The sequence below is a fragment of the Albidovulum denitrificans genome (assembly GCF_002973535.1).
Taxonomy (GTDB): Bacteria; Pseudomonadota; Alphaproteobacteria; order Rhodobacterales; family Rhodobacteraceae; genus Albidovulum; species Albidovulum denitrificans.
In genome coordinates, this window is the sequence record NZ_PVEP01000010.1 from 55,936 (window position 1) to 111,390 (window position 55,455).

General features: G+C 67.4%; 53 protein-coding genes (2 of these 53 cut by a window edge). 37 read left to right on the forward strand and 16 right to left on the reverse strand.

The features are described 5' to 3' along the window. Positions 1–554, reverse strand: the 5' portion of a protein-coding gene (locus LX70_RS17410) for an ABC transporter substrate-binding protein (protein WP_105516064.1). The gene continues 469 nt to the left of window position 1, outside the view; 554 of the gene's 1,023 nt are visible here — the first part of the coding sequence; the start codon lies at positions 552–554; the stop codon falls past the left edge of the window. A 155-nt stretch (positions 555–709) separates the two neighbouring features. On the opposite strand from LX70_RS17410, the gene LX70_RS17415 reads away from it, so the two are divergent. The 7 genes from LX70_RS17415 to LX70_RS17445 all read left to right on the forward strand — a co-directional run bounded on the left by LX70_RS17415 (position 710) and on the right by LX70_RS17445 (position 7,051). After that, the gene (locus tag LX70_RS17415; RefSeq protein WP_105516065.1) at positions 710–1,708 is read left to right on the forward strand and encodes a LacI family DNA-binding transcriptional regulator; all 999 of its coding nucleotides are present in this window, start codon (positions 710–712) and stop codon (positions 1,706–1,708) included. A 110-nt stretch (positions 1,709–1,818) separates the two neighbouring features. Next, positions 1,819–2,619, forward strand: coding sequence for a DeoR/GlpR family DNA-binding transcription regulator (locus tag LX70_RS17420; protein ID WP_105516066.1), 801 nt, complete (start codon positions 1,819–1,821; stop codon positions 2,617–2,619). Between the two features lie 55 nt (positions 2,620–2,674). Beyond that, positions 2,675–3,646 (forward strand): phosphate/phosphite/phosphonate ABC transporter substrate-binding protein, encoded by a 972-nt coding sequence (gene phnD, locus LX70_RS17425; RefSeq protein WP_105516067.1) that lies wholly within the window; start codon positions 2,675–2,677, stop codon positions 3,644–3,646. Positions 3,647–3,715: 69 nt separating this feature from the next. After that, positions 3,716–4,507: a phosphonate ABC transporter ATP-binding protein gene (phnC, locus tag LX70_RS17430; protein ID WP_105516145.1), complete on the forward strand. Its 792-nt coding sequence runs from the start codon at positions 3,716–3,718 to the stop codon at positions 4,505–4,507. After that, positions 4,504–5,337 carry a phosphonate ABC transporter, permease protein PhnE gene (gene phnE, locus LX70_RS17435; protein WP_105516068.1) on the forward strand — a complete coding sequence of 278 codons (834 nt, stop codon included), beginning with the start codon at positions 4,504–4,506 and terminating at the stop codon, positions 5,335–5,337. Before phnC ends, phnE (LX70_RS17435) begins: the two co-directional genes overlap by 4 nt. Then, positions 5,337–6,152: a phosphonate ABC transporter, permease protein PhnE gene (gene phnE, locus LX70_RS17440; protein ID WP_105516069.1), complete on the forward strand. Its 816-nt coding sequence runs from the start codon at positions 5,337–5,339 to the stop codon at positions 6,150–6,152. The genes phnE (LX70_RS17435) and phnE (LX70_RS17440) overlap by 1 nt, the downstream gene beginning before the upstream one ends. Then, positions 6,116–7,051: an HAD-IIA family hydrolase gene (locus LX70_RS17445; RefSeq protein ID WP_105516070.1), complete on the forward strand. Its 936-nt coding sequence runs from the start codon at positions 6,116–6,118 to the stop codon at positions 7,049–7,051. The genes phnE (LX70_RS17440) and LX70_RS17445 overlap by 37 nt, the downstream gene beginning before the upstream one ends. On the opposite strand, the gene LX70_RS17450 is transcribed toward LX70_RS17445, so the two are convergent. Continuing rightward, positions 7,032–8,291 (reverse strand): M20 family metallo-hydrolase, encoded by a 1,260-nt coding sequence (locus LX70_RS17450; RefSeq protein WP_105516146.1) that lies wholly within the window; start codon positions 8,289–8,291, stop codon positions 7,032–7,034. The two genes, LX70_RS17445 and LX70_RS17450, sit on opposite strands and share 20 nt — an antisense overlap. 79 nt (positions 8,292–8,370) lie before the next feature. Here LX70_RS17450 and LX70_RS17455 point away from each other — a divergent pair, with 79 nt between their 5' ends. Continuing rightward, positions 8,371–9,138, forward strand: a complete 768-nt coding sequence (locus tag LX70_RS17455; RefSeq protein WP_105516147.1) for a FadR/GntR family transcriptional regulator — start codon at positions 8,371–8,373, stop codon at positions 9,136–9,138. On the opposite strand, the gene LX70_RS17460 is transcribed toward LX70_RS17455, so the two are convergent. Continuing rightward, on the reverse strand, positions 9,125–9,820 hold the full coding sequence (locus tag LX70_RS17460) for a DUF1028 domain-containing protein (RefSeq protein ID WP_105516071.1): 696 nt from the start codon (positions 9,818–9,820) through the stop codon (positions 9,125–9,127). The genes LX70_RS17455 and LX70_RS17460 overlap by 14 nt on opposite strands. Positions 9,821–9,940: 120 nt before the next feature. On the opposite strand from LX70_RS17460, the gene LX70_RS17465 reads away from it, so the two are divergent. The 11 genes from LX70_RS17465 (at position 9,941) to LX70_RS17515 (ending at position 24,780) form a co-directional block, all read left to right on the forward strand. Continuing rightward, a complete protein-coding gene (locus tag LX70_RS17465) occupies positions 9,941–11,518 on the forward strand; it encodes an ABC transporter substrate-binding protein (protein ID WP_105516072.1) in 1,578 nt (525 codons plus the stop codon). A 66-nt stretch (positions 11,519–11,584) separates the two neighbouring features. Next, positions 11,585–12,532, forward strand: a complete 948-nt coding sequence (locus tag LX70_RS17470; RefSeq protein ID WP_105516073.1) for an ABC transporter permease — start codon at positions 11,585–11,587, stop codon at positions 12,530–12,532. After that, positions 12,529–14,412, forward strand: coding sequence for a dipeptide/oligopeptide/nickel ABC transporter permease/ATP-binding protein (locus tag LX70_RS17475; RefSeq protein ID WP_105516074.1), 1,884 nt, complete (start codon positions 12,529–12,531; stop codon positions 14,410–14,412). The genes LX70_RS17470 and LX70_RS17475 overlap by 4 nt, the downstream gene beginning before the upstream one ends. Next, positions 14,409–15,368: an ABC transporter ATP-binding protein gene (locus LX70_RS17480; RefSeq protein WP_105516075.1), complete on the forward strand. Its 960-nt coding sequence runs from the start codon at positions 14,409–14,411 to the stop codon at positions 15,366–15,368. The genes LX70_RS17475 and LX70_RS17480 overlap by 4 nt, the downstream gene beginning before the upstream one ends. 132 nt (positions 15,369–15,500) lie before the next feature. Continuing rightward, complete coding sequence (locus tag LX70_RS17485) at positions 15,501–16,760, forward strand: hydroxymethylglutaryl-CoA reductase (RefSeq protein WP_105516076.1); 1,260 nt, start codon at positions 15,501–15,503, stop codon at positions 16,758–16,760. Continuing rightward, positions 16,757–17,671 (forward strand): UbiA family prenyltransferase, encoded by a 915-nt coding sequence (locus tag LX70_RS17490; protein WP_105516077.1) that lies wholly within the window; start codon positions 16,757–16,759, stop codon positions 17,669–17,671. The genes LX70_RS17485 and LX70_RS17490 overlap by 4 nt, the downstream gene beginning before the upstream one ends. Next, the gene (locus LX70_RS17495; protein WP_105516078.1) at positions 17,668–20,115 is read left to right on the forward strand and encodes a PEP/pyruvate-binding domain-containing protein; all 2,448 of its coding nucleotides are present in this window, start codon (positions 17,668–17,670) and stop codon (positions 20,113–20,115) included. Before LX70_RS17490 ends, LX70_RS17495 begins: the two co-directional genes overlap by 4 nt. Beyond that, a complete protein-coding gene (locus LX70_RS17500; RefSeq protein WP_105516079.1) occupies positions 20,108–21,199 on the forward strand; it encodes a BtaA family protein in 1,092 nt (363 codons plus the stop codon). Before LX70_RS17495 ends, LX70_RS17500 begins: the two co-directional genes overlap by 8 nt. Beyond that, positions 21,196–22,524, forward strand: a complete 1,329-nt coding sequence (locus LX70_RS17505) for a diacylglycerol/polyprenol kinase family protein (protein WP_105516080.1) — start codon at positions 21,196–21,198, stop codon at positions 22,522–22,524. Before LX70_RS17500 ends, LX70_RS17505 begins: the two co-directional genes overlap by 4 nt. Beyond that, on the forward strand, positions 22,521–23,366 hold the full coding sequence (locus tag LX70_RS17510; RefSeq protein WP_105516081.1) for a hypothetical protein: 846 nt from the start codon (positions 22,521–22,523) through the stop codon (positions 23,364–23,366). The genes LX70_RS17505 and LX70_RS17510 overlap by 4 nt, the downstream gene beginning before the upstream one ends. Continuing rightward, a complete protein-coding gene (locus LX70_RS17515) occupies positions 23,359–24,780 on the forward strand; it encodes an AMP-binding protein (RefSeq protein ID WP_105516082.1) in 1,422 nt (473 codons plus the stop codon). The genes LX70_RS17510 and LX70_RS17515 overlap by 8 nt, the downstream gene beginning before the upstream one ends. A 4-nt stretch (positions 24,781–24,784) precedes the next feature. On the opposite strand, the gene LX70_RS17520 is transcribed toward LX70_RS17515, so the two are convergent. The 10 genes from LX70_RS17520 to LX70_RS17565 all read right to left on the reverse strand — a co-directional run bounded on the left by LX70_RS17520 (position 24,785) and on the right by LX70_RS17565 (position 33,754). Next, complete coding sequence (locus LX70_RS17520; protein ID WP_105516083.1) at positions 24,785–25,045, reverse strand: hypothetical protein; 261 nt, start codon at positions 25,043–25,045, stop codon at positions 24,785–24,787. After that, a complete protein-coding gene (locus tag LX70_RS17525; RefSeq protein WP_105516084.1) occupies positions 25,002–26,546 on the reverse strand; it encodes a nitrite reductase in 1,545 nt (514 codons plus the stop codon). Before LX70_RS17525 ends, LX70_RS17520 begins: the two co-directional genes overlap by 44 nt. After that, entirely contained in the window at positions 26,521–27,729 is a 1,209-nt protein-coding gene (gene nirJ / locus LX70_RS17530) for a heme d1 biosynthesis radical SAM protein NirJ (protein WP_105516085.1), read from the reverse strand. Before nirJ ends, LX70_RS17525 begins: the two co-directional genes overlap by 26 nt. Position 27,730: 1 nt before the next feature. Further along, complete coding sequence (gene ahbB, locus LX70_RS17535) at positions 27,731–28,216, reverse strand: siroheme decarboxylase subunit beta (protein ID WP_105516086.1); 486 nt, start codon at positions 28,214–28,216, stop codon at positions 27,731–27,733. Beyond that, positions 28,213–28,686 carry an Lrp/AsnC family transcriptional regulator gene (locus LX70_RS17540; RefSeq protein ID WP_105516087.1) on the reverse strand — a complete coding sequence of 158 codons (474 nt, stop codon included), beginning with the start codon at positions 28,684–28,686 and terminating at the stop codon, positions 28,213–28,215. The genes ahbB (LX70_RS17535) and LX70_RS17540 overlap by 4 nt, the downstream gene beginning before the upstream one ends. Beyond that, entirely contained in the window at positions 28,683–29,648 is a 966-nt protein-coding gene (ahbB, locus tag LX70_RS17545; RefSeq protein WP_105516088.1) for a siroheme decarboxylase subunit beta, read from the reverse strand. Before ahbB (LX70_RS17545) ends, LX70_RS17540 begins: the two co-directional genes overlap by 4 nt. A gap of 2 nt (positions 29,649–29,650) precedes the next feature. Then, the gene (locus LX70_RS17550; RefSeq protein WP_105516089.1) at positions 29,651–30,799 is read right to left on the reverse strand and encodes a cytochrome D1 domain-containing protein; all 1,149 of its coding nucleotides are present in this window, start codon (positions 30,797–30,799) and stop codon (positions 29,651–29,653) included. Between the two features lie 17 nt (positions 30,800–30,816). Beyond that, complete coding sequence (locus LX70_RS17555) at positions 30,817–31,113, reverse strand: c-type cytochrome (protein WP_105516090.1); 297 nt, start codon at positions 31,111–31,113, stop codon at positions 30,817–30,819. Beyond that, on the reverse strand, positions 31,106–31,909 hold the full coding sequence (cobA, locus tag LX70_RS17560; RefSeq protein WP_105516091.1) for a uroporphyrinogen-III C-methyltransferase: 804 nt from the start codon (positions 31,907–31,909) through the stop codon (positions 31,106–31,108). Before cobA ends, LX70_RS17555 begins: the two co-directional genes overlap by 8 nt. Before the next feature lie 81 nt (positions 31,910–31,990). Further along, positions 31,991–33,754, reverse strand: a complete 1,764-nt coding sequence (locus LX70_RS17565) for a nitrite reductase (protein ID WP_105516092.1) — start codon at positions 33,752–33,754, stop codon at positions 31,991–31,993. A gap of 113 nt (positions 33,755–33,867) precedes the next feature. Between LX70_RS17565 and LX70_RS17570 the strand changes: the two genes are divergently transcribed. The 9 genes from LX70_RS17570 to LX70_RS17610 all read left to right on the forward strand — a co-directional run bounded on the left by LX70_RS17570 (position 33,868) and on the right by LX70_RS17610 (position 43,464). Beyond that, positions 33,868–35,889 carry a NosR/NirI family protein gene (locus tag LX70_RS17570; protein ID WP_105516148.1) on the forward strand — a complete coding sequence of 674 codons (2,022 nt, stop codon included), beginning with the start codon at positions 33,868–33,870 and terminating at the stop codon, positions 35,887–35,889. A 2-nt stretch (positions 35,890–35,891) separates the two neighbouring features. Then, positions 35,892–37,091, forward strand: a complete 1,200-nt coding sequence (locus LX70_RS17575; RefSeq protein WP_105516149.1) for an NnrS family protein — start codon at positions 35,892–35,894, stop codon at positions 37,089–37,091. Continuing rightward, positions 37,088–37,957 (forward strand): FAD:protein FMN transferase, encoded by an 870-nt coding sequence (locus LX70_RS17580; protein ID WP_105516093.1) that lies wholly within the window; start codon positions 37,088–37,090, stop codon positions 37,955–37,957. The genes LX70_RS17575 and LX70_RS17580 overlap by 4 nt, the downstream gene beginning before the upstream one ends. A gap of 99 nt (positions 37,958–38,056) precedes the next feature. After that, entirely contained in the window at positions 38,057–38,509 is a 453-nt protein-coding gene (locus LX70_RS17585) for a c-type cytochrome (RefSeq protein WP_105516094.1), read from the forward strand. 12 nt (positions 38,510–38,521) lie between these two features. After that, positions 38,522–39,919, forward strand: coding sequence for a cbb3-type cytochrome c oxidase subunit I (locus LX70_RS17590; protein ID WP_105516095.1), 1,398 nt, complete (start codon positions 38,522–38,524; stop codon positions 39,917–39,919). 5 nt (positions 39,920–39,924) lie between these two features. Then, a complete protein-coding gene (locus LX70_RS17595) occupies positions 39,925–40,731 on the forward strand; it encodes a CbbQ/NirQ/NorQ/GpvN family protein (protein WP_425430600.1) in 807 nt (268 codons plus the stop codon). Between the two features lie 8 nt (positions 40,732–40,739). After that, positions 40,740–42,668, forward strand: coding sequence for a nitric oxide reductase activation protein NorD (locus LX70_RS17600; RefSeq protein ID WP_105516097.1), 1,929 nt, complete (start codon positions 40,740–40,742; stop codon positions 42,666–42,668). Beyond that, positions 42,665–43,225 (forward strand): cytochrome c oxidase subunit 3, encoded by a 561-nt coding sequence (locus LX70_RS17605; protein WP_245885127.1) that lies wholly within the window; start codon positions 42,665–42,667, stop codon positions 43,223–43,225. Before LX70_RS17600 ends, LX70_RS17605 begins: the two co-directional genes overlap by 4 nt. Further along, complete coding sequence (locus LX70_RS17610; protein WP_105516098.1) at positions 43,222–43,464, forward strand: hypothetical protein; 243 nt, start codon at positions 43,222–43,224, stop codon at positions 43,462–43,464. Before LX70_RS17605 ends, LX70_RS17610 begins: the two co-directional genes overlap by 4 nt. 10 nt (positions 43,465–43,474) lie before the next feature. Here LX70_RS17610 and LX70_RS17615 read toward each other — a convergent pair whose 3' ends face one another. After that, the gene (locus LX70_RS17615; protein WP_105516099.1) at positions 43,475–44,176 is read right to left on the reverse strand and encodes a Crp/Fnr family transcriptional regulator; all 702 of its coding nucleotides are present in this window, start codon (positions 44,174–44,176) and stop codon (positions 43,475–43,477) included. Between the two features lie 316 nt (positions 44,177–44,492). Between LX70_RS17615 and LX70_RS20540 the strand changes: the two genes are divergently transcribed. The 7 genes from LX70_RS20540 to LX70_RS17645 all read left to right on the forward strand — a co-directional run bounded on the left by LX70_RS20540 (position 44,493) and on the right by LX70_RS17645 (position 50,385). Further along, positions 44,493–44,672, forward strand: a complete 180-nt coding sequence (locus LX70_RS20540) for a hypothetical protein (protein ID WP_146111648.1) — start codon at positions 44,493–44,495, stop codon at positions 44,670–44,672. Beyond that, on the forward strand, positions 44,669–44,836 hold the full coding sequence (gene hemP, locus LX70_RS17620) for a hemin uptake protein HemP (protein ID WP_105516100.1): 168 nt from the start codon (positions 44,669–44,671) through the stop codon (positions 44,834–44,836). Before LX70_RS20540 ends, hemP begins: the two co-directional genes overlap by 4 nt. A gap of 10 nt (positions 44,837–44,846) precedes the next feature. Next, positions 44,847–45,320, forward strand: a complete 474-nt coding sequence (locus LX70_RS17625) for a hypothetical protein (protein ID WP_105516101.1) — start codon at positions 44,847–44,849, stop codon at positions 45,318–45,320. Between the two features lie 17 nt (positions 45,321–45,337). After that, entirely contained in the window at positions 45,338–46,618 is a 1,281-nt protein-coding gene (locus LX70_RS17630; RefSeq protein WP_105516102.1) for an imelysin family protein, read from the forward strand. Positions 46,619–46,710: 92 nt separating this feature from the next. Continuing rightward, complete coding sequence (locus LX70_RS17635; RefSeq protein ID WP_105516103.1) at positions 46,711–48,327, forward strand: di-heme oxidoreductase family protein; 1,617 nt, start codon at positions 46,711–46,713, stop codon at positions 48,325–48,327. Continuing rightward, the gene (locus LX70_RS17640) at positions 48,324–49,310 is read left to right on the forward strand and encodes an imelysin family protein (protein ID WP_105516104.1); all 987 of its coding nucleotides are present in this window, start codon (positions 48,324–48,326) and stop codon (positions 49,308–49,310) included. The genes LX70_RS17635 and LX70_RS17640 overlap by 4 nt, the downstream gene beginning before the upstream one ends. Before the next feature lie 4 nt (positions 49,311–49,314). Further along, positions 49,315–50,385: a DUF1513 domain-containing protein gene (locus LX70_RS17645; RefSeq protein WP_105516105.1), complete on the forward strand. Its 1,071-nt coding sequence runs from the start codon at positions 49,315–49,317 to the stop codon at positions 50,383–50,385. A 14-nt stretch (positions 50,386–50,399) separates the two neighbouring features. On the opposite strand, the gene LX70_RS17650 is transcribed toward LX70_RS17645, so the two are convergent. Together LX70_RS17650 and LX70_RS17655 are read right to left on the reverse strand one after the other, a co-directional pair. Then, positions 50,400–52,097, reverse strand: a complete 1,698-nt coding sequence (locus LX70_RS17650; protein WP_105516106.1) for a PQQ-dependent sugar dehydrogenase — start codon at positions 52,095–52,097, stop codon at positions 50,400–50,402. A 141-nt stretch (positions 52,098–52,238) separates the two neighbouring features. Continuing rightward, complete coding sequence (locus LX70_RS17655; protein ID WP_105516107.1) at positions 52,239–53,912, reverse strand: acyl-CoA dehydrogenase family protein; 1,674 nt, start codon at positions 53,910–53,912, stop codon at positions 52,239–52,241. Positions 53,913–54,075: 163 nt separating this feature from the next. Between LX70_RS17655 and LX70_RS17660 the strand changes: the two genes are divergently transcribed. Continuing rightward, on the forward strand, positions 54,076–54,840 hold the full coding sequence (locus LX70_RS17660) for a sulfite exporter TauE/SafE family protein (RefSeq protein ID WP_105516151.1): 765 nt from the start codon (positions 54,076–54,078) through the stop codon (positions 54,838–54,840). Positions 54,841–54,914: 74 nt separating this feature from the next. After that, positions 54,915–55,455, forward strand: the 5' portion of a protein-coding gene (locus LX70_RS17665) for a 3-hydroxybutyryl-CoA dehydrogenase (RefSeq protein WP_105516108.1). It continues 335 nt past the right edge of the window; the window shows 541 of its 876 coding nt (coding positions 1–541); it begins with the start codon at positions 54,915–54,917; its stop codon lies beyond the right edge, outside the window.

Genomic DNA, 55,455 nt, shown 5'->3' on the forward strand with positions numbered 1-55,455 from the left:
TCCTCGCCCATCAGTTGCACCAGCGTGGCCAGCGCCGTGTAGGCGGTACCCGAGCTGTTGGGGTCCGCGATCTCGATCTCGCCCTTCAGCGCGGGGTCGAGGAGGTCTTTCCAGCAGGCGGGCGGCGTGATGCCCTTGCTGGCGAAGATGTCCTTGTTATAGCCCCAGCCAAGCGCGCCGGAATAGACGCCGACGGTGCGGTAGCCCGACACCTCGGCCTGCTTGACGGCCCAGGGGTAAAGCTGGTCCAGCATCGGCGATTTGTATTCCTCGGTCAGCCCGTCGGCGGCGGCCTGAAGATGCGGGTCTCCGGTGCCGCCCCACCAGAGGTCGGTCTGCGGATTGCGCCCTTCGGCCCGGATCTTGGCATAGGCCTCGCCCGAGGACAGGCGGACCATGTTCACCGTGGTCCCGTCATGGGCGCCCTGGAAGGCGCCCACGAGCTTCTCGCAGACCACCACATCGGCCGAGCAGATCAGGTTCAGTTCCCCCGCCATCGCGCCAGCCGGTGCAAGTGCGGTTCCGCCCAGAAGGGCGATCGCCAGTTTTTTCATGTCTTCCTCCCGATTGCCTTTTACAGGCGGTGTTCGTTGCACACCTGTGCAGCAGCTTGGAATCCGATCCCTGCTCTTGTCAACAAGCGCGTATGGCGGCAGTTTGGGGGCGGTGCAGCGACAGTGTTGCACGGCTGTTCAAAGGGGAAGGCGGCATGGCCCGTTCGTCGGTCAGTGCGAAGGATGTCGCTGAACTTGCAGGGGTTTCGCGCACTGCGGTGTCGCGCAGCTTCACCCCCGGTGCCCCGGTTTCGGCCGAGACGCGGGCCAAGGTGTTTTCGGCCGCCGAACAGCTTGGCTACCATGTCAATCACCTTGCGCGCGGCCTTCTGCGCGCCGAATCCGGCCTTGTCGCCCTGATCGCGGCAGAGATCGAAACCCCCTATCGCTCGGCCCTGCTGGCGGCGCTGTCGGGGCGGTTGCAGCAAGAGGGGAAGGTGGCGCTTCTCATCAATTCCGACCGTTCGGACGGCAGCGTCGCGCGGGCGCTGCGGCAGGCGATTTCCTATCGCACGGATGCCGCGATCGTGCTGTCGGGGATGCCCGATGTCTCGCTGGCCGAAACCTGCCTGCGCAACGGGATGCGCCTTGTCCTCATCAACCGGGATGAGGAGCGGCCGGGCGCGGTCAGGATCCGGCTGGACGATGAGGCGGCCGGGCGCAGCGCGCTGGTCGCCCTTGTCGCGGCGGGGTGCCGGCGGATCGCGCTTGCGACCTCGCGCGCGGGAACGCCCAGCCTTGTCGGGCGGGAGCGGGGCTTTCTTGCCGCCGCAAAGGCCGAAGGTGTCGCCGTGACGGTCGAGGCGCTGGGGGCGACGTCGTACCAGACCGGGCTTGATCTGGGGACCGCGCTGATGACGCGGCCCGACCGGCCTGATGGGGTTTTCTGTACCACCGATCTTCTGGCCTGCGGGTTGATGGACGCGGCGCGCCACCGTTTCGGCGCCGCGATCCCGCGCGATCTGTGTGTGATCGGCTTCGACGACATCCCCCAGACCGCGTGGGAGGCCTACAACCTTACCACCTTCCGCCAGCCCCTTGATGCGCTGGCCGAGGCAGCGGTGGCGGCGCTGGCGCCCGGCGCGCCAGACCGGACCCACCGGATCGCCCCGCAACTGATCTGGCGTGGCACGGTGCGGCGGGCGGGGGAATGACGGCGCCGCCGCCCGGCGGTGAGCGGTTTGCAACATTTTCCTTGTCATTTTGTGCGGTATCCAACACTTTTTCCGAAACGCCGCTGCAATCGGCAGAGTCGGGAGGGGGAATGCTCGCCTCGGACGCGCAGGAAGACGCCCGGATACGGCTGCGCAAGCAGGACCGGTATGAGCAGATTTTGCTTGAACTGAAGCTGCGCCCGCATCTGCGGATTTCGGAACTGGCCGAACGCTTTGGCGTCTCTACCGAAACCGTGCGGCGGGATTTCGAGGCGCTGGCGGACAAGGGCCTGATCGACCGCGCCCATGGCGGCGCGTCCCGGCCGCAGGGCGGGCAGTACCCGACGCTGGACGAACGCCAGCGCGCGCAATTCCGTGAACGCGAGCGGATCGGGCGGTTCGCCGCCGGGCTGATCCGGCCGGGAGAGACTCTGATGATCGACTCCGGCTCTACCACGCAGCAGATGGCGCGGTTCCTGGCCTTTGCCGGAACGCCCTGCCGGGTCATCACCAATTCGCTGCCCCTCGCGATGACGCTGGGGCAAAGCGAGGCGGCGAAGGTCACCCTTGCGCCGGGGGAGTATCTGCCCAGCGAATCCGCCGTGACGGGGGAAGAGACGCTGGACTTCCTGCACCGCCACCAGGTCGACCGCGCGGTGATCGGGGCGACGGCGCTGTCGGTCGAGGGGGTGTTGGAGACGGTCCCCGGTTTCGCCGCCGTCAAGCGGGCGATGCTGGCGCGGGCGGCGAAGGGGATGCTCCTGATCCACGGCAAGAAATTCGGAGCGCGCGGATTTGCCCGCGCGGCGCGGCTGGACGAACTGGCAAGCGTGGTCGTCGACCGCGCGCCGCCGGCAGAGCTGGGGGAGGCTTTGGCGGCGGAAGGGGTGGAGGTGCAGATCGCCACCTGACGGCAACCTACAGAGCCGGGCGCACCCGGCCGGTCATCTCAACGGGAGGAAAACCATGACCAAGACGACCCTGACGACCTCGGCCGCCTTCGCGGCGCTTCTGGCCTTCGCGGCCCCGGCCTTTGCGCAGGATTGCCCGCATGGCGATCTGGACGCGCGCTATTGCGACACCGACGGCGACCTGATTGCCGACATCCCGACCGATCCGGCGCAGCAGATCGACCCCGACACGCTGATCTTCGCCTATACCCCGGTCGAGGACCCGGCCGTCTACAAGACCGCCTGGGCGGATTTCCTGACCTATCTGGAGGAGAAGACCGGCAAGAAGGTCGTCTTCTTCCCGGTGCAGTCGAACGCCGCGCAGATCGAGGCGATGCGCTCGGGCCGCCTGCATATCTCGGGCTTCAACACCGGGTCGAACCCGCTGGCGGTGAACTGCGCGGGCTTCCGGCCGTTCACCATCATGGCCTCGAACGACGGCCATTTCGGCTATGAGATGGAGATCATCACCTATCCGGGGTCCGGCATCGAGAAGATGGAGGACATCAAGGGACGGGAGCTTGCCTTCTCCTCCCCCACGTCGAACTCGGGCTTCAAGGCGCCCTCGGCGATCCTGAAATCCGACTATGGCATGGAGGCGGAGCGTGACTTTACCCCGGTCTTCTCGGGCAAGCACGACAACACGATCCTTGGTGTCGCCAACAAGGACTATCCCGCGGGCGCCATCGCCAATTCGGTCATGCACCGGATGATCGAACGCGACGTGATCAAGCCCGAACAGGTCGTGTCGATCTACAAGTCGCAGACCTTCCCGACCACCGGGTTCGGCGTGGTCTACAACCTCAAGCCCGAGTTGCAGGACAAGATCAAGGAAGCCTTCTTTACCTTCCCTTGGGAAGGGTCGAGCCTTCAGGAAGAGTTCAAGAAGTCCGGTGAGGAGCAGTTCATCGAGATGAACTACAAGGATTTCTGGGACGTGATCCGCAAGATCGACGCGGCGAACGGTGTCAGCTACGCCTGCGAATAAGGCACCGATGCGATAATGGATGGCGCGCCGGGACGTGCGCCATCCGCAATGACGGGGCAGGGGCAGGCGATGCTGAGACTGAAAAATCTGGTCAAGACCTACAAGACCGGCGACCAGGCGCTGAAGGCGGTGAACCTTGAGGTGCCGGACGGGCAGGTTCTGGCGCTGATCGGGCCGTCCGGGGCGGGCAAATCGACGATGATCCGCTGCATCAACCGGCTGGTGGAACCGACCGGCGGCGAGGTCTGGCTGGATGACCTTGAGGTGTCGAAGCTCGGCGCCGGGGCGCTCAGGCGGGCGCGGCGGCAGATGGGGATGATCTTTCAGGAATACGCGCTGGTCGAACGGTTGAGCGTGATGGAAAACGTGCTGTCCGGGCGGCTGGGCTATGTCGGCTTCTGGCGGTCCCTGACGCGGCGCTATCCGCAGGCGGATGTGGATGAGGCGTTTCGGCTGCTGGACCGCGTCGGCCTGCTTCACATGGCTGACAAGCGCGCGGACGAACTGTCGGGCGGGCAGCGGCAGCGGGTGGGCATCTGCCGGGCGCTGATCCAGAACCCGAAGCTCTTGCTGGTGGATGAGCCGACCGCCTCGCTCGACCCCAAGACCTCACGCCAGATCATGCGGCTGATCTGCGAACTTTGCGCCGAACGCGGGCTGGCCGCGATCATCAACATCCACGACGTCGCGCTGGCGCAGATGTTCGTCAACCGCGTCGTGGGCCTGCGGTTTGGCGAGATCGTCTTTGACGGCCCGCCGGGCGGCCTGACGCCCGACAAGCTGACCGAGATCTACGGCGAGGAGGACTGGGAAGCCACGATCCAGAAGGTCGAGGATGAGGATATGGAGGCCGCGCAATGAGCGGCGCCATCGGAACCGGGTCGGGGGAGCTTGAAGCGCTTCTGGGGCGGCGCTGGCGCAAGCCCGCCTTCATCGCCAACCCGCTCTTGCGCTGGGGGCTGGGGATCGGCTTCGTCGCCTATCTGATCGCCGCCGTGCTGACGATCCCTGTCGACTGGGGCCGGGTCTATGAGGGGCTTGATCGCGGCTGGCAGTTCGTCACCGCCTTCGCCCATCCCGATTTCCTGTCGCGCGGCGGCGACATCTGGGAGGGTCTTCTGGAAAGCATCGTGATGACAGTCGCGGCCTCGGTCGTCGGCATCGCGATTTCCATCCCCATCGGCCTGGGTGCTGCCCGCAACATCGCGCCCCTGCCGGTCTACCTTGTCTGCCGGGCGATCATCGCCATCTCGCGGGCCTTGCAGGAAATCATCGTGGCGATCCTTCTGGTCGCGATCTTCGGCTTTGGCCCGCTGGCGGGCTTCCTGACGCTGTCCTTCGCGACCATCGGTTTCCTGTCGAAGCTTCTGGCGGAGGAGATCGAGGCGATGGACCGGAGCCAAGCGGAGGCCGTCCGCGCGACCGGCGCGAAGTGGATGCAATGGATCAACTACGGCGTGCAACCGCAGGTTATTCCACGGCTTGTCGGCCTGTCGATGTACCGCGTCGATATCAATTTCCGCGAAAGCGCCATTCTTGGCCTCGTCGGCGCCGGGGGCATCGGGGCGACGCTGAACACCGCCTTCGACCGCTATGAATACGACACGGCGGCGGCGATCCTGATCCTCATCATCGCCATCGTCATGGGGCTGGAATACCTCTCCGGCGTGATCCGGGCGAGGGTGCAGTAATGCCGGTCATCGAACAGAACGGCATCACCCTCTGGCGCCGCCGCACCACCGGCGCGGCGCTGGTCCGCTGGTTCGGCTGGCTTCTGGGCGTGGCGGTCTTTGTCTATTGCTGGCAGAAGATTTCCGCCCAGACGACATGGTTCTTCGTGCAGGACGCGCCGCGCATCGCGGGCGACATCTGGGCGCGGGCCACCCCGCCGCGCTGGGAGTATATCACCCAGCTTGGCAAACCGATCTGGGACACGCTGAACATCGCGACGCTTGGCACGCTGATCGCGCTGCTCCTGGCGGTGCCGGTCGCCTTCCTTGCGGCGCGCAACACCACGCCGTCGCGGTTCTTCGTGCGGCCCGTCGCGCTTCTCATCATCGTCTCGACCCGGTCGATCAACTCGCTGATCTGGGCGCTTCTGCTGATCGCGATCATCGGGCCGGGGGTGTTCGCGGGTGTCGTCGCGATCGCCATCCGCTCCATCGGTTTCTGCGCCAAGCTGCTTTATGAGGCGATTGAGGAGATCGACAGGACGCAGGTGGAGGCCATCACCGCCACCGGCGCCTCGCGCTGGCAGGTCATGGCCTATGGGATCGTGCCGCAGATCCTGCCCGCCTTCGCCGGGATCGCGGTGTTCCGTTGGGACATCAACATCCGCGAATCCACCGTTCTGGGCCTGGTCGGCGCGGGCGGGATCGGGTTGCAGCTGTCGGCGTCGCTCAACGTGCTGGCCTGGCCGCAGGTCTCGCTGATCCTGCTGGTGATCCTTGCGGCCGTGGTGATCAGCGAATGGGTCTCGGCCAAGGTGCGGGGGGCGATCATCTGATGGTGATGACGGCGGATGCGGCCCTTGCCGCCTATGAGGCGGCGCGCCACCGTTTGCCTGCTGCAGGCGCCCCCGGCGCCGCCCGGCACGCGCGCGACCTGTCGGAGATTGCCGAAGGGTTCGACGTCTTCCTTCTTGACGCCTTCGGGGTGCTGAATATCGGTGAGGCGCCGATCCCCGGCACCCCCGAACGCATCGCCGACCTGCGCGCGGCGGGCAAGCGGCTGCTGGTCGTGTCGAACGCCGCCGGTGTGCCGCATGACCGGCTGATGGAGAAATACGCCCGCCTTGGCTATGACTTCACGGCGGAAGAGGTCGTGACCTCTCGCGGCGCGCTTCTGGCCGCGCTGGCGGCCCATCCGGCGCGGCGCTGGGGCCTGATGGCCAGCCGCGCGGCGGGGCTGGGGGAGCTTGCGGGCTTTGACGTCACCTGGCTGGGGGAGGACCGGGCCGACTATGACGCGGCCGAGGGGTTCCTGATGATCGGATCGGCGGAGTGGACGGAGGCGCGTCAGGCGCTGCTGGAGGCCTCGCTGCGTGCCGATCCGCGCCCGGTCTGGGTCGGCAATCCCGATATCGTCGCCCCGCGCGAAAGCGGCTTTTCGACGGAGCCCGGACATTTCGCCCACCGCCTTGCCGATGCGACCGGGGTCGAGCCCGCGTTTTTCGGCAAGCCCTTCGCCAATATCTATGACCTTGCCTTTTCCCGCCTTGGCCCCTTCGATCCGGCCCGCGCGCTGATGGTCGGGGACAGCCTGCACACCGACATTCTTGGCGCGCGGGTGGCCGGTATCCGGTCCGCGCTGATCGCGGGTTACGGCTTTTTCGCCGGGGCGGATGTGGACGGGCCGATCCGCCAGACCGGCCTTGCGCCGGACTTCATCCTCGACCGTCCGTAGGGGCGCCCGCCGCGCGGCCCTTGTCCTGCGCCAGCCTCCGTATCGCCCCGGCCAGCACCCTGACCGCGACCTCCATATCCGCGTCAGAAGCGAACTCGTCGGGCCGGTGGCTGATCCCGCCCCGGCAGCGCACGAAAAGCATCGCGATGGGGCAGAGGTCCGCCATGGCCGAGGCGTCATGCGTGGCGCCCGACGGGATCGTCAGGGGCGCATGGCCGCTGTCCCGGATGGCCGTTTCCAGCGCGCCGGTCAGGCCGGGGTCGCAGGCCGCCGCCGGTTGCACATAGGTGCGGGTCGCCGTGAGGCCGCAGCCCGCCGCGCGGCAGATCGTGGCGGCGCGGGCCAGCGCGTCGCCCTCGAACACCTCACGCAGGGCGTCTTCCGGCGCGCGGACCTCAAGCGTGAAACGCACCTCGGACGGGATCGCGTTCACCGCGCCGGGGCGGAGAGAGAGGGTGCCGACCGTGGCGCGCAACTCGCCCTGACCTTCTGCCGCTTCGCTGATCGCCGCGATGACGCGCGCCGCGGCGACCAGCGCGTCACGCCGCCCCGCCATCGGCACGGTTCCGGCATGGCCCGTCTCGCCGCGGATCGTGACCTCATGGCGCGCGATGCCGCAGATCGCGCTGACCGCCGCGACAGGCAGATCGTGCCGTTCCAGCACCGGCCCCTGTTCGATATGCGCCTCAAGATAGCCCGCCACGCTTGCGGGGTCGCGGCCGAGCGCCCCGATCCCCGCCGGCTCGACGCCAAAGGCCGTCATGGCGTCCCGCATCCGCTGGCCGGTCCCGTCGCGCATTTCAAGCGCCACCGGGTCCAGCGTCCCGGCCAGCGCCCTTGGCCCGATCAGCGCGGTGGGAAAGCGCACGCCTTCCTCATCGGCGAAGGCCAGAACCTCGATCGCGAAGGGAAACCCTGCGAGGTCATCGCGCAGCGCTTTCGCCGCAAGGCAGCCAAGCGCCACGCCCATGATCCCGTCGAAGGCGCCGCCCGACGGCACGCTGTCCTGATGCGAGCCGATCATCAGGACGGGCTTGCCGCCGGGGTTCGGGGAGCGGCCGCAAAGCGTACCTGCCGCGTCCAGCGTGACCTGAAGCCCCGCATCCTCCATCCATTCCGTGATCTGGCCAAGGGCGGCGCGATGTTCCCCGGTCCAGGGCAGCCGGGTGACGCCTTCACAGGTCGTCGATGCCGTGGCAATCCGGGCCAGACGGGCGGCGGGTGTGTCCTGGTGGATCATCTGAACCTTGTATTTATCATTATAAATGGGTTCCATGGCACGGCCCGCGTGCCGGGCCAGGAAAAGCGAGACGGACGAGATGGCCGATCCCACAGTCGAAAGACGCGCGCCCCGGCCGCGCCGGTCGCGCCCGGTCCGGGTGGCCGAGGCGATCAAGGACTGGGTGGTGGAGCAGGGGCTTCACCCCGGCGACCGGCTGCCCGGCGAGGCGATGCTGATCGAACGTTTCGGCATGTCCAAAGGCACGATCCGCGAGGCGATGCGGCTTTTGCAGGCGCAAGGCCTGATCGAGACGAAGACCGGCCCCGGCGGGGGAAGCTTTGTCGGTGAGGTTACGCGCGAACGGGCGAACGCGCTGCTGGCCAACTACTTCTATTTTCGCGACGTGACGATCGACGACATCTATCAGGTGAGGATCGCGCTTGAGCCGGAACTGGCCGCCGGGCTGGCGGGGCGGCTGAGCGGGGCGCAACTGGCCGAGCTGGAAGCGATCATGACCGAATACGCCGAACCCGCCGCCAGCGCGGAAGAGGAACGCCGCCAGCATGTCGCCTCGCTTCGCTTTCACGCGCGGCTGTCGGATTTCGGGCAGAACAAGCTTCTGGGTTATTTCATCAGCTTCATGGCGCAGATCCTGACCGACCTGACAGTCTACAAGCGTTTGTACACCGCGCCGAACCATGACCTGTGGCAAAAGGGGCGGCGTCATCAGGCCGACCTGATTGCGGCGCTCAAGCGCGGCGATGCCGGGGCGGCGCGCGATACCATGCGCAGCCACATGCTGATGGCCCGCAAGCTGATGGAGGACCAGGAGGCGGAGGTGATGAAGCGTTTCATCGCCGAATAGGCGCGCTGTCGTCGGCCGCGTAGGGCAGGGCGCGGGTCGGGTCGTCCAGCACCGGCACATGGCGCGCCCAGTCGGCATATTCGCCGGTCGTGGCGCGCCGGTGCAGATCGGCCAGCGCTGCCAGCGGCGCTTCGGAATGATCCACCCGCAGGGTCAGGGGGGGGGAGGCGCGATTGACGACCAAAAGGGCCGCCGACAACAGGCCCCGGCTGTCGCCACCCGCCGAAGAGGCGGCCGAAAGCGCCGCAAGCAGGCGGTTGTCCAATGCCCCTTCCGCCGTCAGAAAGCCGTCGAGGCAGGCGTCAAGAACCGCCTCGGAGGCCAGCAGGTTTCCGGCGACGACGACATGGGTCGCCTGCCGCGCGCCCGCCACGGCGATGCTCTGCGCGCCGGTGAAATGGCCGGTGCCGCCCCGGGGGTCGAGCGCGGAAAGCTGGCGTTCCCCCCGGCCGGGGTCCTGGCCGACGATCTCCGCGACCGCCTCGGCCGCGCCCTGACCCTGTCGCATCAGGGCCAGAACGTCACCGCCCCACATCGTGCTGGGCAGCGACCCTTGCGAGGCGGACAACCCCGATTCGGGGTCCCCGCGCAACACCCAGCCCCCGACGCACAGGCTTCCCGTGGTGGCCGCGCCGCCATAAGTGCCGGTTTTTGCATCGAAAGCGAGGATCGAGATCGTCATCCGGGTCTCCGTTGGTCTGCGGGCTTGAATTTATCATGAAAATTTGGCCTGATGCAATTTATCATGATAAATAGCCGCAGGCGCAAGGGGCGCCTCCGGCACAACAGGAGAGGTAACCCAATGTCGCTTGCCCATGTCACGCGCCGCGGACTGATGACCGCCGGGGCCGCGCTCGCCTTCGCCTTCGGATCGGTCACCGGGGCCTTCGCGCAAACCCCGCCGGGCGTTCTGATCGTCGGCCAGATCGCGGAACCCAAGGCGCTGGACCCGGCGGCGGTGACGGCGGTCAACGATTTCCGCATCCTGATGAACGTCTATGACGGGCTGGTGCGCTACAAGCAGGGCACGCTTGAGGTCGAACCGGCGCTGGCGACCGACTGGACGATCAGCGAGGACGGGACCGAATACACCTTCAAGCTGCGCGAGGGGGTGAAGTTCCACGACGGGACTGATTTCAACGCCGATGCCGTGGTCTTCAACTTTGAGCGGATGCTGAAGGACGATCACCCCTTCCATAACACGGGACCCTTCCCGCTCGCCTTCTTCTTCTCGGCCGTGGACAAGGTCGAGGCGCTGGACCCGATGACGGTGAAATTCACGCTGAACGCGCCCTATGCGCCGTTCCTGTCGAACCTGGCCTATCCCACCGGCCTGATCGTCTCGCCCGCCGCGGTCGAGACATTCGGGACCGATTTCGGGCGCAACCCCTCTGGCACCGGCCCGTTCAAGTTCGCCGAATGGCGGTCGAATGAGGCGGTGGTGGTCGAGGCGAACCCCGATTACTGGGGCGGCGCGCCCGCGCTGAACGCCGTCGTGTTCCGGCCCATCACCGATGCCAACACCCGCACGGCGGAGATGCTTGCAGGCGGCATCGACCTGATGGTCGAGGTGCCGCCGGTCGCGCTGTCGGAATTCCAGGGCGACGCCTACAGGATCTACGAACAGGCGGGGCCGCATCTGTGGTTCCTGATCCTGAACGCCAAGGAAGGCCCCTTTGCCGACAAGCGGGTGCGTCAGGCTGCGAATTACGCGATCAACAAGGAGGCGATCGTCAACGACGTGCTGGAAGGCACCGCCGATGTCGCCGCTGGCCCGACCCCGCCGGCCTTCGCCTGGGCCTATGACGATACACTTTCGCCCTATCCCTACGACCCGGACAAGGCGCGCGCGCTTCTCAAGGAGGCGGGCGCCGAGGGGGCAAAGCTGACCTTCTATGTGACCGAGGGCGGGTCCGGCATGCTTGACCCCATCGCGATGGGGACCGCCATTCAGGCGGACCTTCAGGCCGTGGGCCTTGAGGTGAAGATCGAGACCTATGAGTGGAACACCTTCCTTGGTCAGGTCAATCCGGGGCTTGAGGGCAAGGCCGACATGGCCGAGATGGCGTGGATGACGAACGACCCCGACACGCTGCCCTTCCTTGCGCTGCGCACCGATGCCTGGCCGGACAAGGGCGGGTTCAATTCCGGCTATTACTCGAACCCGAAGGTCGATGAACTGCTGGAAGCCGCGCGTGTCGCCACCGATCAGGCCGAGCGCGCGACGCTTTACAAGCAGATGCAGGAGATCGTTCACGACGATGCGCCCTGGGTCTTTGTCGCGAACTGGAAGCAGAACGCGGTGACCAGCGCGCAGGTGGAGAACTTCCGGCTTGAGCCGTCGTTCTTCCTGCTCCTGAAGGACGTCGCGAAGAACTGATCCATCGGGGGCGCGGCGCCGGGTGGTACGCGCGCGCCCCGTCGATCCACTGGCGGGGGCCATGGCATGACGGGTTACATCCTCAAACGGCTGCTGTCCGCGATCCCGGTCCTGCTCGGGATCACCGTCATCGTCTTTCTCATCATGGCGCTGATCCCCGGCGATCCGGCCACCGCGATCCTCGGCAGCTATGCGACGCCGGAGAATGTCGCCAGACTGAACCGTGACCTTGGCCTCGACAAGCCCCTGGTGTCGCAATATTTCATCTGGCTTTCCAACATGTTGCACGGCGATTTTGGCACCAGCTTCGCGCTGAACCGGCCGGTCATCGACGAAGTGCTGGAACGCTTCAACGCGACCCTTGTCCTGGCTGGCACAGCCTTTGTCCTTTGCGCGATCTTCGGCGTCATGGCGGGGGTGATCTCGGCGGCGAACCAGTATGGATGGGCCGACAAGACGATCACCTTCGCCGTGCTTCTGGGCATTTCGATCCCGTCCTTCTTCCTCGGGATGATGATGATCCTCTTCTTCGCGGTGAACCTGCGATGGTTTCCGGTCTCAGGCATGTGGCCGATCTATGGGGATCGCACGATCTGGGTTCTGCTGCACCACCTTGCCATGCCCGCCATCGCCCTTGCCGTCGTCGCGACCGGCGTCGTGGCGCGGCTGTCGCGCTCAGCGATGCTTGAGGTCTTGCGGCAGGATTTCATCCGCACCGCGCGGGCCAAGGGCGTGGACGAACGCGGCGTGATCTGGCGCCATGCACTGAAGGCCGCCATGGTCTCGATCATCCCGGTCCTCGGCATTCAGGCCGGGTTCGTCCTGTCGGGCGCGGTCTATATCGAGATCGTGTTCCAGTGGCCCGGCGTGGGCCGGATGCTGGTCGATGCGATCCTGAAGCGTGACATCCTGCTGGTGCAGGGCGGGGTGGTCTTTGTCGCCGCCTGCTATGTCATCTTCAACATCGCGGTTGACGTTGCGCAAAGCCTTCTGGACCCGAGGATCAAGACGTGACCGGGTTCTTTCAGCTTCTCGCGCGCAACCGTCTGGCGCTGGCGGGCGGGGTCGTCCTGTCGCTGGTGATCCTGCTGGCGCTGGTCACACCGCTTCTGCCGCTGGCCGATCCCGACGTGACCGACACCGCCAACCGCTTCAAGCTGCCCTTTTCCGAAGGCGCGCTTCTGGGGACGGATCACCTTGGCCGGGACCTCTTGTCGCGGTTGCTTTGGGGGACGCGGCTGTCGCTGGCGGTCGGTTTCGCGGCGGCCATCGTCGCGGCGACCATCGGCTCTGCCATCGGGATCGTCGCGGGCTTTTACGGCGGGCGGACCGACAACCTGATCATGCGCGGCGTCGATATGCTGATGGCCTTTCCCTACATCCTGCTGGCACTCGCGATTGTCGCCGCGCTGGGGCCGGGGCTTTTCAACGCGCTGATCGCGGTGGCGGCCGTCAACGTGCCGTTCTTCGCCCGCAACATCCGGGGCATCACGGTTGGCATCGCGCACAAGGAATTCGTCGATGCCGCGCGGCTGGCGGGGTTGTCGAACACGCGGATCATAGTGTCCGAGGTCCTGCCGAACGTGATCCCGGTCATCGTGATCGCCATGTCCACGACCATCGGCTGGATGATCCTGGAAACGGCGGGGCTGTCCTTCCTTGGCCTTGGCTCGCAGCCGCCGCAGGCGGATCTCGGGTCCATGCTGGGTGAGGCGCGATCGGCCCTTATCACCAACCCGCATACCTCCATCGTGCCGGGGCTGATGATCCTTGTCATCGTGATGTCGATCAACCTGCTTGGCGACGGGGTGCGCGATGCGCTTGACCCGCGGCTGAAGTCCGGCGCCCTGTCCCGCCCGATGGCGGCGACGCGGGTGGATCGCAAAGGGCCGCTGCCTGCGCCGACCGGCGCGGGGCTGCTTGAGGTGCAGGGGCTTCAGACCCAGTTTCACATCAAGGACCGCGTCTATCGTGCGGTCGGCGGCGTGGACCTGCATGTCGCCAAGGGCGAATGCCTTGGCATCATCGGCGAAAGCGGATCGGGCAAGTCGGTGACGGCGCTGTCGGTCATGGGGCTTGTCGCCTCGCCCCCCGGCGTCATCACGGGTGGTGCCGCGCATTATGAGGGAGAGGACCTGATCGGCGCGCCCTATCGCCGCCTGCGCGGGATGCGCGGCCGCAACGTCGCCTATATCTTCCAGGACCCGCTGGCGACGCTGCACCCGCTTTACCGCGTCGGCGACCAGCTGATCGAGGCGATCCGTGCGCACCGCCCCATCGGGCGCGAGGAGGGGCGCAGGAAGGCCGTCGAGCTTCTGACCGCCGTCCGCATTCCGAACCCCGAAAAGCGCATCGCCAACTACCCGCATGAGATGTCGGGCGGGATGCGGCAGCGGGTGGGGATCGCCATGGCGCTGGCGAACGATCCCGACATCATCATCGCGGACGAGCCGACGACGGCGCTCGACGTGACCGTTCAGGCGCAGGTCCTGACCATTCTCGACGATCTCCGCCGCTCGCGCGGGCTGGCGATCATCTTCATCACCCATGACTTCGGCGTGGTGGCGCAGCTTTGCGACAGGGTGGCGGTGATGTATGCGGGCCGGATCGTGGAAGAGGGGCGGACGGCCGACATCCTTGGTGCGCCGCGCCACCCCTATACCGCGCGCCTGATGGCCTGCGTGCCTGAGGTCGGCGGCGGCAAGCGGCGGCTTGAGGCGATCGCGGGCCTGCCGCCGGTGGTCGATCGCCTGCCCGAGGGGTGCGCCTTTGCCGAACGGTGCCTGAAGGCGCAGGAGGCGTGTCGCCGGGACGAAATCCCGCTTGTGCGCGACGGGGCCAGCGCCGTCCGCTGCCTATATCCGAACGATCCGTCACGGGAGGCAGCGGAATGACCGAGGCTTTGAAACTGACCGATCTGGCAAAGTCCTTTCCCGTCGGCCGTGGTTTTCTGGGCGGCGCCAGGGGGGCGGTGAAAGCGGTCCATCCGATCACGCTGAGCGTGCGCAAGGGGGAGACGCTGGGCATCGTCGGCGAATCCGGTTGCGGGAAATCGACGTTGGCACGGATGCTGGTCGGGCTGCTGAAACCGACCTCGGGGACGATCGAGATCGAGGGAGAGGCATTTGCCACCGCCGATCCGGCCGCCTTTGGGCGCCGGATTCAGTATGTATTTCAGGACCCGATCTCCTCCCTCAACCCGCGCAAGACGATCCGGCAGATCATGGAGGCGCCGCTGAAGCGGCTTCACAACATGCCGGCAGAGGCGCGCAAGGAACGGATCGCGGAGATCTTCGACAGCGTCAATCTGCGGGAGGAGTTCCTTGACCGCTACCCGCATGAATTCTCGGGCGGGCAGGCGCAGCGGATCGGCATCGCGCGTGCGCTGGCGGCCAGCGCGCGCATCCTGATCCTGGATGAACCCGTCTCGGCGCTTGACGTGTCGGTTCAGGCGCAGGTTCTGAACCTTCTGGCGGACCTGCGGGCCGCGTTCGACCTGACCTATCTGTTCATCAGCCATGACCTTGCCGTGGTCGAGGCGGTCAGCGACCGGATCGCGGTTCTCTATTTCGGCTCGGTCGTGGAACTTGGCCCGGCGGAGGAGGTCTTCGCGACGCCGCGCCATCCCTATACCCGGCTTCTGGCCGATAGTGCGCCGGTCGTCGGCCGCCCCCTTGCCGCCCCCGAGGCCGCCGGAACCGACCTTCCCGATCCGCTGAACCCGCCGCCCGGCTGCGCCTTCGCCGGGCGCTGCCCCCATGCGACGGACCGCTGCCGGTCCGAGGTGCCGCGTCTGGAACCGATCGGCGATCACGCCAGGGTTGCCTGTTTCCACCCGCTTCCGGCGTGACGGTCGGGGCGGCTTGCCGCGACTATTTCCCCGACGACAAACAATTCCAAATGACCTAATTGTTTCCCCGAAGCGCCATGGTAATGCCAGAAAAGGCAATAGGCTGGCGCGGTTACCATTGATGGCGGTTTGATGATCGTTCCTTTTCACGTCTCCGAGATGCTTCGCCGGGTGCGGCGCAAGATTGCCCAAAGCGGTGAGATGCCGCGCATGGCGCCCCGCCCCGACGACAGCCGCACCTTCCGCATCGCGCCTCGCGTGACGCCCGAGACGGTCGCGCGCCTGCACCGCGATCTGGGGCTGGATGACACCGCGCGCGCGGCGCTGTTCGGTCCCGGCACGCAAGAGGACCTGCCGCGCTATGCCCGCAATATCGAGAACATGATCGGCACCGTCGCGCTGCCGGTGGGCATGATCGGGCCGCTTCGGGTCAACGGGGTGAACGCCCAAGGCGACTACCCGGTGCCGATGGCGACGAGCGAGGCGGCGCTGGTCGCCTCTTACGGGCGCGGCGCGCGGGCGGCGAACCGGGCGGGCGGGGTCAGCACCGCGGTGCTTTACGAAGGGGTGCTGCGCAGCCCCGCCTTCGTCTTCGCGACGCTGCTTGACGCCGGGCGTTTCGTCGAATGGGTCGTGGCGCATGTCGAGACGCTGAAGGTGGCGGCAGAGGCGACGACACGGCACGGCAAGCTTGTCTCGCTGGAACCCGTGATCGACAACAACATCGCCTTCCTGCTTTGCCGATATTCGACCGGCGATGCCTCGGGTCAGAACATGGTCACCATCGCGACGGATGCGCTTTGCCGCCATATCGCCGCGGAATGTCCGATCCGGCCAACGGCCTGGTATGTCGAGGGCAATTTTTCCGGCGACAAGAAGGCTTCGGGCCTTGGCATGATCACCGGGCGGGGCCGCAAGGTCAGCGCCTCGGTCCTGCTGCCGGGTGAGGTGGTGACCCGTCTGCTTGGCACCAGCATCGACGCGATGCTGGACTATGCGCGGGTCGCCAATCTCGGTTCGCTCCTCTCCGGCCAGCTGGGCGCGCAGGCGCATTACGCCAATGGCCTTGCCGCGATCTATATCGCGACCGGGCAGGACGCGGCTTGCGTGGCCGAAAGTGCCGTCGGCTTCACCCGGATGGAACGGCGCGAGGCGGGGCTTTTCTGTTCGGTGACCATGCCATCAATCCTTGTCGGCACGGTGGGCGGCGGTACCGGCCTGCCGACGCAATCGGCCTGTCTGGAGTTGATGGGTCTCAAGGGCGAAGGCCACGGCCCCGCGCTGGCCGAGGTCACGGCGGCCGCCTGTCTTTGCGGTGAGATTTCCATTGTCGCGGCGATGGCCTCGGGCGCCTTTTCCGGCGCGCATGAGAAGTTGGCGCGCCTCAGATGACCCCGTTTCAGCGTTTTTGGACCTATCAGCGGGAACGTTTCCCGCTTTTCAAGACGGTGCCGCTGCTGGCGGTCTTTTCGGCGGCCAGCATCAATATCTCTGCCCTCCTGGCCGGTCGCGCCTTGCCGGGGGCGGGGGCCTATGCCGCAGGTTTCGTCGCGGTGCTGATCCTCTTCTTCCAGATGCGCGCGGCGGATGAATGGAAGGACCGGGAGATCGACCGCCTCTACCGCCCCGAACGGGCGATCCCGCGCGGTCTGGTGCGGCTTTCGACCGTTCTTCTGATCGCGCTGGCGCTGGTGCCGGTGGCGCTGGGCGCCGCGCTGACGGTCGGCGCGGGGGCGGCGTGGCTTTTGCTGCTGGTCTGGGTCTGGCTTTCCGCGATGACGCTGGAATTCGGCGTGCCGCGCTGGCTGGTGGCGCATCCGTTGATCTATCTGGTCAGCCACATGGCGATCATGCCGCTGATCGACCTTTTCCTGACCGGGATCGAGTGGAGCGGCCGGGGCGGGCCTGCGCCCGCGCTCTGGCTGTTCCTCGCGCTGTCCTTCGTCAATGGCTGCGTGCTTGAGATCGGGCGCAAGACCTGGGCGCCCGAGGCGGAGCGGGACGGGGTGGAGAGCTATTCGAAGCTTTGGGGTCCGGTGCGCAGCGCGCGGGTCTGGATCGGGCTTGTCGCCGTCTCGGCCGCCTTGCTGGCGGGCGTCGGCTGGGCCGCCGGGCATTTCTGGCCGCTGGCCGCGCTGGCGGCGGCGGGGTTCGGCGCGGCGGTGTGGGTCGCGCTGCGCTTCATGCAACGCCCGGACCCGGCCGGGCAGGCGCGGATCGACGCGGCGGCGGGGCTTTGGGTGTTGCTTTGTTATGCAGGCGCGGGCTTCGTGCCACTTCTCTTGCGGGGGGCCATGCCATGAGCGGGCTTTTGGGGCCGGATAGGGCGCGCGATCCCAATGACGTCGGCGGCAAGGCCGCCGCGCTGTCGCGCCTTGTCGCGGCGGGCTTCGACGTGCCGCCCTTCGTGGTTCTGGCCGATGCCGCCTTTCGGGCGAATGGCACCACGCTGCGCGCCGATGCGGCGCGGGCGCTGGCGGACGCGCTGGAACCGCTCGGTCCCGGCCCCTATGCCGTTCGTTCCTCCGCGCGCGGCGAGGATGGGGCAGAGGCCAGCCATGCGGGGCAGTTCGCCACCGTGCTGAACGTCCCGGCGGATGGCGTCGCAGCCGCCGCCGCCAAGGTGCGCGCTTCGGGTCGTGCCGCCCATGTCGCGCGCTACCGGGCAGAGCGCGGGGTGGAGGCGGCGGGCCTTCCCGCCGTCGTCGTGCAGGCCATGGTGCCTGCCCGCGCCGCCGGGGTGGCCTTTTCCGCCGATCCGGTCTCTGGCGCGCGCGATACCGCCGTGATCTCTGCCGTCGCGGGGCTGGGCGAGGCGCTGGTCAGCGGCGAGGTGGATGGCGAAAGCTGGTCCGTCGCCGGTGATGGCCAGATCGCCACCGGCCCTGCGGTGCCTGAGGTCCTGACCGGTCCCGAGGCCACCGCCATCGCCGCCCTTGCCCGGCAGGCAGAGGCGGCCTTTGGCGCGCCGCAGGACATCGAATGGGCCTTTGACGGTGACCGGCTGCGGCTTCTTCAGGCGCGTCCGATCACCACCGCCCTGCGCCCCGCGCCCCGGCCCGACGGCGCGCTGACCGTTCTGGACAATTCCAACATCGTCGAAAGCTATCCCGGCCTCGTCTCCCCCCTGACCTACAGTTTTGCCGCCTATAGCTATGACCGCGTCTACCGCGCCTTCGTCGCCCTTCTGGGGCTGAGCGAAGCGCGCATCGCCGCGAATGGAGAGGTCTTCGCCAACCTCCTCGCCCGCGTCGACGGGCGGGTCTATTACAACCTTGGCAACTGGTACCGCGCGCTGGCGCTGCTGCCGGCCTTCTCGCTGAACAGCGACTACATGGAAACCATGATGGGCGTGGAGGAACCGCTGCCCGCGGAGCTGACCGGGGCGCTGGCCCCGCCGCCCGCGCGGGGCTTTCGCCGCGTGGTGGAATACCTGCGGCTGGCGCGGATCGGTGGCGGTCTGGTGGTTGAGGCCGCGCGTCTGGGCCGGACCAGGCGTCGCTTCCTCGCGCGGCTGGAAACCGCATTGAGGGCCGGGCCGGACCCGGCGACGGCGAACCCGACCGACCTTGCCGCGATCTACCGGCGGATCGAGGGGACGTTACTGGACCGCTGGGACGCGCCGCTTGTCAACGATTTCCTCTGCATGGTGGGTTTCGGCGCCTCGCGCGCGCTTTTGGGGAAATGGGCCGGTGAGGCCGGGTTGATGTTCCACAACGACGTGATGATCGGGCAGGGCGGGATCGTCTCCGCCGAACCCGCCCGCAGGATTGCCGCGATGGGCAGGATGGCGCGGGGCGACGCGGCGATGCTGGACGCGCTGGGCAAGGGGCGCGCGGCGCTGGCCGACCACCCCGCGCTTGACCGGGCGGTGTCGGACTATCTCGCCGACTTTGGCGACCGCTGCACCGAGGAGTTGAAGCTGGAAAGCCTGCCGCTGTCGGAAGAGCCGGGCCCGCTTCTGGCCGCGATTGCCAGTGCCGCGCACCGTCCCGAAGGCGGCGCGGCGGAACGGCCCGAACCCGACTGGGCCGCGCTGATGCCGGACAGCCCGTTCAAGCGAACCGTCGCGCGGCTTTTGACCGGATGGGCCGCCGCGCGGGTGCGGGACCGGGAAAACCTGCGGTTCGAACGCACCCGCATCTTCGCCCATGCCCGCCGCGTCTTTCTGGCGATGGGGCGCGAATTCCACGCGCGCGGCATGATCGGCGATCCGCGCGACGTGCTGTTCCTGACCGTGGCCGAGGTTCTGGGCGCCATCGAGGGCGCGGGCCTGTCGCGCGACCTTTCTGCCCTGATCGCGCTGCGCAAGGCGGGGGCAGAGGCCGACGCCGCCCGCCCGGCGCCGCCCGAACGCATCCTCCTGCGCGGTGCCGTCGCCGCCCACCGGCCCCCGGCCGAGGTCGCCGCGCCCGCCGGAACCGGCGAGGACCGCCAGGGGACCGGCTGTTCCAAGGGCCGCGTGACGGCGCGCGCGCGTGTCGTCCGTGACCCGCGGCGCGAAACGTTGCTGCCGGGCGAAATCCTCGTCGCAGCCAATACCGATCCGGGCTGGATCGCGCTTTTCGCCGGGGCGGCGGCGATTGTCGTCGAACGCGGCTCTCTCCTCTCCCATTCCGCCATCGTCTCGCGCGAGATGGGTATTCCCTGTGTCGTCGGCATCCGCGACGCGACGCGCTGGATCGAGACCGGGGATCTGATCGAGGTCGACGGCGCCTCGGGGCAGGTGAGGAAGTGTCATGACTGACCTGGCGATCACCGACCGCGCCGCCTTCGACCGCATCCGCTATGCCCAGGCGTGGGAGGATGCCGATGTCCTGACCGGCGCCATGGGCGCGCGGTCCGGCGGCGATCTGGTGTCGATCTGTGCCTCCGGCGACAACGCGCTGGCGCTGCTTTTGTGCGATCCGGCGCGGGTTCATGCGGTCGACATCTCGCCCGCGCAGATCGAATGCCTGAACCTGCGCCTTGGCGCCTATGCGGCGCTTTCGCATGGGGAGTTCCTGATCCTGATGGGCGCGCGCCCCGGCCCCGGCCGCGCGGCGCTGCTGGAAAAGGCGCTGCGCGACAGCCCGGCCCCGACGCAGCGCTTCTGGAGCGCGCTTCGGCCCGAGGTCGAAGCCCATGGCGCGGGCGGTGTCGGCAAGTTCGAACATTACTTCCGCATCTTCGCGCGCCGCCTTATGCCGCTGGTCCACAGCCGCGCCACGGTCGAAGCGATTTTCGAACCCCGCGATCCGGTGGCGCGGGCGAAGTTCTTCGACACGCGGTTCAACACCTGGCGCTGGCGGATGCTGGTGAAGCTTTTCTTCTCGCGCGCGGCGATGGGGCGGCTGGGGCGGGACCGGGCGTTTTTCGATCATGTCGAGGGCAGCGTGGCGGACCATGTCTTCTCGCGCCTGCGCCATGCAGGGGTGGCGACCGATCCGTCGCAGAACCCCTACCTGCACTGGATCATGACCACCCGCCACGGCGCCGCCCTGCCGCTGCCCTGGCGGGAAGAGGCGTTTGCGACGATCCGTGACCGGCTTGACCGGATCGCGCCGCATCTGGGGCCGATCGAGACGCTGCCGGTCACCGGGGCGGCGGGGTTCTACCTGTCGGACATCTTCGAATACATGTCGCCCGATCTGGCGGCCTCGGTCTATGGCACCGTTCTTGACATGGCGCGCCCCGGCGCGCGGCTGGTCTACTGGAACATGATGGCGCCGCGCCGGGTACCGCCCGCCCATGCTTCCCGCGTCCGCACGCTGCGCGAGGAGGAGGCGCGGCTGAAGGCGCGGGACATGGCCTTTTTCTATTCCGATTTCGTGGTCGAAGAGGTGCTATGAACACCTTCGTCCAGATCGCGGCGGTCCTTGCGCTGATCCTTGGCCTGCTTGGCACCATGGCCGGGCTGTCGCATCTGGCGAAGGCGCGGAGCTGGCACCCGGAGGTCGCGCGCAAGATCGTGCATGTCGCGGCCTCGGGCATCGCCATTCCGTTACCCTGGCTGTTCCCGGACACTTGGCCGGTCTGGCTGCTTCTGGCCCTGGCGCTGGCGGCGATGCTGGCGATGCGCACGCCGCTTCTGGCCGGGCCGGGCCGCGCGCTGCATTCGGTCGCGCGCAAGTCCTGGGGCGATGTGCTGCTGGTCGTCTCGGTCGGCCTTGTCCTGTTGCTTTATCGGGGGGAGGCGGTGCTTTACGTCCTGCCGCTTCTGGTGCTGGCGCTTGGCGACGCGGCGGCGGCCCTGACCGGCAGCGCCTATGGCCGCAATTTCTACCGCACCGAGGATGGCAGCAAGAGCATCGAGGGCAGCACGATGTTCTTCCTTGTCGTGCTGATCCTGTCGATGGTCTGCCTGCTGCTGCTGACCGAGATGGCGCGGGGGACGCTGATCCTCGTCTCCCTCGGCGTCGCGGTCTTTGCCACCGTGATCGAGGCCGATAGCTGGCGCGGGTTCGACAATCTTTTCCTGCCGATGGGGGTGTTCCTGTTCCTCTGGCGGCTGACCGAGGCGCCGGGCGGCGACAGCCTTGCGCGGATGGCGCTGCCACTGGCGGCGATGGCGCTGGCCTACGGGGTCGGGCGCGCGGCGGGGATGAACCGCCAGGTCGCGCGCATCCATGCGGTCGCGATGTTCCTGATCCTGTCGGCGACGGATCTGTGGAACGCGGTGCTGCCCGCGCTGGTGCTGCTTGTCCACGGGACCTTCGCGTCGCGGCGGCCGGGTGCGGGGCTGGCGGCTGAGACGCTGGACATGGTCGCCGGTCTGGCGGTGCTGAGCTTCGGTTTCCTCGCGCTTGACCCTGCGGTGGGGCAAAGCGCGATCAACTTCTACGGGCTTGCCTGCGCCGCCGTCGCGGTGGCGCAGTTCGGGCGCGGGTTGTCGGGCCTTGGGCGCGGGTGGGCGGCGGTGGCGGCGCTGGTCTTCGCGGCGGCGGTCTGGGCGCTCTGGCTCTGGCTGATCGGGTTCAACAGTCCGGGCGCGCATTGGCACGGGCCGATCGGCGCGCCGGGTGCGGCGGTCCTTGCCCTGGCCGCGCTGGCCCCGACCCTTTCGCCCACGGCCTTCACCTGCGCCGCCGGGCGCCGCATCGCGCTTCTGGGCGCGGTTCCGGCGCTTTTGCTGTTCGGCGCCTGCCTGCTTCTTACCACCTCGGGGACGACATGACGAAAGAGACCTATCAGATCGAGGGCGCCCGCGCGGCGGTCTATGCCGCAACCGCCCCGTGGGAGGGCGCCCCGACCGCCGCCATCGGCGATTTTCGCTGCGATGATGCAGAGGCCGGGGCAGCCCTTCTGCGCCAGATCTGCGCCGAGCTTGCCGGGCGGGGCGTGACCCGTGTTCTTGGTCCGATGAACGGCGATACCTGGCACAGCTATCGCCTTGTGATCGAAAGCGACGGCACGCCCCCCTTCCTGATGGAGCCGCAAAGCCGCCCCGCCGATCTCGCGGCCTTCGAGGCCGCCGGGTTCACCCGCATCGCGCGCTATTTCTCGGCCCGCGCGGCCCTGCGCGATGCCATCGGCCCCGCGCCCGACCCGCTGGAGGGGATCGAGATCGGCAACTGGGACGGTACCGCGCCCGAGGCGCATTTCGCCGAGGTCCATGCGCTCTCTACCCGCGCCTTTGCCGGGAACCTTTTCTACCGGCCCATCGACCTTGACGCCTTCCTTGGCCTTTACACGCCCTTCGTGCCGCTTCTGAAGCCCGGGCTGATCTTCACCGCGCGGGACCGCGTTGGCGCACTTGTCGGCTATCTTTTCGGCATCCCGAATTACGGCTCTGGCCCCGACCCCGACACGGTGATCCTGAAGACCTATGCCAGCCTTCATCCGGGTCTTGGCCACCATCTGGCCCATGCGTTCCATACCCGTGCGCAGGAGCTGGGGTTCGACAAGGTGATCCATGCGCTGATCCATGACGACAACCGCTCTGCCGACCGCAGCCGCCGCCACGGGGGGGAGATTTTCCGCCGCTACGCACTGATGGGGCGGCGGCTGGATGGCTGACCTCGCCCGCCATTTCGCCGAGGCCGCGCGGCGCGAGGGGGAGAGGGTCGCGCTGGTCACCCCGCAGGGGGCCGAGAGCTTTGCCGGGATCGACCGCCGCGCCGCCGCCTTCGCCGCCCGCTGCGCGGCGCGGGGGCTGGGCAAGGGCGACCGGGTGCTGATTGCGATGCCGGTCGGCGTCGATCTTTACGTCGCGCTGGCGGCCTGCTGGCGGCTGGGCGCGGTCGCGGTCTTTCCCGAACCGGCGATGGGGATCGCGGGGCTGCGCCATGCGGTCGCGCTGAGCCGGCCGAAATGCCTTTTCGCCTCGGGCCGCTACCGGTTCCTGCGCCTGCTCCCGGCGCTTTGGCGCTGCCCGGTCCTGTCGCCGTCCCCTGCCGACCGGGGCGGCCCCGCGCCGGTGCCGCTGGCGGATCGGGATCTGGCGCTGATCTCCTTCACCTCCGGCTCGACCGGCGCGCCGAAGGCGATCCCGCGCAGCCATGGCTTCCTGATGGCGCAATACGATGCGGTGCGGCGGCTTCTGGCATCAGAGCGGGAGGAGGTGGACCTGGTCGCCTTCCCGGTCTTCTGCCTCGTCAACCTGGCCGAGGGGCGGACCAGCGTCCTGCCGAATTGGAAGATTTCGCGCCCCGATGGCGTGTTGCCGGACAAGCTTGCGGCCTGGATCGCGCGGTCCGGAGCGACGCGGGCGCTGTTGCCGCCGGGCCTGTGCGAGGTGTTGGCCCGCGCCGACATGCCGCGCGCCCTGCACACCGTCTTTACCGGCGGCGGCCCGGTGAAACCCGCGCTGGTCGGGCGGTTGCAGGCCCGCCGTCCGGGGCTGCGCATCGTGTCGGTCTATGGCTCGACCGAGGCGGAACCGATTGCCGATCTCGACTGGGCCGAGGTCGGCGACGGGGACCGTTCCGCGATGGCGGGGGGCGCGGGTCTGTTGGCGGGGGTGCCGGTCGAAGGCACCGCGCTGAAGATCGTTGAGGGGGAGATCTGGGTTGCCGGGGCGCATGTGAACGCCCATTACCTCGACCCGGCGATGGAGGCCGGGACCAAGGTGCGTGAGGGCGCGACGGTCTGGCACCGGACGGGCGATGCCGGGCGGCTGGACGACAGCGGCCGGCTTTGGCTGCTGGGCCGGACCGGGGCGGTGGTGGAGGGGGCCGGGGGGCCGATCTATCCCTTCGCCGTGGAGCTTGCCGCCGAAAGCTGGCCCGGCGTCGCGCGGGCCGCGCTGGCCGGGGCGGGCGGTGCCCCGGTTCTGGTGATCGAAGGCGCGGCGGATGTGGCGGATTGCACCCACCGCGCGCGCGCTTTGGGCATTGCGCGGGTGGTCAAGGTTGCCGCCATCCCGCTGGACAGACGACACCGATCAAAGGTCGATTACACCGCGCTGCAACGGCTTTTGCCGCAAGGATAGCGGTTCAGCGATCTTCCGCCTCACGGATCATGCCCCGCACCCAGCGCGCGGCGAGCCATGTGGCGGGCAGCGACAAGGGCAGCGCGCCGATCAGCGCCGCGACGGGCGGGATGTTCCCCGCCCATCCGGCCGAATGGAAGATCAGCCCCAGAAGGAACAGGTTGATCGCCACCGCCCCGGCCACGAAGGGCCAGAGGATCGCGCCCAGCTTCCACAGGTTTTCAGTGGCTGGTGCCGTCTTCGAAGGTGATCTTGTTCCAGACATTGTATTTCCCCGAGGGCTTGACCATCGGCAAGCGCCGGACTTCCTCCAGCGTCGCCGCGTCAAAGACGATCACCGCGCCGTCCTGTTCCCAGATTGACACCAGCGCATAGCGCCCGTCCTTGGTGAATTCCGTATGCGCGACCGTCTTGCCGGGTTCGGGCGTCAGCACCTTCACCACCTCAAGCGTCTCTTTGTCGATGATATGCATCTGGCCCTTGTTCGGCCCGGTAAAGACATCGGCCCAGATATAGGGCGTCCCGTCATGGGAACGCAGGAAAAAGCCGGGGCCGGAGGTTTTTATGATCTTCACAAGGCTCCAGTCGGCCATGTCGATGACGCTGATCTGGCCCTCGTTCAGATGCGGCACTGCCATCAGGCGATGACCGCCCCGCATCCAGCTTATGCCGGACCCCAGATGCGGCATGCCGGGCAGCGGCAGGCTCGCGATCTCACGCCCCACGTCGAGGTTGACGACGACGCCGGTTTCCCCCGCGCGGTTGGCGCCGATCAGGTTGTGATAGCCGGGATCGAAGAAGAAATCGTCAAGGGGCGCGGACACGTCGATCCGACGGCGTGCGAAAAGACCCTGCTCGGCTTCCAGCGATTCCTCCATCCCCGCCTCGTGGCTGTGGACGAAGCCGTCGTGATAGGGACCGGCATTCGGGTCGGTCGCGACCTCCCATATCTCCGGCACGTCCTTCAGCGCGAGGATGAAGGAGTTGCGGTCGGGCGCCTGATAGACGGCGGAGACGCGGCTGGGCGTCCCCTTGCGGCCCTTCACCTCCATCACCCTGGCGACGGACAGGTCATCCGTCGACAAGATCGTCAGCGTTTCCGGCAGGTAGCTGGCAACGGCCAGCCATTTGCCATCCGCGCTCATCGCGATGTTGCGGCTGTTCAATCCGGCGCGGATGCGGCCCACCTCATGCAGGGACCAGATGTCGTATTTCTGCACCCAGCCATCGCGCGACATGACAAAGACATAGCGCCCGTCGGGCGAGAATTTCGGCCCGCCATGGACGGCGAAGGGGGTTTCGAACCTGTCCAGCACCGCGAAGGTGTCGCCGTCGAGGACGGAGATATGGCTGTCGCCGGTTTCCACCACCAGCGTGATGTTCATCGGGTCGGCGGTGAAGACTGGGGCCGTCGCGGCGACATAGTCCGGGTTCATCGCCCGGCTGGCGGCGATCTCTTCCGCGGTCCAGACCGGCGGCGTGGCCAGCGGGGCGGAGACATAGGCGGCGACCGCCGCGATTTCGTCTGGCGAGAGCGTCGCCTTGAAGGACGGCATCTGCGTCATGGCGCGGCCATCGGTGATGACGGCCTCCAGCCGGTCGCCCTTCAACCGGCCAAGGCTTTCGGGGATCAGCGCCGGGCCGGTGCCGCCGAACCGCGTCTCGGCGTGGCAAGAGGCGCATTGATCGGCGTAGATCATCGCCCCGTCCGGCGCGGCAAGGGCAGTGGTGGCGAGCAGGCTAAAGGAAACGATGAGCCGGATCATGGCTTTTCCCACGGAAGGGCGTGACGGTCAGGCGCGCGGCCTCATCCACGCCGATTTCGGCATTGGTCATGTAGCAGGCCGGGTCCTCGGCCCAGGGATCGCCGGTCACCTGAAGCGCGCGGATGCGGGTATTGCCGCCGCAGACCGCCTTGAAGGCGCAGGCACCGCAGCGGCCTTTCAGCGGCCGGGGACGGGTGCGCAGCGTGGCCAACATCGGGTCGCCGCCGGTCCAGAGCGTGCTGAACGGCGTCTCCTTGACCGATCCGACGGTGTAGTCGGACCAGTAGGTGTCGGGATGGACCTTGCCCTGCGGGTCGATATTGCCGACGCCAAGGCCCGAGGAATTGCCGCCCCAGGCCTCAAGATGCGCGCGGACATGGGCGGCCTTTTCCGGCCCGAACTTGCGGTTGACCCATTCCAGGAAATAGACCGCGTCGGCGTCGTTGTTGCCGGTCACGACCTCAAGCGGCTGGCCGTTCTTCACCGCGTCCCAGGCCCGCGCGATCAACAGGTCCATGGCCGACCGGGTCAGGGCGTGCTGGGTATCCTCGCCCCGGTTCTTGTCGCCGCGTCCGGCATAGACCAGGTGGCTGAGATAGAACTTGTCCACGCCCTCATCCCGGCAGAGGTCGAGCATTCCGGGCAGGTAGCCGGCGTTCGCCTCGGTGATGGTGAAGCGCAGGCCGACCTTGACGCCCTTCGCCTTGCAGGCGCGGACGCCCTCCAGCGCCTCGACAAACGCGCCCTCGACGCCGCGGAACCAGTCGTTCTTGGCGCCCAGCCCGTCCAGCGAGATGCCGACATAGTCGAAACCGATATCGGCGATGCGGTCGATGTTCTTCGCGATGCGGGTGCCGTTGGTGGACAGCGACAGGTGGCGGAAGTTCAATTCCTTCGCCCGTTCCGCCAGTTCGAAGAAATCGAACCGGCTGAGCGGCTCCCCCCCGGACAGGATCAGCGCCGGGATGCCAAACGCCTTGAGGTCGTCAAGGACGCCCATCGCCTGTTCATGCGTCAACTCGCCGGGAAACGGCACATCGGCCGAGGTCGTGTAGCAATGGCGGCAGCGCAGGTTGCAGCGCCGGGTGAGGTTCCAGATCACCACCGGTTTGACCGGACCCGAACGGCGGCGCACCGGCGTGGGGGTGACAAGCTCGTGCATGTATTGCGTCAGGCGGAACATCTCAGCCCTTTCCGGTTAGCCGCATCCCGGTCTTTTTCAGGATGCGGGTGGAATACAGAATGTCATGGCCCCGACAGGCCGGGCCGAGAAGGGCCGCGACCTTGGTGCGCTTTTCCTCGACCTCGTCGCGCGTCGTGCCATGGAGCATGGCGAAGAGGTTATAGGGCCAGTCCGGCAGTGCGCGCGGGCGGCGGTAGCAATGGCTGACGAAATCGAGCGCGCCTATCTGCGGGCCAAGGTCGTCCACGATGGCGTCGTCCACGTCCCAGACGCTCATCCCGTTGGCGGTCATGCCAAGGGCGTAGTGGTTGGGGGCAAGGGCCACGCGGCGGATCACGCCCGACGCCTGCATCGCGCCGACACGGTCCAGCACCTCGCCCTCGGTCAGGCCAAGCCAGCCCGCGACCTCGGCATAGGGCGCCGACACCAGCGGCAGCCCGCAGGAGGTTGCGGCGATGATGCGGCGATCTGTGGCGTCGATGCTCATGCTTTGACCCGGAAGCCGATGAAGAATTCGTTCTCCTTGGGAAAGCGCAGGACGGTCAGCCCCGTCGCCCCCTCGATACGCTTCGCGGCCTTGGCGATCCCTTCGGGCTTTTCACAAGCCAGGACGAACCACATGTTCAGCCGGTGCGCGCGTTCATAATTATGCGCCACCTCCGGCAGCGCATTGACCAAAGTCACGACCGCATCGAAGCGGTCGGCGGGAACCTCCATCGCGCAGAGGCAGAAGGCGCCGCCCATCGCCTCGGCGTCGTAGAAGGGGCCAAAGCGGGTGATGGCGCCGATCTCGCGCAGCCGGGCGACACGCTCGATCAACTCGCTTTCGGGCAGCGCCAACTGGCGGGCGGCCTCGGCAAAGGGGCGCGCGGTCACCGGCAACCCGTCCTGCAAGGCGTTCAGGACGGCGCGGTCGGTCGCGTCAAGCGCATCGGGGGGAAGGGCCGCGCGTCTCATGCCGCGGCCGAGATCAGCGCGCCCGTCTGCTTGAAGCAGCGGGTGGAGAAGAGCGGCTTCGCGGTGGTCCCCGCCAGTTCCGGCAGCGCGCGGGCGCGGTCGAGGACGGCCAGCGCCTCGGCCCGGCTGCGGCCGTGGATCATGGAATAAAGCGCATAGGGCCAGACGCCCGGCACGGTTTCGCGCTGGTAGCACAGCGTCACGCCCGGCAGGGCGGACAGCGCGGTTCCGGCGGCGGGGATGCGGTCGGGGGCGATGTCCCAGACCACCATCGCATTCGCCGTCCAGCCCAGCGGGCGGTGGCGCACGATGACGCCAAGGCGGGTGATGACACGGGCCTGAAGCAGCGTGGCGATGCGGGCCAGCGCGTCCGTCTCGGCCAGTCCCAGCGCGGCGAAGGGGCGCGGGGTCAGCGGCAGCCCGCGCGACAGGCGGGCCAGCAGGGCGCGGTCATCTTCGGTCAGATCAAGCGCGCGGGCGCCCCTGTCCGGCGCCATCGGGCGGCGCGTTCCGTCAAGGCGGAACCCGAGGTCGATGTTGAACGCCCGCACAAGGCGCAGGTCGAGAACGCGCAGGCCGGTGCGGTTGCCGATCCGCGCAAGGCTTTCGTCAAGCGCCACCGGATCGGGGGCGGTGGCGACGAACCAGATGTTCCAGCGATCCTCGCGCAGGTAGGAATGGTTGACGCCCGCTTCGTCATTGACGATGGCCGCGACCTCTTCGATCCGGCCCTCCGGCACCGCCAGCGCGGCGAGGGTGGAGGCCCCGGCGGTGTTCGGCCGCACCGTCGCGCCCACGCGCGCCACCGCGCCATCGGCGCTCAGCCGGGCGAGGCGGTCGATCACCTCGGCTTCGGGGATGCCAAGGGTGGCCGCCATGGCCTGAAACGGACGTTCCACCAGCGGCAGGTCGCGCTGAAATTCGTCCAGCAGACGGGCGTCGATGGGATCGCGGCCCTCCATGATCACAGCCCCGGCTGGTGCGCGCGGGCGGTGAAGAAGATCCCGCTTGGCGCTTCGGCGGCGAATTCCCCCACCTTTTCGCGGGTGCGGGTGTCGTAGATCAGCACCTTGTTGTCGTCGCGCGAACTGATCCAGACCTCGGCCCCGCGCGGGGCGAATTCCATGTGCAGGATCGCCTTGCCGGGGGTCAGGGTCGCCACAACCTCATGGGTGCGGGAATCGACGACCTGCACGGTGTCATTGAGTGGCGTGGCGAAGTTGACCCAGACGAAGGGCGAGGCAGGCTGCGCGATGACGAAGACCGGCTGGCCGTGGACCGGGGTCGTGGCGACCTCTTCCAGTGTGTCGCGGTTCACCCAGAGAAGTTCATGCCGACCGACGGCGGGCAGGGCGTATTGCCCCTCGGTGAAGGCCCAGCCCTGAAGGTGCGGCATCTTGTAGACGGGCATATCCTCACCCGTCTTGCCGTAATCGGTCAGGAACTTGCGCGGTTCGGGCTTGTCGGACCAGAGGTCATAGGCGGTCACGCCCTTTTCGCCGAAAAGCCCGACAAGATAGGTATGCGCGTCGTCGGTGATGACCGCGTCGAAGGGGTTCTTCCCGGCCTTGCCAAGTGCTGCGATCTTCGGTTCTGGCCCGGAGAAATCGCCAAGGTAAACCTCGCCCGTGTCCCAGACGGTCCAGGCGAAGCGGCGGCCCGGCACGTCGACAAGGCCGATGGTCTTGCCGTCCGCCGGAATGTCGGCGATCAGCGCGAGCTTGTCGGCGTCAAAGACCTTCACCCCGCCGGGTTCGTAGTTGGACACGGCGACAAGCTTGCCATCGTCCGAAATCGCCCCGCCTATGGAGTTGCCCGCCTGCACCGTCCGCGCGACGATCTCTTGCGTGACCATGTCCACCTTGGTCAGCCCGCCGTCGCGGCCGAAGACATAGGCGAAGCGTTCGTCGGGGCTGTAGGTCATGCTGGCATGGGACAGATCGCCCAGCCCCTCGATCCGGCCGATGGCGGCGCGGTCGGATCGGTCGATGACCAGAAGGCTGCCGGTCGCGCGTTCGATGACAAGGCCCAGATCGCCGGTGGCAAGGGGCGTCTCCGGCGCGGCAAGAAGCGGGGTGGCAAGAAAGGCAAGAAGGACGAATGCGCGTTTCATGGGGTCGGTCCCTGTGTTCAGTCCTGTTTCAGGTAGCGGGCGATCCACATCGCCTCTTCCTCGGTCAGTAGCGGCCGCCAGGGCGGCATCGCGGTTTCCGGCACGCCGTCGAGGATGATGGAGGCCAGCGCCTCCGGCTCGGCATGGGCCAGCGCCTGGGCGGTCAGCGGGCTGCCAAGGCCGCCTTTGCGCGTCAGCCCGTGACACGATCCACAATCCTGCGTGACCATATGCTGCAATTCCGCCGCGCGCTTCGGCGCCACCTCGGCCGAGGCGGGCAGCGCGAGCGCGAGAAGGATCGCGAGGCTACGCATAGGCCGCCATCCCGGCGCCGTCGCACAGGGCGGCATCTTCGGCCATGATGGCGGGATACATGCCCGCGACATGGCCGATCACGAACAGGACCGGCGCCTCGGGCTGCACGGCGGCGACATCGGCGCCGATCCGGCCCAGCGTGGACAGAAGCCGCGTCTCGCGCGGGGTGGTCGCGGCGGAAATGGCAAGGACGGGAAGCGTCGCGGACATGCCGTGGCGGATCAGTTGCAGCGCGATCTCGGCGATATTCGCGACGCCCATGTAGACCACGAGCGTCGTGTCCTCGCTGGCCAGCGAGGCCCAGTCGAGGTCAAGCGCGGCATCCTTGGCGCGGTGGCCGGTGACATAGCGCACGCCGGTGGCAAGGCCGCGATGGGTCAGCGGCACGCCGGTCGAGGCAGCCGCACCCTGGGCCGAGGTGATGCCCGGCACATAGGTCACGGGCAGACCGGCGGCGCGGAGCGCCTCTGCCTCTTCGCTGCCGCGTCCGAAGATCAGGGGATCGCCGCCCTTCAGCCGCGCGACATTCAACCCCTCACGCCCGAGGTCGATCAGAAGGGCGTTGATCGCCTCCTGCGGAATCTTGTGGAATTTCGGTAGCTTGCCAACGTCGATCCGGCGGGTGGAGGCCGGGACCAGGGCCATGATCTCGGGGCTGACCAGGCGGTCATGCACGACGACATCGGCCGTTTGCAGCGCGCGCAGCGCCTTGACGGTCAGAAGGTCGGGATCGCCCGGACCTGCGCCGATAAGATGGATATGGCCCCTGACACGCGCCTCGTACTGGTCTTTCATGGCTTACCCGTTCGGCTGGCTGTTCGTGGGAAAGGGTCGGCGGGGGGCATGTGGGACACCCCCCGCCGGGTCGTGGCGACGTCAGTAGACGTCGTCACGGGTGTTGAGGACGTTGAACTTGCCGGTCGGCGTGATCAGGCGTTCGTCCTTGATGACCTTCTTGAGCTCAAGCGTCTTGTCATCGACCACGACGATGGCCGATTCCTGCTCCTTGCCGTTCCAGACCGAGAACCAGACCTCGGTGCCTTCCTTGTTGAATTCAGGCTGAACGACGCGGGGCTGGCCTTCGGGGATCCCGGCCCATTCCGCGATCGGAAGGGTTTTGTATTCCGGGTCCACCTCGGTATCGCCGCCCATCGCCGGAATGTCGAAGACCGCGACCGATCCCGACACTTCCGCATCCGGGTTCAGCGGCGCATCGACGTAAAGATGCGTGCTGTTCGGATGGGTCTTGATGAAGAGCGAACCGCCGCCGAGCGCATAGAAGCTGTCGACGATCTTCCAGGCCTGATCGGGATGGCCTTCCGGGTCGGTCCCGACAAGGGCCACCGTTTCGTCGCCAAGGTGCGAGGTCGCCCAGACCGGGCCGAAGACCGGGTGGGTGAAGTTCGCGCCACGGCCGGGGTGCGGGGTCGCGCCGCCGGTCTCGATCAGGGCGGTCAGCTTGTCTTCCTTGGTATCGACGACCGCGATCTTGCCACGCGCGTTGGCCGCGACGAGGAAGTAGCGGTGGGTGCTGTCGAAGCCGCCGTCATGCAGGAAGCGTTCCGCCTCGATCTCGGTCGACTTGAGGTTCTTCAGGTCGGTGTAGTCGACGAAGAGGATCTTCCCCGTCTCCTTCACGTTCACGATGAACTCGGGCTTGTAGTGCGAGGACAGGATCGAGGCCACGCGGGGTTCCGGGTGATAGACCTGTTCGTCGTAGATCATGCCACGGGTGGAGACGATCTTGAGCGGTTCAAGCGTGTCGCCGTCCATGATGACATATTGCGGCGGCCAGTAGCTGCCGGCGATGGCGTACTTGTCCTCATACCCCTCATATTTGGAGGTCTCGACCGACCGCGCCTCGATCCCGATCTTGATCTGGGCGACGGTCTGGGGCGTTTCCATCCAGAGGTCGATCATGTTGACAAGGCCGTCGCGGCCGATCACGAAGAGATAGCGGCCCGAGGCGGAGATACGGCTGATATGCACCGCATAGCCGGTGTCGATCACGGCCTTGATCTCATAGGTGCCGCCGTCGATCAGCGCGATCTGGCCCGCGTCGCGCAGCGTCACCGACATCAGGTTGTCGATGTCGATATCGTTCATCTTCTCGGTCGGGCGATCCGCAGGCTCGATCAGGACCTTCCAGGAGTTCTTCATCTCCGGCATGCCCCATTCCGGCGGCTGCGGCGGGTCAAGCAGGACGTAGCGGGCCATCAGGTCCACGTCTTCCTCGGTCAGTTCACCCGAGGTCCCCCAGTTGGGCATCCCGGCGGGGGAGCCGTAGGTGATGAAGCTCTTGATATAGTCGTAGCCGTTTTCCCGCGTGAGGTCGGGGGTCAGCGGCTTGCCCGTGGCGCCCTTGCGCAGGACGCCATGGCACCCGGCGCAGCGCTGGAAGTAGATCTCGGTCCCGCGCTGGAATTCCTCCTGCGTCATGACCGGATCGCCCTCCTTGCGGCCGGGGATCTCGACCTGGATTTCGGCGAGCGTCGTCATCGACGGCTCATAGGCGGCGGCCGGGCCGTCCGCGTGATCCTTGGGCTTCTCCTGCGCGAAGACGGGCGCGGCGAGAAGACCCAATGCCAGCGCGGCGCTGCCCAGAAGGACAGTGCGGGCTGATTGGGCTTGGGTTCTCATGGGAATCTCTCCGTTCAGCTGGTGAGGCTGGCAGCATCCATCGGCCGCTTCACATTTTCGTTCCTTGACTTTCGTTAAGGCCGGGCTGCGGCAGATTGCGCCATCTGGCGGGCATGATCCGCTTTCTGCGCCTTTTGCTGCTGTTTTGCCTTCTGGCCCTGCCCGCCCAAGCGGGCGGACCGCTGGCCGAGGATGCGCCCGACCTGCGCGCGCCGACCCCGGTCGAGGCGGCGGCACTTCTGGGCCTGTCCGGCCCGGTGCAGGTCACGCGCGAGGAAGGTGGCGTGCCGGGCTGGACCGTGTCGTCGGGCGGCGCTGTCGCGGGCTATGTCGGATCGACCTGGGAAGTGGCCGGATCGGTCGGTTATTCGGGGCGACCGCTCGATGTTCTGGTGGCGGTGACGCCCGCAGGCACGATCGGCGGGGCGCTTCTGGTCCGCCATGATGAGCCGGTGCTGACGCTGGGCATTTCGGATGCCGACATCGCCGCCTATGTCGCGGGTTTCGCGGGCCACGACCTGACCGCGACCGGCCCCGCCGCCGGACCAGGCGATCTGCCCGACGTCATCAGCCGCGCGACCGTCTCCACCGGGGTCATCCGCGACGGCATCCTGCGCACCGCCCGGACGCTGGCCATCGCGCGCGGCGTCATCGCCGGAAGCGGTGGCGTCGACCGGCTGAGCTATACCCCAGCCACCTGGGGCGACCTTCTGGCGATGGGCGCGCTGACCGAGATGCAGGTGACGATGGCCGATGCGGCGCAGGGGTTGGCGGGCGCGAAAGTGCCGGTGGAGCCCGGCCCCGGCGATTTCCTGCACCTTTGGGCGGGGATCATCGACACGCCAACGGTGGGGCGCAACCTGCTGGGCCAGCAGGATTTCACCAAAGCGGTCGGCAATCTCGGCGCCGGGGGCGCGGCGCTGATCGTCATGTCATCGGGCCTGCAATCGCACCGGGGGACGGAGTGGAAGAAGACCGGCATCTTCGACCGGCTGACGGTGGTGCAGGGCGATGCGCGCTGGCAGCCGACCGAGGATCGCTACCAGATGCAAAAGCGCCTCAGGGCCGAGGGCGCGCCGAAGATGAAGGAAATCAGCCTTTTCGCCCTGCCGCCCGAGATCGACCCGACGCTGCCCTTCACGGTCGAGGTCATGGCCACCCGCCCGACCGATACGGGCGAGGTCGCGATGACCGTCGCACTGCCCTATGCGCTGCCCGATGCCTTCCGCCTTGCCCCGCCGCCGGAGGCCGAACCGCTCTGGGTTTCCGCCTGGCAGAAGAAGCGCCCGCAGATCGCCATCGTCGCGCTGATGCTGACGGTGCTGACTCTGATCCTGTTCGCGCAGGAATGGATCACGCGCCGCCCGCGCCTGTGGCGGACCGGGCGGCTGACCTTCCTTGCCGCGACCTTCCTGGTGCTTGGCATGGGGCTGAACGGGCAGTTGTCGGTGGTGCAGGTCGTGGCCTTCGTCCATTCCCTCCTCACCGGCTTCCGGTGGGAGACATTCCTGATCGAGCCGGTGATCTTCATCCTCTGGGGGTTCACGGCGCTGGGGATGCTGTTCTGGGGCAGGGGGGTCTATTGCGGCTGGCTTTGCCCGTTCGGGGCCTTGCAGGAACTGACCAACGCCGCCGCGCAGAAGCTTGGCGTGAAGCAGATCGCGGTGCCGCAGGCGCTGCATGAACGGCTTTGGGTCATCAAGTATTCCGCCTTCGTCGGCATCCTCGCGCTGTCTTTCTATTCGATGCATTATGCCCTGATCGCCGCCGAGGTAGAGCCGTTCAAGACCGCGATCAGCCTGCGCTTCCTGCGCGCCTGGCCCTTCGTCCTGTTCGCGCTGTCGCTCTTGCTGGCGGGGTTGTTCGTCGAGCGGTTCTTCTGCCGCTATCTCTGTCCGCTGGGCGCGGGGCTTGCCATCCCGGCCAAGCTGAAGATCTTCGACTGGCTGAAGCGCCGCCCGCAATGCGGCCGCGAATGCCGGATGTGCGAGACGAAATGCACCGTCGGCGCGATCGACGCGATTGGCCGCATCAATCCCAACGAATGCGTCCTGTGTCTGCGCTGTCAGGTGATCATGAATGACGGGACGCAATGCCCGGTGCTGAAACGCCGGGCGCGGGCGGAGGCCGCGTGACCATGATCAAGCGTCTCTTTGCCGAAGGCTTCCGCATCTTCTTTCTGTCCGCCTGCCTTTTCGCGCTGGTCGCGATGGGGGTGTGGGAGGGGTATCTGGCCGTCGAGGCGGGCGGCGGTATCCCGGCACTGGCCGCCGCGCAGACGCCCTATATCTGGCACGCGCATGAGATGATCTTTGGCTATGGCAGCGCGGCGCTGGGCGGGTTCCTTCTGACGGCGGTGCCGAACTGGACCGGCGGCAAGGCCGCGCCTGAGCGGTTCATCGGGCTGGCCTTCCTGTGCTGGCTCGCCGGGCGGCTGGCGATGTGGGATTCGTCCCAGATCCCGCCGCTTTGGGTCGCGGTCGCCGATCTGTCCTTCCTGCCGGTGCTTGCGGCAAAGATCGCCGCGCAACTGATCGTCCGGCCGAAGCCGCAGCAACTGATCTTCCTTCTTGCGCTGGCGCTGTTCTGGAGCGCGAACCTGTTCTGCCACCTCGAATGGCTGGGCATCCTGTCCGACGGGGTCGGGCCGGGGCTGCGCGCGGGGCTGATGACGCTGATCGCGATGATCGTGATCCTTGGCGGCCGCGTGACGCCCGGTTTCACCCGCAACGCCATGGTGGCGACGGGGCGCGAGGATCGGCTGCCGCAAAACCCCAAGGGGCTGGCGGTGCTGTCCATCGCGCCCGCGCTGGCGCTGCCGTTTGCGTTGCTGGCGGGGCTGCCCTCCGGGGTGGTGGCGTTTCTCGCCATCGTCGCGGGCGGGGCGGCGCTGGCGCGGCTGGTCCTGTGGCGCGGCGGCTGGACGGTGCGGCGGCCGATCCTGTGGACGCTGCATCTGTCCTACGGGCTGACGGGCGCGGGGTTGATCGCCTTTGGCTGTTCGGCGCTGAACGTCGGGTCCGAGCTGGCGGCGCTGCACCTTCTGGGGATCGGCGCCGTGGGGGGCATGACGCTGTCGGTGCTGTCGCGGGCGACCTTGGGCCATACCGGGCGGCCGCTGGTCGCGCCGGGGCCGGTCGCCATCGCCTATATGCTGATCCCGCTGGCGGCGCTGTCGCGTTATCTCGGCAGCGCGATGCCTGACATGCATGACGCCGCGACCCTCTTGGCCGGGGCGCTGTGGCTGGCGGCCTTCCTCCTCGCCTCTCTCTCGCTGATGCCCGCCTGGTTGCTGCCACGGCCGCCACGGCCCCCTGTCGGAAAGCCGCCGAAATGAACCGCCGCCGTTTCCTGACCCTGACCGCCTGCGCGCTGGCCACACCCGCCGGGGCGGCGAGCGTTGCCGACTGGCAAGGCACCGGCTTTGGCGCGGCCTTGTCGCTGCGCCTGATCGGGGGCGATGCCCACCGCGCCCGCCGCACCTTCCGTAGGGTCGAGGCCGAGGTGGCGCGGATCGAGGCGCTGTTCTCGCTGCATCGCGAGTCCGCCCTGACCCGGTTGAACCGCGACGGGCGGCTGGGTTGGCCCTCGCCCGATTTCCGTGATGTGATGGCGCTCTGCGGGCGCGCCCATGCCGCGACCGGGGGCGCGTTCGACCCGACGGTGCAGCCGCTCTGGCTGGCTGCCGCCGAGGGGCGCGATCCGGCCGCGCTGGGCGATGTCGTCGGCTGGGATCGCGTGCGGGTCACGGAAGAGGAGATTCGCCTGTCGCCCGGCCAGGCGCTGACCTTCAACGGTGTCGCGCAGGGCTGGGCCGCCGACCGGATCGCGGCGCTGCTGCGGGGTGAGGGCTACGGTGACGCCCTGATCGACATGGGAGAGGTTCAGGCGCTGGGTCATCGGCAGGACGGGCGCGACTGGAGCGCCGCCATCGCCGCCGCGGATGGCGCGCGGCTGGGTGAGGTGTCGCTGTCCAACCGGGCGCTGGCCACTTCCTCCCCCAGCGGGACGCTGATCGGCGCGGGCCGGGCGCATATCCTTGGCCCCGCCGGGCAGGTGCCGCGCTGGTCCACCGTATCGGTCAGCGCGCCCGAGGCGGCCGTTGCCGATGCGCTGTCCACCGCCTTTTGCCTGATGGACCGCCCCGCCATCGACGCCGCCCTGACGGCCTTTCCCGGCGCTAGGGTGGAAATTCTCGTCTGAGTGACACACCGGACCTTCCGGTTGACTTTTGTTAAGGCCCGACTCCCCCGGAAGGATCACACCGGCGTTACCTGAAACCGCTCCGGGAAGGATTCCGCCATGCGCGAAGTCATGACCAAGAGCATGGCCCGCAACATTTTCTACGGCGGGTCGCTGTTCTTCATCATCATCTTCGTGGGCCTCACGGTTCACTCGCACATCTATATCACCAACACCTCCACCGATCAGGCCGGGCTGACCGACAGCGTCGCTGCCGGCAAGCACATCTGGGAAGAAAAAGCCTGTATCAACTGCCACACGATTCTGGGCGAGGGCGCCTATTTCGCCCCGGAACTGGCCAATGTCATGACCCGCTGGGGCGTCCAGGACGATCCCGAGGCGGCCTATGAGGCGCTGAAAGGCTGGATGGATGCGATGCCCACGGGCATCGAGGGCCGCCGCCAGATGCCGCAGTTCAACCTGAGCGATCAGGAATACCGCGAGCTTGCCGACTTCCTGCTGTGGACCAACAAGATCCGCGCGCAGGACTGGCCGCCGAACGACGCGGGCTGAGGAGACAGAACCATGAAATACCAATCGCAAAAGATCGCGCTGGCCTACTTCCTCGTGGCCATGGCGCTGTTCGCCGTCCAGGTCACGATGGGGCTTGTCCTCGGCTGGATCTATGTCGACGGCAACTTCCTGACGGAAGTGCTGCCCTTCAACGTGGCGCGGATGCTGCACACCAACAGCCTGATCGTCTGGCTTCTGCTGGGCTTCTTCGGCGCCGCCTACTACCTCATCCCCGAGGAAACGGAGCGGGAAATCCACTCCTCCAAGCTTGCCTATCTGCAACTGGCGATCTTTGTCCTTGGCACGGCGGGGGTGGTCGTCACCTATTTCTTCAACCTCTTCGAAGGCAACTTCCTTCTGGGGCGCGAAGGGCGCGAGTTTCTTGAACAACCGCGCTGGGTGAAGGCGGGGATCGTCGTCGCGGCGCTGATCTTCCTTTACAACGTGTCGATGACCGTGCTGGCGGGCAAGAAGACCGCGATCACGAACATCCTGCTGCTGGGTCTCTGGGGCCTTGCGCTGCTGTTCCTCTTCGCCTTCGTCAACCCGTCGAACCTCGCGCTTGACAAGATGTACTGGTGGTATGTCGTCCACCTGTGGGTCGAAGGCACGTGGGAGCTTGTCATGGCCTCCATCCTCGCCTTCCTGATGCTGAAGCTGACGGGCGTGGACCGTGAGGTGGTGGAGAAATGGCTTTACGTCATCGCCGCGCTGGCGCTGTTCTCCGGCATCCTCGGCACCGGCCACCACTACTACTGGATCGGGACGCCGGGCTACTGGCAGTGGATCGGGTCGATCTTCTCCTCGCTGGAAGTGGTGCCGTTCTTCGCCATGATGTCCTTCGCCTTCGTCATGGTCTGGAAGGGCCGCCGCGACCACCCGAACAAGGCGGCGCTGCTGTGGTCGCTTGGCTGCGCGACGCTGGCTTTCTTCGGCGCCGGTGTCTGGGGCTTCCTGCACACGCTGCACGGGGTGAACTACTACAGCCACGGCACGCAGATCACCGCCGCCCACGGCCACCTGGCCTTCTACGGCGCCTATGTCTGCCTCAACCTTGCGATCATCAGCTACGCGATGCCACATCTGAAAGGGCGCGATCCCTATAACCAGGTGCTTAACATGGCGTCCTTCTGGCTGATGTCGGGCGGCGTGGTCTTCATGACCTTCACGCTGACCTTCGCGGGGACCGTGCAGACCCACCTTCAGCGGGTGAATGGCGAAGCCTTCATGGACGTGCAGGACCAGCTTTGGGTCTTCTACGCCATGCGCTTCGGCTCTGGCGTTGCGGTCGTGCTTGGCGCGCTTCTCTTCATCTACGCCATCCTCGTCCCCCGGCGTGAGGTCGTGACCCCCGGCCCGCTTGAAAAGGGCCGGCTGGATCATGACGCCGATCACGTCGCGGCGGAGTGATGGAGATGGACGGAACCCTCAACCTGAAGGGGGCGGCTGACGCCCCCTTCTACCTGCCGCAGGGCGACGAATGCGATGTCTTCCTTGCCGCCGCGGCGCGTGAACTGCCGATCCTGCTGAAAGGCCCGACCGGCTGCGGCAAGACCCGTTTCGTCGCCGCGATGGCGCATCGGCTGGGCCGCCCGCTTTACACCGTCGCCTGCCATGACGACCTTTCCGCCGCCGACCTGATCGGGCGCTACCTGCTGAAGGGTGGCGAGACGGTCTGGGTCGATGGTCCGCTGACCCGCGCGGTGCGCGAGGGCGCGATCTGCTACCTCGATGAGGTGGTCGAGGCGCGCAAGGACGTGACCGTGGTCCTGCATCCGCTAACCGACGACCGGCGCATCCTGCCCATCGACCGCACGGGAGAGGAGTTGGAGGCAGCGCCCGGCTTCCTTCTGGTCGCCTCGTACAACCCCGGCTACCAGAACATCCTCAAGACGCTGAAACCCTCGACCCGGCAGCGCTTCGTCGGCCTCGAATTCACCTTCCCGAAGCCCGAGCATGAGGTCCCCGTGGTCGCCCGCGAATCCGGGCTGGCCGAGGACCGCGTCAAACCGCTCGTGCGTCTCGCGAACAAGCTGCGCGCGATGAAGGGGCAGGATCTTGAGGAAGGGGTTTCCACCCGCCTCGTCGTCTATGCCGCCACGCTGATCGCGAACGGCATGAATGTCGACCGCGCCATCCGCGCGGCGATGATCGAACCCCTGACGGATGATGAGGATGTGAAGAACGGGCTCCGCGATCTCGTGACCGCCGTTTTCGGGTGAGGCCGGCAATGTCACGGATCGACTTCGAGCCATGGGAACCCGAGGAAACCGTCGGGAAACTGTGGCACGCCTTTGCCAGCCGTCTGGACGGGCATCCCGTCCACGACGGAGCCCGCGTTCACCTTTCGCAGGTGAGCGGACGGCTGGCAGTTCTTTTCCGGGGCCTCGGCGGCGATCCGGCGGTCGAGGTCAAGCCGGTGGCGGAGGAAATCAGCCACCATCGGTTGTCGCTTTTGCGCCGTCTGGGGACATGGCGTGAGACCGCGCCACGGGCAAGCTTTGACGGGGCGAGCCTGCGGCTGCCCGAAAGTCTTGCGATCTTTCCTGCGGTCGAGGCGAACGCGGCGCTTTACCTCTGGCTGGCGGTGATGGCCTCTGCCGCGGACCAAGTCGCCCCGCCCGCGCAGGACGATCCGCTTCTGGCCGACCTCGCGGCGATCGAGGTTGCGGCGGCCATGACGAAGGCCGCGCTGGAGGAGGCGCCGGGCTTTGCCCGCCTGCACCGCGATCTGGCCGAAGCCACGCTCATGTTTCGCCGCTCCGGCGCGCTGCCCCCGGTCGAGGCGGCGGTGGAGGCGCGCGTCAGGCGGGCGCTGGGCGATCTGGCGCCTTTGCCGGATACGCCCTTGCCCGCAAAGGCGCCGCGCGGCTACCGCCCCTTCCGCCCGGTGCCGATCTGGCCCGATCTGCGCGCGCTCTCCCGGTCGGAAACGACGGCGGTCGAGAACCGCGACACCGAGGGCGCGCCCGAGGAATCCTCCGAGGAAAAGACCGCCCGCCGCGCGCGGCGCCGCAAGGCCGATCAGGCGGACCGCAACGACAGCTTCATCCTGCACAAGTTCGAGGCGATCCTGTCGATGACCGAATTCCTCAACCTCAACCGCCGGGTCGAGGACGATGACGAGGACACCGCCCGCAAGGCCGCCGACGATCAGGAGGAGATCGGGCTGGCGCAGGTCTCGAAGGCGCCCGCGACGCGGCTGAAGCTGCACCTTGACCTCGCGCCCGAGGATGTGGACCGCGAGGCGCTTTCGGGCCAGTCGCTTTACCCCGAATGGGACGTGCGCACCGGCGTCTACCTGCCCGCCCATGCCCGCGTCCTGCACTCCCGCGCCGAGGAAAGCCGGGACGTGCCGTCCTTCCGCGCCGATCCGCAGGCCAGCGCCCGCATTCGCGCCGTCCGCCGCCAGTTCGAGGCGCTAAGGCCCAGTCTGATCTCCACCCCCGGCCACCCCGACGGGGATGAGCTTGATACCGAACGCGCCGTGCGCGCGCAGGTCGATCTGCGGGCTTGTGGCGAGGGGACAGACCGCGTCTGGCGCCAGACAAGGCCGGAGCGGCGCGACCTGGCGGTGTCGATCCTGCTGGACGTCTCGCGGTCCACCGAAAGCGCCATACCCGGCCACGGCCATGACGGCCGCGCCGTGATCGACATCGAACGCGAGGCGCTGGCGGCGCTGGCCTGGGGTCTTGACGCCTGCGGCGACGATTTCGCGATCAACGCCTTTTCCTCGCTGAAGCGGAACCGGGTTTTTGTGCAGACCGTCAAGGACTTTACCGAGCCGATGGCCGAGGCGACGGAACAGCGTATCGCCGCGCTGAAACCGGGTCACTACACGCGCCTTGGCGCCGCGATCCGCCATGTCTCTGCCGGGCTGGCGGCGCAGTCGCGCAAGCGTCGGTTGCTTCTTGTCATCACCGATGGCAAGCCCAACGACCTTGACCATTACGAAGGCCGCCACGGGATCGAGGACAGCCGCATGGCGGTGATGGAGGCACGCCGCGCGGGGCATTCCGTCTTTGGCATCACCGTGGATCGCGATGGCAAATCCTGGTTCCCGCGCCTGTTCGGGCAGGGCGCCTTCGCGCTGATCCCGCACCCGGAGAAACTGACCCAGGCGTTGCCGCAGATTTATCGGCAACTGGTGATCGGATGACGGATCAGGCCACAGACCGCCCCTCGGCCCTCGATCAGCTTCCGGGGGAGTTGATGATGTGGGTCCTGATCGTGTCCGAGCTTCTGGTCTTCGGCGCCGGGCTGGCGGCCTTTCTGGCCGTTCGCATCACCGACCCCGCAGGCTTTGCCGAGGCGCAGGGCCATCTGCACCGCGCCGGGGCAGGGGTGAACACCATCGTCCTTGTCACCTCCGGCTGGCTTGCCGCGCTGGCCGTTCAGGCGGCCGAGGCCGGGCGGCCGGGACGGCTGCGCGCGCTGGTGGCGGGGGCCATCGCGCTGGGGGCGGTGTTCCTTGTGCTGAAGGGCGCGGAATATGCCGATCTGGCCCATGCCGGGATCACGTTCGAAACCCACGCCTTCTTCACCTTCTCCTACCTGCTGACCGGCTTTCACGCGGCCCATGTGATGGCCGGGATGATCCTTCTGGCCGTGGTCGCCGTCCCGGCCAGCCCCCGCGCGGTCGAAACCGGGGCGGCCTTCTGGCATATGGTCGATCTGGTCTGGGTACTGCTTTTCCCGGTGGTCTACCTGCTATGACGGTCACGCGGGCATGGCTGGCGCTTCTTTTGCTCTCGGCGGCCTCGACCGGGCTTGCGGCATCCGGGGCGCATGGCGCGGTCTTCGTGGTCCTGGTGTTGTCGCTGGCCGGGGCCAAGGCGCATGTGATCCTGTCGCGCTATCTGGGCCTGTCGGCCGCGCCGCCCATTCGCGCGGGGTTCGACCTTGCGCTTGGCGTGGTGCTGGTCCTTTTCGCTGTCCTGGCGATCGCCGCCTGACGGCGCGCGGTCAGGAGCGGGACCAGGCCAGCGCCGGGTCTTCCTCGACATAGTCGCGCAGCGCCTCGATGTCGTCGATGCGGGCGACGTTCTGGCGGATGCTGACGCCATGCCCCTTCAGCCGCGCAAAGGCCCGGCTGAGGCTTTCGGGCTTCATCCCCAGCCTGCCCGCGATCAGCACCTTGTCATAGGGCAGCGTCACCTCGCAGCGGCCCGACGGGCAGTTCGACAGCTCAAGCAGGAACTCCGCCACCCGCTGCGCGCCGGTCTGGGCCTTCAACTGCTCGATCTGCGCGACCAGCTGGTGCAGATGGGTGAAGGTCGCCGACAGCATCGACATGGCGATTTCCGGGCTTTCGCGGATCATCCGCAGGAAGGCGTCGGCCTCGATGCGGATCAGCGTGCAGTCGGTCACCGCCTCGGCCGAGACCGGGTAGGTGTCATGGCGAAAGGCGACCGCCTCGCCGAAGCTCGACCCCTTGGTGAAGGTGCCGACGACCGCCTCTGTGCCGTTCGGCGCGATGCGGTAAAGCTTTACCCAGCCATCCGCGACGATATAGATCGCCGCCGCCCGTTCGCCCTGAAGAAAGATGCTGGCGCCGCGGTCAAAGCTGCGGACATGGGCGGTCGACAGAAGATGGTCGCGGATTTCGGGCGGGGCCGAGGCCAGCAGGATCGACCGCTGGGCGATCATCTTGAATTCGGGCTTCATGGAGGCTCTCCTCGGCGAAGGTCTGCGGGCGGTGTGACGGGCCGTCGATGTCCGGGGTGGGCGACCGATGCTGCGGTCGCGATGGGCTTTCGAGTCACTACCCCGGATCGCTGGCGGTGTCACCCGCACTTCGCCGCCGGGGCGGGGATGGATCGCCATTTCGTCATGCCATCCACGGCGGAAATCTGGGTTGCATGGCGGCATGGCAAATCCTGACTATAAAAGTCGGATTGACATATCCGACTGATTCGCTCAGGTTAACCGCGAGCCGCCAGCCACGCCGACCGGGACGAGTCGCCGAAGCCAGGGGGAAGCGATGGGACTGTCCCTGATGGAAATGCGACATGAACGGACCGCCGCCGACGAACGGTCACGGCGCGACGCCTCTCTCGGGCCGGATCACCTTTGGGGGCTGCTGGCGGCGGAGCCGGGGCGGCAGAGCGGTGCCGAATGGTTGCTCGACTGGATCGAGACGCGTCGCGAGGACCGGGCATGACGCGGACGGGCGGGGCAGAGAGTACCGCCGAGCGCTGGACCCGCCCGCCCACCCATGTGGCGGAGGATCTGACGGATGGCGGCAAACAGGCCTGGATCGAGCATTCCGGGCAGATCTACGTTTTGCGCATCACCCGCGCCGGCAAGCTGATCCTGACGAAATAGGGCGCGCGTGATGAGCATACATACTGAGATTCGCGGCGCCGCGCCGGTGGGCCATGTCGCCGAGCTTGGGCCGCTTGAGGCGGCCGCCGTCTGCTATCTGCGCCTGTGGTGCGACAGCCCCGGCGCGCAGGAGCAGGTCCGCCGTGATTTTGCCGGAACGCTTGGTCCCGTCGCAGGGCATCAGGCGGCGGGCGCGCTTGAGGATCTTTGCGGTCTTTGCGCCCGCCACGGCCGCCGCGCCCTGATGCGCCATCAGCCGTCCTGCACCTGCCTTGGCTCCGATGAGGCCTGCCTTGCCAATCTCATCGCCCTCGCGACCGAGGGAGAGCGGGAGGACGCGCTGCTGATCGCGACACTGATCGTGCGCGCCGACGTCGCCGCGCATCTGATGGCGGCGGCGCAGACCTTCGGCCTCGCCATCAAGCGGATGGCGCTGAGGCTTGACCATCGGGGGACGGTCCGGCCGCCCCGGAACCTTCACTAGAACAGGACAGTGACCCGATGAATATCCCCCTGAAAAGACTGACATTCGGTATCAGCCTGACCGCGCTCGCCTCCGGTCTCGGACTTTCCGCCCAGGCGCAGAGCGCCGCCGAGGTGCTGACCACCTATGCCGATATCGCCGAGGCCGGGTATCAGGACAGCCTGACCGCCGCGCGGAGGCTGGACGGGGCCATCGACGCGCTGATCGCCGCGCCTTCGGCCGCGACCTTGCAGGCGGCCCGCGCCGCCTGGATCGCCGCCCGTGTGCCTTACCAGCAGACAGAGGTCTTCCGTTTTGGCAACGCCATCGTGGATGACTGGGAAGGGCGCGTGAATGCCTGGCCGCTGGACGAAGGGCTGATCGACTATGTCGACGGCGCCTATGGCGGGCCGACTGACGAAAACCGGCTGGCCGCGCTGAACGTCATCGCCCACCCCGCCTTCACCCTGTCGGGCAAGCCGGTCGATGCCGCGAAAATCACGCCGAAGCTGCTTCAGGACACGCTGCATGAGGCCGACGGGATCGAGGCGAATGTCGCTACCGGCTATCATGCGATCGAATTCCTGCTGTGGGGGCAGGACCTGAACGGACATGCCCCCGGCGCGGGCGACCGGCCGTGGACGGACTACGCGCAAGACGATGCCTGCACCCACGGCAATTGCGACCGGCGGGCGGAGTATCTGGCTGCGGCGAGCGATCTTCTGATCTCCGATCTTGAATGGATGGCGGCGCAATGGGCAGAGGGGGCAGAGGCGCGAACGGCGCTGATGGCCGATGAGCAGGCGGGCCTGAGCGCGATCCTGACCGGGATGGGCTCTCTCTCCTACGGCGAGCAGGCGGGGGAGAGGATGCGCCTTGGCCTGATGCTCAACGATCCCGAGGAGGAGCATGACTGCTTTTCGGACAACACCCATAACAGCCACTATTACGACGGGCTTGGCGTGCAGAATGTCTACCTGGGCGATTATGTGCGGATCGACGGGTCGCTGATCTCCGGTCCGTCGCTGTCCGATCTGGTCGCGGCGGAAAACCCCGACCTTGATGGCGAGATGCAAAGCCGTCTGTCGGGGACGATGATGGCGCTGGGCCGGATCAAGACGGCGGCCGAGGCGGGTTCCGCCTATGACGGGATGCTGGAACGCGGCAATGCGGCGGGTGAGGCGCTGGTCATGGGCGGGGTCAACGCGCTGATCGCGCAGACCCGGTCGATCGAGCGGGTCGTTGCCGCGCTGGGGGCCGAGGGCATTGCCATCGAAGGCTCCGACAGCCTCGACAACCCCTCGGCCGTCTTTCAGTGACGCCTGTCGCCGGGCTGTTTGGGGGCTTTCGGATGCGCTTCTTGCCGATGATGGGGGCGTTGCTGGCGTCCCCGTCCGCCTGTCGGCCCGGTATGAGGCCACCGTCAGGCGCGGGGGTGCCAACCGCGCCGTCCCGGCCATGGAGGGCGCGGCCAACCCCCCTTCTGGTGGCCGCCCTTGTGGCCGCGATCCCCCCGCTTGTGGCCGGGGCCGAAACCGCGCCCCCCTGGGCGGGGCTGGAGGATGTGCATCTCGACATCATCCCCCGGACGGCGGAGGAGAGGGCGCGGGTTGGCGCCGTCACCGCGCCGCCAAAGGATTTCGCGGCCCCGTGGCCCTATGAGGAAAACCCCGGCGGCGCCCAGACGGTGCGGGCGCGCGGGACGGCGGACGCCTTTTCGCAGCCCGCCGCCAACCTCACCTTCCGGCAGGAGCTGGATTTCAAGGTCGGCAACGGGATGTTTCGCCGGGTCTGGGTCTCTGCCCCCGCCTCGACGATCGCTTCGGACGGGCTTGGCCCGCTTTACAACGCGCGTTCCTGCCAGCGCTGTCACCTGAAGGACGGACGCGGTCATCCGCCGGAGGGGCCGGAGGATGACGCCGTGTCGATGTTCCTGCGGATCTCCATCCCTGCGCCGATACCGGATGAGGGTGATCTGGCCGCGATGGAGCACTACATCGCTGGCACCCACGCCACCGCGCCGGACCCGGTCTATGGCACGCAGTTGCAGGATTTCAGCCTGCCGGGCCATGCCGCCGAATACCGGCTGGACCTGCGCCACGAGGAGATCGAGGTGCCGCTGTCGGGCGGAGAAATGGCGGTGCTGCGCCGCCCGGCCTATGCCGCCGCCGATCCCGGCTACGGCCCCCTGCACCCCGATGCGATGCTCTCGCCCCGCGTTGCGCCGCAGATGATCGGCATGGGCCTGCTTGAGGCGATCCCGGCGGCGGACATCCTGGCCTGGGCCGACCCCGAGGATGGCGATGGCGACGGCATCTCCGGCATCCCGCAGATTGTCTGGTCGGATGTCCACGACCGGCCGATGCTGGGCCGTTTTGGCCACAAGGCGGGCAATCCCACGGTGCTGGAGCAGACGGCGAGCGCCTTTGCGGGCGATATCGGTATTTCCAACCCGGTCTATCCGGCCGGCTCGGGTGACTGCACGGATCGCCAGATCGCCTGCATCGCCGCGCTGGATGGCGGGGATGCCGAGCAGGGCGGGGTTGAGATCGACGCGGTCGGCCTTGACCTGGTGGCCTTCTACAGCCGGACGCTCGCCGTGCCTGCCCGGCGCGATGTGGCGGACCGGCAGGTGCTGCGCGGGCGGGAGGTGTTCTTTGCGACCGGCTGCACGTCATGCCACCGTCCGACCTATGTCACCCACCGGCTGGCGGGTGATGACCCGGCCAGCTTCCAGCTGATCTGGCCCTATACCGACCTGCTGTTGCACGACATGGGCGAGGGGTTGGCCGACAACCGGCCCGAGGGGCGCGCGGACGGGCGCGAATGGCGCACCGCGCCGCTCTGGGGCGTTGGCCTGACCGAAACCGTTTCCGGCCACAGCTATTTCCTGCATGACGGCCGGGCGCGGTCGCTCTTGGAAGCGGTCCTTTGGCATGGCGGTGAGGCACAGGCCGCCCGCGACGCGGTGGTGGAAATGGCGCCCGAGGATCGCGCCGCCCTGATCCGATATCTGGAGAGCCTATGAGACGCCTTGCCGTGATCCTGCTTGCCCTCGGCCTTGCCGGACCTGCCCGCGCGGATGTCGACGCCGCGCTCGACCGCCATATCCTGCCCGCCTTCGCGGGTTTTGCCGGGGCGGCGGAGCGGCTGGCCGACGCCGCCGTCGCCGATTGCCGCCCGCGGGCCGTAGCACCCGCCTATCAGGCGGCCTTCGACGCCTGGATGGCGGTTGCGGACCTGCATATCGGCCCGTCGGAAACCGGCGGGCTGTCCATCGCCTTCTGGCCGGATGCGCGTGGTTTCACCGGGCGGGTGTTGTCGCAGTTGATTGCCGATGAGGACCCCGTGGCCTTCGATCCGCTGGGCTATGCGGAGATGTCGATCGCGGCGCGCGGGGTTCTCGCGCTTGAGATGATGGTCTTCGATCCGGCCTATTCGCACTATGACAAGGGCAGCTATGCCTGTGCGCTGGTCCGGGCCATCGCGCTTGACCTGTCGCGGCAGGCGGTGGCGCTTGAGGTGGCGTGGCGCGACGGTTTTGCGGCTACCCTGCGCAGTGCCGGAGGGGCCGGGAATGCCACCTACCTGACCGGGGACGAGGCGCTGCGCGCGCTTTATACCCAGCTTTTGTCGGGGCTTGAGTTCACGGCCGATCAACGCCTGGGCCGACCGATGGGCAGCTTCGAGCAGCCCCGCCCGGCACGGGCCGAGGCATGGCGGTCGGGCCGGTCGCTGCGCAACGTGCTGTTGTCGGTCGATGCGGCGCAGGCGCTTGCCCATACGCTGTCGGGCGGTGCGTTGCCGCAGACCGACGCGGCGGCCGCGAGGGTTCACGCGATGGCCGGGCGCGTCGGCGATCCCGGCTTGCAGGGCGTGAGCGAGCCGCAGGGGCGGCTTCATGTCGAGCTGCTGCAACAGGCCGTGCGCGCCATGCGCGCCGCCATCGAGGCAGAGATCGGTGTGCCGCTTGGCATCGCACCCGGTTTCAATTCGCAGGACGGGGATTAGGGCGATGACGACACGTCGCAGGTTCCTTGCCACGCTGCTTGCGGCCGGCGCCACCCCCCGGCTCGGCTGGGCGGCGGTCGGCAACCCCGCCTTCCTCGCCGCCGCCCGCGCGCCGGATGGCGGCTTCGCGCTTTACGGCCTCGACCAGACGGGTGGGGTCACCTTCCGCGTTCCGCTTCCGGCGCGGGGCCATGCCGGGGCGGGCCATCCTGCCCGCGCCGAGGCGGTGGCCTTCGCCCGCCGACCGGGGCAATTCGCACTGGTCCTCGACTGCGCGACGGGGCGCGTGCAGCACCACCTCGCCCCGCCCGAGGGGCGGCAGTTCAACGGCCACGGCGTTTTCGTGAATGGCGGTACGCTTCTGATGACCAGCGAGCAGCGCGCCGGGGACAGCCGGGGCCTGATCGGCCTTTGGGACGTCGCGGCGGGGTATCGGCGGATCGGGGACTGGGACAGCGGCGGCATCGGCCCGCATGACCTGCGCCTGATGCCGGATGGCGCGACCCTGGTGATCGCGAATGGCGGCATCGCGACCGATCCGTTCGACCGGACGAAGCTGAACATCCCCACGATGCGGCCGAACCTGACCTATCTGGATCTGGATGGTACGATCATGGAACAGGTCGAACTGGACGCCGGGCTTTGGAAGAACTCGATCCGCCATCTCGCGATCCGGGCCGATGGCCTTGTCGGTTTCGCGATGCAGTGGGAGGGGGAGGAGGGCGCCGCCCCGCCGCTTCTGGGACTGCATCGCCGGGGTGAAGCGCCGGTGCTGGCCGAAGCGCCGCTGGGTGATGAACTGGCGATGAAGGGCTATGCGGGCAGCATCGCCTTCAGCGGCGACGGGGCGGAGGTTGCAATTACCTCGCCGCGCGGCGGGAGGTTGCATCGGTTCGCCGAGGATGGCGCCTTCCTTGGCGCGGTCTCACGCGCCGATGTCTGCGGCCTTGCCGCGCGCGGCGGGGGCTTTCTGGCCAGCGACGGTCTGGGCGGGCTGATCGCGGTGACGGCCCAGGGCGCGCGGCCTCTGGGCCATGTCGATTGCGCCTGGGACAACCACATCGTCACGCTGTAGTCGCGTGCGGGCCGCTACGGTGTCGCCGTTTCCGGGGCGAGGTTCATGGGAGAGCCCATCGCCGCAAGGAAGGCGACGACCGCGTCGATCTCCTCCGGGTCGCGGATGCCGGGGTCGGGCATCGTCGTGCCGGGCGCGACCGAGGCGGGATTGCTGAGGAAAGCCGCCAGGCTTTCCTTCGTCCAGGCGCCGTCTTCCGCGCGCAGGGTCGGCGAGTAGTTCGGGAACGGCCGTTTGCCGCGCGGCGCGCCGACGATGGCGGCAAGGCTGGGGGCAAAGTCGTTCACGTCGGGGTCGAGCGAGTGGCAGGTCAGGCAGGTGTCCATATTCGCCTTCAGCCGGTCGCGGGTATGGGCGGGCAGCGTGTCCTGTTCCAGATAGGCGGTGAGAAAGGCGGTCGCGGCGCCGTTCGGGTTTTCCGTCAGGAAGATGAGTTCGTTATTGTCGGTGAACAGCACCAGCCGGTCGGCATCCAGTTGCCGCGCCGCGCGGATGCGGGTGCCGATGGGGATGCGTTCGGCGAACATCACCCGATTGTCGACAATACGGAAACGATAAAGGGATTCATCCTTTAATGTTCCCATCAGGATATCGCCGTCCCAGGCGGAATTGAAGCCCTCGATCAGGTCGAGGCTGGAAATCGCGACCGAGGGGACAAAGGCATAGACGGGCGGTTCATGGACGTCGTGGCGGCCAAAGGACAGCGTATTGGGGATCGGCAACTGGTTGTAGAGTGTGCCGAGGCTTTCAGAGGGCCAGCCGTAATCCTTCCCCTCGCGGATCAGGTTCAGTTCATCCCCGCCGCGCAGCCCGTGTTCGACCGCCCAAAGCTGCCCCTTGCCGTCGAAGGCCATGCCCTGCATGTTGCGCAGCCCGCGCGCGATCTGGCGGTGGGCGCCGCTGGCCAGGTCGATCTCGATCACCTTGCCATAGTCATAGGCGGGGTCCGGCGCGATGGGCGGGCCGTCGGCGAAGATGCCGTCAAAGTGGAAATCACCGCTGCCAAGGACCAGCTTGTCCTTGCCGTCATAGGCCATGCGCCCGCCGCCGATCTGGATCTCGATCGCGCTGCCGGTCTTTTTCAGGGGCAGGCAGGGTTCGGTCACGAAGAGCGTCGTCCAGTCGTCGGCGCGGGCCGAGAAGGTGGCCAGTTCCGCTGCGGTGGACGGGATGTCCAGCATGGCGACGACGGTGTGGAAACAGGCGCGGTCGGCCTCATACTTCACGAAGGACAGGGCCAGCCGTTCCTGCCCGTCATAGTCGAAGGCGAGAATGTCGAAGTAGCGATAGGCCCAGTATTCAAAGTGATAGTCCTTGTAGGCCGGATCGTCGGCCAGCGCGCGATAGGCGTCGAAGGCGTAATCCGGCACGGCGATGTCGAGCGGCTGCACCGATTGCGCCGATCCGGCCATGAAGAGCTTGCCGTCGAGGGTCGCGGCCACGGCGGTGCTGTCGACCACCGTCACCCCGCCGCCGCGCCCGTAGCGGGTGATGGGAAGGGGGATTGTCTCACGCTTGAAATGGATGAAGATGCTGTCGACGTCGGGGTTCGCGACGACGGTGGCGGGTTTCGGCGGGCGCAGGCTGGCCACCGCCCTGCGGATAACCTTGGACGGCGCGGCGACGAACTCTGCCGTCATCCCGGCCATGAACCCGAACCCGAGGAGGCCCAGAACAAGGGCCACCCACGCCCAGCGACGTGTGCTACGCATACCCAATCCCCAACCCGTCGCGCCTATGGCGCGCTGCGGTGAACGGTAGGAAGGGGACAGGGGGTTGTCAAAATATCGCCGAAGAACAGCCCGTTACGTTTCCCGGCCCGATACCTTGACGGGCCGGGGCGGCGGACTGTTTCAGTTCGCGCCATCCAGAAGGCGGCGCGCGATGACCTGCGCCTGAATCTCTGCCGCGCCTTCGAAGATGTTCAGGATGCGCGCATCGCAGAGGATACGGCTGATCTGGTATTCCAGCGCAAAGCCGTTGCCGCCGTGGATCTGAAGCGCGTTATCCGCCGCCGCCCAGGCGACACGGGCGCCCAGAAGCTTCGCCATCCCGGCCTCAAGGTCGCAGCGCTTGTCGTGGTCCTTCTGCCAGGCGGAATGATAGGTCAGTTGCCGGGCCACCATGACCTCGACCGCCATCATGGCCAGCTTGCCCGCGACGCGCGGGAACTCGATCAAGCTCTTGCCGAACTGCTTGCGGTCCTCGGCATATTTCATGCCGACCTCAAGTGCTGATTGCGCGACGCCGATGGCGCGGGCGGCGGTCTGGATGCGGGCGCTTTCGAAGGTCTGCATCAGCTGCTTGAAGCCCTGACCCTCGACCCCGCCCAGAAGGTTTTCGCCCTTCACCTTGAAGCCGTCGAAGCCAAGCTCGTATTCCTTCATGCCGCGGTAGCCCAGCACCTCGATCTCACCGCCGGACATGCCGGGGGTGGGGAAGGGGGCCTCATCCGTGCCGGGCGTCTTTTCGGCAAGGAACATCGACAGGCCACGGTAGTCGGTGGTGTTCGGATCGGTGCGCGCCAGAAGCGTCATCACATGGGTGCGCGCGGCGTGGGTGATCCAGGTCTTGTTGCCGGTCACCTCCCAGTCGTCACCGACCTTCACCGCGCGGGTGCGCAAGGAGCCGAGGTCGGATCCGGTGTTGGGCTCGGTGAAGACGGCCGTTGGCAGGATTTCCCCGCTCGCCAGTTTCGGCAGCCAGTGGGCCTTCTGTTCAGGCGTGCCGCCGCAGAGGATCAGTTCGGCCGCAATCTCGGACCGCGTGCCGAGGGAGCCGACACCGATATAGCCGCGAGAGAGTTCTTCCGATACGACGACCATCGACGCCTTCGACAGGCCCAGCCCGCCGAAATCCTCCGGGATCGTCAGGCCGAAAACGCCAAGCCCGGCGAGTTCCTCGATGATCTCCATCGGGATCAGTTCATCCTTCAGGTGCCAGTCATGCGCGTTCGGCACGACACGTTCCTCGGCATAGCGGCGGAACTGGTCGCGGATCATCTCCAGGTCTTCATCAAGGCCGCTCGTCCCGAAGGTCGCCCGGCCGTGATTGTCGCGCATGAGCGTCACCAGCCGCGCCCGCGCCGCCGGGCTGTTGCCCCCGGCGATCAGTGTCGCCGCCGCGCCCTCGGGCGTCCAGCTTGCGTCCAGATCGGCAAGGCGCGCGGCTTCCCCCTGGCTCATCGGGATGCCGCCCGCGATCTGCGCGAGGTATTCGCCAAAGCCGATCTGAAGGATCAGCGCCTCCATCTCGCCGAACTTGCCCTCACCCTCGATCCGCCCGGCCCAGCCGCGCATCTGGCGCAGCGCCTCGACATAGGTGGCCAGCCACGAAAGCGCATGGGCAGCGAACTGATGCTGTTCCAGCGCGGCGCCCGAGACCTTGCCCTTCGCATCGACCTTTGCGCGCAGCTTCGACGTCGCGTCGGCCAGCACGGTTTCGACCTCAGGCAGCGCGGCTGCGGTCAGGTCGAGAAGGTCGGACATCAGTGCGGAATTCGGCATGTCGGCCCCGTCGTGCGGCATGAGTCGGCTCCCTTTCTGCGGTCGCATCGTGATAGGGGCTTTGCAGGTGCAGCGCAATATTAATTCGCCATTGGGGTTGCGGCTGAACGAAAGTGTCGCGCGCGTTTTCGGGGTGTGCCGCGCGCGGGGACGCGGTAAGGAAGGCGCACAGGCAGGGCAGGCGATGTTCGGGACCGATCCCATCCTTCTTCTGACGGCATGCGCCATCACGCTTTTTGCGGGGACCGTGAAGGGCGCGGTGGGCTTTGCGATGCCGATGATCATGATCTCCGGCCTTGCCTCGATCCTGCCCGCCGATCAGGCGCTGGCCGCGCTGATCGTGCCGACGCTGGTCACCAACCTCGCCCAGTCCTTTCGGCAGGGGGGGCGGGTCTTCTGGACCACGGTCGCGGAATACCGGCGGCTTCTGGTGTCGCTTTGCATCGTCATCGTGATCTCGGCGCAGTTCGTGCCGTATTTCCCGCAGGCGGCGCTGCTTCTGACGCTGGGCCTGCCCATCGTCGCCTTCGCGCTGAGCCAGCTTGCCGGGCGGCAATTGCGCTTTCCCGCCGAAAGCCGGGGCAAGGCCGAGGTGATCGCGGGCGTCGTTGGCGGCTTTTTCGGCGGTATCTCGGGCGTCTGGGGACCGCCGACCATCGCGCTTTTGCTGTCTCTGGACGCCGACAAGCGCGAAAGCCTGCGGGTGCAGGGGGTAGTCTATCTGATCGGCGCCGCGATCCTGACGGTTGCGCATCTGGCCTCGGGCGTGCTGAACGCGCAGACGCTGCCCCTGTCGGTGCTTCTCTGCATTCCGGGGATGATCGGCCTCTGGATCGGGTTTTCGATCCACGACCGGCTGGATCAGGTGCGGTTCCGGCGCTGGACGCTGATCGTTCTGGTGTTTTCCGGGCTGAACCTGATCCGCCGCGCGGCGATGGCCTGGCTTTGATCCGGGTGGATTGACCTTGCGCCCGGTCGCCCCGGATGCCTATGGTTCGGGCCAGAGGCAGATGAGGAACGGGCATGTCTATCAAAACGGTCGGGATCGTCGGCGCGGGTCAGATGGGCAACGGGATCGCCCATGTCTTTGCGCTGGCCGGGTATGACGTTGTGATGAGCGACATCAGCCAGGAGGCGCTCGACAAGGCCGTGGCTCTGATCGACAAGAACCTTGAGCGTCAGGTCAGCCGCGAGAAGATCTCTGCCGCCGAGAAGGCCGCCGCGCTGGGCCGGATCACGACCACGCTGAAGCTTTCGGACGTGGCGCAGACCGATCTGGTGATCGAGGCCGCGACCGAACGCGAGACGGTCAAGCAGGCGATCTTCGAGGATCTGCTGCCGCATCTGAAGCCGGATACGATCCTGACCTCGAACACCTCCTCCATCTCCATCACCCGGCTCGCCTCGCGCACCGACCGGCCGGAAAAGTTCATGGGCTTCCACTTCATGAACCCGGTGCCGGTGATGCAGCTTGTCGAGCTGATCCGCGGCATCGCCACGGATGAACCGACCTACAAGGCGCTGGTCGAGGTGGTCGAGAAGATCGGCAAGACGGCGGCGAGTG

Excerpts from the sequence above, each read along its gene's own strand:
- LX70_RS17490 (WP_105516077.1), top strand. The coding sequence starts at position 16,757 with ATGACCCCGTTTCAGCGTTTTTGGACCTATCAGCGGGAACGTTTCCCG.
- LX70_RS20540 (WP_146111648.1), top strand. The coding sequence starts at position 44,493 with ATGGGACTGTCCCTGATGGAAATGCGACATGAACGGACCGCCGCCGAC.
- LX70_RS17580 (WP_105516093.1), top strand. The coding sequence starts at position 37,088 with ATGAACCGCCGCCGTTTCCTGACCCTGACCGCCTGCGCGCTGGCCACA.
- LX70_RS17415 (WP_105516065.1), top strand. The coding sequence starts at position 710 with ATGGCCCGTTCGTCGGTCAGTGCGAAGGATGTCGCTGAACTTGCAGGG.
- LX70_RS17485 (WP_105516076.1), top strand. The coding sequence starts at position 15,501 with ATGATCGTTCCTTTTCACGTCTCCGAGATGCTTCGCCGGGTGCGGCGC.
- phnD (WP_105516067.1), top strand. The coding sequence starts at position 2,675 with ATGACCAAGACGACCCTGACGACCTCGGCCGCCTTCGCGGCGCTTCTG.
- hemP (WP_105516100.1), top strand. The coding sequence starts at position 44,669 with ATGACGCGGACGGGCGGGGCAGAGAGTACCGCCGAGCGCTGGACCCGC.
- LX70_RS17505 (WP_105516080.1), top strand. The coding sequence starts at position 21,196 with ATGAACACCTTCGTCCAGATCGCGGCGGTCCTTGCGCTGATCCTTGGC.
- LX70_RS17590 (WP_105516095.1), top strand. The coding sequence starts at position 38,522 with ATGAAATACCAATCGCAAAAGATCGCGCTGGCCTACTTCCTCGTGGCC.
- phnC (WP_105516145.1), top strand. The coding sequence starts at position 3,716 with ATGCTGAGACTGAAAAATCTGGTCAAGACCTACAAGACCGGCGACCAG.
- LX70_RS17550 (WP_105516089.1), bottom strand. The coding sequence starts at position 30,799 with ATGAAACGCGCATTCGTCCTTCTTGCCTTTCTTGCCACCCCGCTTCTT.
- LX70_RS17570 (WP_105516148.1), top strand. The coding sequence starts at position 33,868 with ATGATCCGCTTTCTGCGCCTTTTGCTGCTGTTTTGCCTTCTGGCCCTG.
- LX70_RS17480 (WP_105516075.1), top strand. The coding sequence starts at position 14,409 with ATGACCGAGGCTTTGAAACTGACCGATCTGGCAAAGTCCTTTCCCGTC.
- LX70_RS17445 (WP_105516070.1), top strand. The coding sequence starts at position 6,116 with ATGGGTCTCGGCCAAGGTGCGGGGGGCGATCATCTGATGGTGATGACG.
- phnE (WP_105516069.1), top strand. The coding sequence starts at position 5,337 with ATGCCGGTCATCGAACAGAACGGCATCACCCTCTGGCGCCGCCGCACC.
- LX70_RS17635 (WP_105516103.1), top strand. The coding sequence starts at position 46,711 with ATGAGGCCACCGTCAGGCGCGGGGGTGCCAACCGCGCCGTCCCGGCCA.
- LX70_RS17510 (WP_105516081.1), top strand. The coding sequence starts at position 22,521 with ATGACGAAAGAGACCTATCAGATCGAGGGCGCCCGCGCGGCGGTCTAT.
- LX70_RS17465 (WP_105516072.1), top strand. The coding sequence starts at position 9,941 with ATGTCGCTTGCCCATGTCACGCGCCGCGGACTGATGACCGCCGGGGCC.
- LX70_RS17605 (WP_245885127.1), top strand. The coding sequence starts at position 42,665 with ATGACGGATCAGGCCACAGACCGCCCCTCGGCCCTCGATCAGCTTCCG.
- LX70_RS17625 (WP_105516101.1), top strand. The coding sequence starts at position 44,847 with ATGAGCATACATACTGAGATTCGCGGCGCCGCGCCGGTGGGCCATGTC.
- nirJ (WP_105516085.1), bottom strand. The coding sequence starts at position 27,729 with ATGTTCCGCCTGACGCAATACATGCACGAGCTTGTCACCCCCACGCCG.
- LX70_RS17450 (WP_105516146.1), bottom strand. The coding sequence starts at position 8,291 with ATGATCCACCAGGACACACCCGCCGCCCGTCTGGCCCGGATTGCCACG.
- ahbB (WP_105516088.1), bottom strand. The coding sequence starts at position 29,648 with ATGGAGGGCCGCGATCCCATCGACGCCCGTCTGCTGGACGAATTTCAG.
- LX70_RS17420 (WP_105516066.1), top strand. The coding sequence starts at position 1,819 with ATGCTCGCCTCGGACGCGCAGGAAGACGCCCGGATACGGCTGCGCAAG.
- LX70_RS17655 (WP_105516107.1), bottom strand. The coding sequence starts at position 53,912 with ATGCCGCACGACGGGGCCGACATGCCGAATTCCGCACTGATGTCCGAC.
- ahbB (WP_105516086.1), bottom strand. The coding sequence starts at position 28,216 with ATGAGCATCGACGCCACAGATCGCCGCATCATCGCCGCAACCTCCTGC.
- LX70_RS17600 (WP_105516097.1), top strand. The coding sequence starts at position 40,740 with ATGTCACGGATCGACTTCGAGCCATGGGAACCCGAGGAAACCGTCGGG.
- LX70_RS17610 (WP_105516098.1), top strand. The coding sequence starts at position 43,222 with ATGACGGTCACGCGGGCATGGCTGGCGCTTCTTTTGCTCTCGGCGGCC.
- LX70_RS17460 (WP_105516071.1), bottom strand. The coding sequence starts at position 9,820 with ATGACGATCTCGATCCTCGCTTTCGATGCAAAAACCGGCACTTATGGC.
- LX70_RS17565 (WP_105516092.1), bottom strand. The coding sequence starts at position 33,754 with ATGAGAACCCAAGCCCAATCAGCCCGCACTGTCCTTCTGGGCAGCGCC.
- LX70_RS17640 (WP_105516104.1), top strand. The coding sequence starts at position 48,324 with ATGAGACGCCTTGCCGTGATCCTGCTTGCCCTCGGCCTTGCCGGACCT.
- LX70_RS17660 (WP_105516151.1), top strand. The coding sequence starts at position 54,076 with ATGTTCGGGACCGATCCCATCCTTCTTCTGACGGCATGCGCCATCACG.
- LX70_RS17555 (WP_105516090.1), bottom strand. The coding sequence starts at position 31,113 with ATGCGTAGCCTCGCGATCCTTCTCGCGCTCGCGCTGCCCGCCTCGGCC.
- LX70_RS17515 (WP_105516082.1), top strand. The coding sequence starts at position 23,359 with ATGGCTGACCTCGCCCGCCATTTCGCCGAGGCCGCGCGGCGCGAGGGG.
- LX70_RS17455 (WP_105516147.1), top strand. The coding sequence starts at position 8,371 with ATGGCCGATCCCACAGTCGAAAGACGCGCGCCCCGGCCGCGCCGGTCG.
- LX70_RS17525 (WP_105516084.1), bottom strand. The coding sequence starts at position 26,546 with ATGATCCGGCTCATCGTTTCCTTTAGCCTGCTCGCCACCACTGCCCTT.
- LX70_RS17630 (WP_105516102.1), top strand. The coding sequence starts at position 45,338 with ATGAATATCCCCCTGAAAAGACTGACATTCGGTATCAGCCTGACCGCG.
- LX70_RS17495 (WP_105516078.1), top strand. The coding sequence starts at position 17,668 with ATGAGCGGGCTTTTGGGGCCGGATAGGGCGCGCGATCCCAATGACGTC.
- LX70_RS17595 (WP_425430600.1), top strand. The coding sequence starts at position 39,925 with ATGGACGGAACCCTCAACCTGAAGGGGGCGGCTGACGCCCCCTTCTAC.
- LX70_RS17520 (WP_105516083.1), bottom strand. The coding sequence starts at position 25,045 with ATGTCTGGAACAAGATCACCTTCGAAGACGGCACCAGCCACTGAAAAC.
- cobA (WP_105516091.1), bottom strand. The coding sequence starts at position 31,909 with ATGAAAGACCAGTACGAGGCGCGTGTCAGGGGCCATATCCATCTTATC.
- LX70_RS17650 (WP_105516106.1), bottom strand. The coding sequence starts at position 52,097 with ATGCGTAGCACACGTCGCTGGGCGTGGGTGGCCCTTGTTCTGGGCCTC.
- LX70_RS17645 (WP_105516105.1), top strand. The coding sequence starts at position 49,315 with ATGACGACACGTCGCAGGTTCCTTGCCACGCTGCTTGCGGCCGGCGCC.
- LX70_RS17585 (WP_105516094.1), top strand. The coding sequence starts at position 38,057 with ATGCGCGAAGTCATGACCAAGAGCATGGCCCGCAACATTTTCTACGGC.
- phnE (WP_105516068.1), top strand. The coding sequence starts at position 4,504 with ATGAGCGGCGCCATCGGAACCGGGTCGGGGGAGCTTGAAGCGCTTCTG.
- LX70_RS17540 (WP_105516087.1), bottom strand. The coding sequence starts at position 28,686 with ATGAGACGCGCGGCCCTTCCCCCCGATGCGCTTGACGCGACCGACCGC.
- LX70_RS17500 (WP_105516079.1), top strand. The coding sequence starts at position 20,108 with ATGACTGACCTGGCGATCACCGACCGCGCCGCCTTCGACCGCATCCGC.
- LX70_RS17575 (WP_105516149.1), top strand. The coding sequence starts at position 35,892 with ATGATCAAGCGTCTCTTTGCCGAAGGCTTCCGCATCTTCTTTCTGTCC.
- LX70_RS17470 (WP_105516073.1), top strand. The coding sequence starts at position 11,585 with ATGACGGGTTACATCCTCAAACGGCTGCTGTCCGCGATCCCGGTCCTG.
- LX70_RS17615 (WP_105516099.1), bottom strand. The coding sequence starts at position 44,176 with ATGAAGCCCGAATTCAAGATGATCGCCCAGCGGTCGATCCTGCTGGCC.